The sequence below is a fragment of the Pedobacter sp. 05T44 genome, assembly GCF_056395985.1.
Window position 1 is genome coordinate 1,021,970 of sequence record NZ_JBFTKO010000001.1, and the last position, 57,671, is coordinate 1,079,640.

The 57,671-nt window shown below is 39.2% G+C and carries 46 protein-coding genes (2 of these 46 running past the window's edge); 11 read left to right on the forward strand and 35 right to left on the reverse strand.

What is annotated here, in order from left to right; all coding sequences use genetic code 11:
• The 16 genes from AC1DDK_RS04190 to hemA form a co-directional block, all read right to left on the reverse strand.
• Positions 1-191, reverse strand: partial view of a hypothetical protein gene (locus AC1DDK_RS04190; protein ID WP_337715850.1) — the 5' portion only. The gene continues 79 nt to the left of window position 1, outside the view; only the first 191 of its 270 coding nucleotides appear in the window; it begins with the start codon at positions 189-191; its stop codon lies beyond the left edge, outside the window.
• A gap of 17 nt (positions 192-208) precedes the next feature.
• Complete coding sequence (locus AC1DDK_RS04195; protein WP_288879640.1) at positions 209-781, reverse strand: hypothetical protein; 573 nt, start codon at positions 779-781, stop codon at positions 209-211.
• 221 nt (positions 782-1,002) lie between these two features.
• Positions 1,003-3,843, reverse strand: coding sequence for a response regulator (locus tag AC1DDK_RS04200; RefSeq protein ID WP_477633853.1), 2,841 nt, complete (start codon positions 3,841-3,843; stop codon positions 1,003-1,005).
• Between the two features lie 80 nt (positions 3,844-3,923).
• Positions 3,924-4,922 carry an ABC transporter ATP-binding protein gene (locus AC1DDK_RS04205; protein ID WP_288879637.1) on the reverse strand — a complete coding sequence of 333 codons (999 nt, stop codon included), beginning with the start codon at positions 4,920-4,922 and terminating at the stop codon, positions 3,924-3,926.
• 93 nt (positions 4,923-5,015) lie between these two features.
• Positions 5,016-5,825, reverse strand: a complete 810-nt coding sequence (locus AC1DDK_RS04210) for an outer membrane beta-barrel protein (protein WP_172660968.1) — start codon at positions 5,823-5,825, stop codon at positions 5,016-5,018.
• 30 nt (positions 5,826-5,855) lie between these two features.
• Complete coding sequence (locus AC1DDK_RS04215) at positions 5,856-6,572, reverse strand: hypothetical protein (RefSeq protein ID WP_288879635.1); 717 nt, start codon at positions 6,570-6,572, stop codon at positions 5,856-5,858.
• Positions 6,562-7,128, reverse strand: coding sequence for an RNA polymerase sigma factor (locus AC1DDK_RS04220; RefSeq protein WP_048903905.1), 567 nt, complete (start codon positions 7,126-7,128; stop codon positions 6,562-6,564). The genes AC1DDK_RS04215 and AC1DDK_RS04220 overlap by 11 nt, the downstream gene beginning before the upstream one ends.
• A gap of 75 nt (positions 7,129-7,203) precedes the next feature.
• On the reverse strand, positions 7,204-7,752 hold the full coding sequence (hemJ, locus tag AC1DDK_RS04225; RefSeq protein WP_172660970.1) for a protoporphyrinogen oxidase HemJ: 549 nt from the start codon (positions 7,750-7,752) through the stop codon (positions 7,204-7,206).
• Between the two features lie 7 nt (positions 7,753-7,759).
• The gene (gene hemE / locus AC1DDK_RS04230; RefSeq protein ID WP_048903903.1) at positions 7,760-8,782 is read right to left on the reverse strand and encodes a uroporphyrinogen decarboxylase; all 1,023 of its coding nucleotides are present in this window, start codon (positions 8,780-8,782) and stop codon (positions 7,760-7,762) included.
• Positions 8,783-8,797: 15 nt separating this feature from the next.
• Complete coding sequence (locus AC1DDK_RS04235; protein ID WP_172660972.1) at positions 8,798-9,313, reverse strand: hypothetical protein; 516 nt, start codon at positions 9,311-9,313, stop codon at positions 8,798-8,800.
• Complete coding sequence (locus tag AC1DDK_RS04240; protein ID WP_048903901.1) at positions 9,313-10,017, reverse strand: response regulator transcription factor; 705 nt, start codon at positions 10,015-10,017, stop codon at positions 9,313-9,315. Before AC1DDK_RS04240 ends, AC1DDK_RS04235 begins: the two co-directional genes overlap by 1 nt.
• A gap of 2 nt (positions 10,018-10,019) precedes the next feature.
• On the reverse strand, positions 10,020-10,886 hold the full coding sequence (locus tag AC1DDK_RS04245) for a sensor histidine kinase (RefSeq protein WP_048903900.1): 867 nt from the start codon (positions 10,884-10,886) through the stop codon (positions 10,020-10,022).
• Between the two features lie 37 nt (positions 10,887-10,923).
• On the reverse strand, positions 10,924-12,297 hold the full coding sequence (gene hemL, locus AC1DDK_RS04250) for a glutamate-1-semialdehyde 2,1-aminomutase (protein ID WP_477633854.1): 1,374 nt from the start codon (positions 12,295-12,297) through the stop codon (positions 10,924-10,926).
• Position 12,298: 1 nt separating this feature from the next.
• Positions 12,299-13,267 carry a porphobilinogen synthase gene (gene hemB / locus AC1DDK_RS04255; protein WP_288879633.1) on the reverse strand — a complete coding sequence of 323 codons (969 nt, stop codon included), beginning with the start codon at positions 13,265-13,267 and terminating at the stop codon, positions 12,299-12,301.
• A gap of 22 nt (positions 13,268-13,289) precedes the next feature.
• Positions 13,290-14,870, reverse strand: coding sequence for a hydroxymethylbilane synthase (gene hemC / locus AC1DDK_RS04260; protein ID WP_477611793.1), 1,581 nt, complete (start codon positions 14,868-14,870; stop codon positions 13,290-13,292).
• Positions 14,871-14,894: 24 nt separating this feature from the next.
• Entirely contained in the window at positions 14,895-16,121 is a 1,227-nt protein-coding gene (hemA, locus tag AC1DDK_RS04265) for a glutamyl-tRNA reductase (protein ID WP_288879631.1), read from the reverse strand.
• Between the two features lie 160 nt (positions 16,122-16,281).
• On the opposite strand from hemA, the gene AC1DDK_RS04270 reads away from it, so the two are divergent.
• Positions 16,282-17,115, forward strand: a complete 834-nt coding sequence (locus tag AC1DDK_RS04270; protein ID WP_288879630.1) for an alpha/beta hydrolase family protein — start codon at positions 16,282-16,284, stop codon at positions 17,113-17,115.
• A gap of 57 nt (positions 17,116-17,172) precedes the next feature.
• On the opposite strand, the gene AC1DDK_RS04275 is transcribed toward AC1DDK_RS04270, so the two are convergent.
• The 13 genes from AC1DDK_RS04275 to AC1DDK_RS04335 form a co-directional block, all read right to left on the reverse strand.
• Entirely contained in the window at positions 17,173-17,688 is a 516-nt protein-coding gene (locus AC1DDK_RS04275; protein WP_288879629.1) for a DUF2911 domain-containing protein, read from the reverse strand.
• A gap of 165 nt (positions 17,689-17,853) precedes the next feature.
• Complete coding sequence (locus tag AC1DDK_RS04280) at positions 17,854-18,765, reverse strand: hypothetical protein (protein ID WP_288879628.1); 912 nt, start codon at positions 18,763-18,765, stop codon at positions 17,854-17,856.
• A 28-nt stretch (positions 18,766-18,793) separates the two neighbouring features.
• Positions 18,794-20,386: a RagB/SusD family nutrient uptake outer membrane protein gene (locus AC1DDK_RS04285; RefSeq protein WP_172660979.1), complete on the reverse strand. Its 1,593-nt coding sequence runs from the start codon at positions 20,384-20,386 to the stop codon at positions 18,794-18,796.
• Between the two features lie 18 nt (positions 20,387-20,404).
• Positions 20,405-23,506 (reverse strand): SusC/RagA family TonB-linked outer membrane protein, encoded by a 3,102-nt coding sequence (locus AC1DDK_RS04290; protein WP_288879627.1) that lies wholly within the window; start codon positions 23,504-23,506, stop codon positions 20,405-20,407.
• 56 nt (positions 23,507-23,562) lie between these two features.
• Positions 23,563-26,370, reverse strand: a complete 2,808-nt coding sequence (locus AC1DDK_RS04295; RefSeq protein ID WP_288879625.1) for a glycoside hydrolase family 31 protein — start codon at positions 26,368-26,370, stop codon at positions 23,563-23,565.
• A 166-nt stretch (positions 26,371-26,536) separates the two neighbouring features.
• Complete coding sequence (locus AC1DDK_RS04300) at positions 26,537-30,670, reverse strand: hybrid sensor histidine kinase/response regulator transcription factor (RefSeq protein ID WP_288879624.1); 4,134 nt, start codon at positions 30,668-30,670, stop codon at positions 26,537-26,539.
• The gene (locus AC1DDK_RS04305; RefSeq protein WP_288879623.1) at positions 30,670-32,127 is read right to left on the reverse strand and encodes a gluconokinase; all 1,458 of its coding nucleotides are present in this window, start codon (positions 32,125-32,127) and stop codon (positions 30,670-30,672) included. The genes AC1DDK_RS04300 and AC1DDK_RS04305 overlap by 1 nt, the downstream gene beginning before the upstream one ends.
• A gap of 40 nt (positions 32,128-32,167) precedes the next feature.
• Entirely contained in the window at positions 32,168-33,532 is a 1,365-nt protein-coding gene (locus AC1DDK_RS04310) for a putative oxidoreductase C-terminal domain-containing protein (RefSeq protein ID WP_288879622.1), read from the reverse strand.
• Positions 33,533-33,535: 3 nt separating this feature from the next.
• The gene (locus AC1DDK_RS04315; RefSeq protein ID WP_288879620.1) at positions 33,536-34,972 is read right to left on the reverse strand and encodes a Gfo/Idh/MocA family protein; all 1,437 of its coding nucleotides are present in this window, start codon (positions 34,970-34,972) and stop codon (positions 33,536-33,538) included.
• 30 nt (positions 34,973-35,002) lie between these two features.
• Complete coding sequence (locus tag AC1DDK_RS04320) at positions 35,003-35,869, reverse strand: ThuA domain-containing protein (protein ID WP_172660985.1); 867 nt, start codon at positions 35,867-35,869, stop codon at positions 35,003-35,005.
• Positions 35,869-37,137: a DUF6807 domain-containing protein gene (locus AC1DDK_RS04325; protein WP_477633855.1), complete on the reverse strand. Its 1,269-nt coding sequence runs from the start codon at positions 37,135-37,137 to the stop codon at positions 35,869-35,871. Before AC1DDK_RS04325 ends, AC1DDK_RS04320 begins: the two co-directional genes overlap by 1 nt.
• Positions 37,138-37,195: 58 nt before the next feature.
• Positions 37,196-39,010 carry a RagB/SusD family nutrient uptake outer membrane protein gene (locus AC1DDK_RS04330; protein ID WP_337715853.1) on the reverse strand — a complete coding sequence of 605 codons (1,815 nt, stop codon included), beginning with the start codon at positions 39,008-39,010 and terminating at the stop codon, positions 37,196-37,198.
• A 20-nt stretch (positions 39,011-39,030) separates the two neighbouring features.
• A complete protein-coding gene (locus tag AC1DDK_RS04335) occupies positions 39,031-42,249 on the reverse strand; it encodes a SusC/RagA family TonB-linked outer membrane protein (RefSeq protein ID WP_288879616.1) in 3,219 nt (1,072 codons plus the stop codon).
• A gap of 416 nt (positions 42,250-42,665) precedes the next feature.
• Between AC1DDK_RS04335 and AC1DDK_RS04340 the strand changes: the two genes are divergently transcribed.
• From AC1DDK_RS04340 to arsB, 8 genes are all read left to right on the forward strand, one after another.
• Complete coding sequence (locus tag AC1DDK_RS04340) at positions 42,666-43,694, forward strand: LacI family DNA-binding transcriptional regulator (protein ID WP_337715858.1); 1,029 nt, start codon at positions 42,666-42,668, stop codon at positions 43,692-43,694.
• A gap of 111 nt (positions 43,695-43,805) precedes the next feature.
• Positions 43,806-44,558 carry an SDR family NAD(P)-dependent oxidoreductase gene (locus AC1DDK_RS04345; protein WP_288879613.1) on the forward strand — a complete coding sequence of 251 codons (753 nt, stop codon included), beginning with the start codon at positions 43,806-43,808 and terminating at the stop codon, positions 44,556-44,558.
• 28 nt (positions 44,559-44,586) lie between these two features.
• The gene (gene uxuA, locus AC1DDK_RS04350) at positions 44,587-45,750 is read left to right on the forward strand and encodes a mannonate dehydratase (RefSeq protein ID WP_337715859.1); all 1,164 of its coding nucleotides are present in this window, start codon (positions 44,587-44,589) and stop codon (positions 45,748-45,750) included.
• A gap of 63 nt (positions 45,751-45,813) precedes the next feature.
• The gene (locus tag AC1DDK_RS04355; protein ID WP_048904100.1) at positions 45,814-45,999 is read left to right on the forward strand and encodes a hypothetical protein; all 186 of its coding nucleotides are present in this window, start codon (positions 45,814-45,816) and stop codon (positions 45,997-45,999) included.
• Positions 46,000-46,473: 474 nt separating this feature from the next.
• A complete protein-coding gene (locus AC1DDK_RS04360) occupies positions 46,474-46,803 on the forward strand; it encodes an ArsR/SmtB family transcription factor (protein ID WP_172660991.1) in 330 nt (109 codons plus the stop codon).
• Between the two features lie 55 nt (positions 46,804-46,858).
• The gene (locus AC1DDK_RS04365; protein ID WP_172660992.1) at positions 46,859-47,353 is read left to right on the forward strand and encodes a DUF6428 family protein; all 495 of its coding nucleotides are present in this window, start codon (positions 46,859-46,861) and stop codon (positions 47,351-47,353) included.
• 7 nt (positions 47,354-47,360) lie between these two features.
• A complete protein-coding gene (locus AC1DDK_RS04370) occupies positions 47,361-47,774 on the forward strand; it encodes an arsenate reductase ArsC (protein WP_288879609.1) in 414 nt (137 codons plus the stop codon).
• Positions 47,774-48,808, forward strand: coding sequence for an ACR3 family arsenite efflux transporter (arsB, locus tag AC1DDK_RS04375; protein ID WP_288879607.1), 1,035 nt, complete (start codon positions 47,774-47,776; stop codon positions 48,806-48,808). Before AC1DDK_RS04370 ends, arsB begins: the two co-directional genes overlap by 1 nt.
• 1 nt (position 48,809) lies before the next feature.
• On the opposite strand, the gene AC1DDK_RS04380 is transcribed toward arsB, so the two are convergent.
• Positions 48,810-49,565: a DeoR/GlpR family DNA-binding transcription regulator gene (locus AC1DDK_RS04380; RefSeq protein WP_172660995.1), complete on the reverse strand. Its 756-nt coding sequence runs from the start codon at positions 49,563-49,565 to the stop codon at positions 48,810-48,812.
• A gap of 51 nt (positions 49,566-49,616) precedes the next feature.
• Between AC1DDK_RS04380 and nudK the strand changes: the two genes are divergently transcribed.
• Complete coding sequence (nudK, locus tag AC1DDK_RS04385; protein ID WP_172660996.1) at positions 49,617-50,192, forward strand: GDP-mannose pyrophosphatase NudK; 576 nt, start codon at positions 49,617-49,619, stop codon at positions 50,190-50,192.
• 18 nt (positions 50,193-50,210) lie between these two features.
• Here the strand turns inward: nudK and AC1DDK_RS04390 are convergent, their stop codons facing one another.
• The gene (locus AC1DDK_RS04390) at positions 50,211-51,323 is read right to left on the reverse strand and encodes a Gfo/Idh/MocA family protein (protein WP_337715861.1); all 1,113 of its coding nucleotides are present in this window, start codon (positions 51,321-51,323) and stop codon (positions 50,211-50,213) included.
• Between the two features lie 143 nt (positions 51,324-51,466).
• Between AC1DDK_RS04390 and AC1DDK_RS04395 the strand changes: the two genes are divergently transcribed.
• Positions 51,467-53,455: a sensor histidine kinase gene (locus AC1DDK_RS04395; RefSeq protein WP_172660998.1), complete on the forward strand. Its 1,989-nt coding sequence runs from the start codon at positions 51,467-51,469 to the stop codon at positions 53,453-53,455.
• Here the strand turns inward: AC1DDK_RS04395 and ispG are convergent.
• The 4 genes in view from ispG to AC1DDK_RS04415 are tightly spaced (at most 49 nt apart) and all read right to left on the reverse strand, a layout consistent with a single transcriptional unit that may run on beyond the window.
• A complete protein-coding gene (ispG, locus tag AC1DDK_RS04400) occupies positions 53,415-55,409 on the reverse strand; it encodes a (E)-4-hydroxy-3-methylbut-2-enyl-diphosphate synthase (RefSeq protein ID WP_288879604.1) in 1,995 nt (664 codons plus the stop codon). The two genes, AC1DDK_RS04395 and ispG, sit on opposite strands and share 41 nt — an antisense overlap.
• A gap of 49 nt (positions 55,410-55,458) precedes the next feature.
• Positions 55,459-56,079, reverse strand: coding sequence for an RDD family protein (locus AC1DDK_RS04405; RefSeq protein WP_172661000.1), 621 nt, complete (start codon positions 56,077-56,079; stop codon positions 55,459-55,461).
• Between the two features lie 41 nt (positions 56,080-56,120).
• Positions 56,121-57,053: a LiaF transmembrane domain-containing protein gene (locus AC1DDK_RS04410; RefSeq protein WP_288879602.1), complete on the reverse strand. Its 933-nt coding sequence runs from the start codon at positions 57,051-57,053 to the stop codon at positions 56,121-56,123.
• 1 nt (position 57,054) lies between these two features.
• A protein-coding gene (locus AC1DDK_RS04415) for a PspC domain-containing protein (protein ID WP_172661002.1) crosses the window boundary here: on the reverse strand, positions 57,055-57,671 show its 3' portion. Its footprint extends 91 nt past the window's final position; only the last 617 of its 708 coding nucleotides appear in the window; the start codon falls outside the window, past its right edge; its stop codon occupies positions 57,055-57,057.

The following is a 57,671-nucleotide window of genomic DNA, read 5'->3' on the forward strand; positions in this document are numbered from 1 at the left end:
CCCCCATTTCCAAAAATTTTATGGTTATTGGTTATCTGAAAGGTAACACTGCCGCCGCCACCGCCTGGTTTCATGAAAGAGACATGTACTTGAGTGCTTCTATTTTCCGTATGTGTTCCAGGAGCTACGGTTACTGTATGAGGTCCGTCAATCGTATGATTGTTATGAGCTGATAATGTTATTAGTGGCATAATTTTAAGGTTTAATTTTATTTAATATTATTGTTAACTCTATTTATAAAACTTTGAAATACCTGCGATGATTGATTATCATCTACCAAAGCTGTACCTACATTAATTGCTTCCTGATCGTCCTTACAAAAAGCCCTTATTTGTACTAGTTTCAGTTCGTACATCTGATATTTGCCATCATCTCCATCTTCGATATTATCACTAATTGAATGTGAATCATGGTCTATTAGTTTCCACTTATCCATGCCCGAATGCCAGAATATATAATATGGTAAAGACGATGGATGAATATCTGAGTTAGACCAACCGAGTTGAAAGTTGAGATAAAACATACCGGTATCATTGCTGCCGGAGGCAGTAATTTTACACGATAACGAGGTACTATCCAGATTATACCATACCTCTGCCTTATCATCTCCTGGCTCCTTGCCAAATCCCTGATTAAATTCAAAGTAAAACTGCTGAGCAGATTTTGCATTTACATTATCAGGAGGCCCCCAGGCATTCATTTGGTAACCAGGTCCTCCCTGAGTTTTTCTAACATTCATTGGAGTGCCATTGTAAATTCTTAGCATTGCACCTTGTCCCATAATTTTAAAGATTAAATTGTTAATTAATCAAGCTTCTGTTTAACAGCTCTCATGCTATTTCAAAAGCTCATTTGCTGTATATCAAAGTTGTGGAGAAGATGAAAAAATGGCTATCAGATAACGGACAATGACTCGAATATATCAGACAATTTTTACATGCGGAGCCCTCACGGCCTTAATATTCGGACATTTTCTCTCAAAAAACGGACAGGCAGTAAAACTTAATAATTTATCGCGCGCGTTTGTTTAATAAATTCTGAAGGTGTAATCCGGTATTGCTCTTTAAAACACTGGCCAAAATATGACACGCTTTCAAAGCCCGACATGTAGGCTGCTTCGGAAACAGAGAAACCTGTAGTTAGAAAAGCAGCAGCTTTTTTTAAACGATAATTCCGAATCAATTCGCTGGAAGCCATTTTTGTGAGGCTATTTAATTTGCGATTTAATGTTCTTGAACTCATGGCTAATTTATCGGCCAGATCGGAAATGGAAAAATCAGGATGATCCAGAAATTGATCAAGGATGTCATACAGCTTAATCAAAAAAGGATGGGTAGCCTCATCTGCCTTAAAATCATTCGTAGCGAATACATGTTTATGGTAGTATTCCTGAAGTGTGCGCTGATATTTGATCTGATTGTCGACCCTAAATTTCAGTTCGGACAACAGGAAAGGTTTCGTTAAATAATCATTGGCTCCCATGTCCAGACCTTTCAACCTGCTATCTATAGTTGATTTTGCCGAAAGTAAGATAATTCCGATATGACTTGTCAATGCGGAATTACGTATTAGCCCTGCTATTTCATAACCATCTTTTCCCGGTAACATAATATCTGATATCACTATATCCGGCAAATCCTGCTGAATGATGTTCCAGGCCTGTTCACCATTATTACAGGTATTTACCTCATAATACTCCCTAAAAAAATTTGCAATATATTCTGCAAGGCCAGAATGATCATCGATAACCAATATTGTGGGAAGGTTAGTTGACAGGTCATCTTCAGAAGTTGTTGGTAAAGTATCTGCTTCTGTATTACCTGATACGTTTGACAACTCTACCTCTTCAATCAATTGAACCGGAAGTGTAACTGTAAATGAAGAACCAATTGTCTGTTTACTTTCGACTTCAATCGTACCGTTGAGTAAGGTAACCAACTCTTTAGTATAGGCTAATCCAAGTCCGGTTCCATTTGGATTGAGGAAGGAAGTACCTGATGCTTGATAAAAAGGTTTAAATAAATCAACTAATGTTTCATCAGACATACCTATGCCGTTATCTGACAGATTCAATTGAAAGTAGTTCTTATGATCAAATTGCTTAAAACTTATTTTTAACGTTACAATGCCCCCCTCCTGAGTAAATTTAATTGCATTTGACAAAAGGTTATTCAGTATTTTCTCGAGCTTATCTCCATCAAACAAGCAATAACTGTCCGGTATATCCTCTTCAATAAATTTCAGCGTGATATGTTTACCGTCGGCAAGTGGCTGAAATGAAAATAATATCTCATGGCTAAGCTCTTTGATATTACCTACCATTTCCGTTTTGGTCAGTTTACCGGCCTGAGATTTGGATAGATCCATCATTTGGTTAATAAGCCTAAGTAAATGGCTTGCATTTCTGTAAACAGTGTTCAATAAATTCTTCTCTTTGCCATTGGTACTAAGTCTGAGGAGATATTCAGTAGGAGCGGTTATAAGTGATAATGGGGTCTTAAATTCATGGGTAATGTTGGAAAAAAACTTTGACTTTAAGGATTCAATTTCAATCCGTTCCTCTGCTTCACGACGACCAAGTACCATTTGTTCATAAGCGATATTGGATTTAGCAAGTTCTGTAGCCAAGCGCTCTGAGTGGGTAAGTGCCCCTGTAAAACGAAGTGCAAGAACGATTGCCTGGAGTAAAAGCAAAACCAAAAAAGCAAATGGTAGCAGGAAGCCGGTATTAATGAGCTTAGCCTCATATAAAGAATCATTAAGCAGGCCGATAAAACAGGCTAAAATGCCAATTAATAGCAGGGTATTATTCAGAGGATGATCTCGTAGGTGTTTGGTAAGAAAGTAAACTGTAAAGCAACCCATCCACGCCGCCATGATAATCACAACGATTAACAGATTTCCATATACTTGGTTTGGGCTAAGCCATACCAAACAGGTATATGCTAATCCAATAATCAGGAATATGCGTTTCATAAAGAGTGGGAAGCGTACAAGTTCTGTAGAGGTTAAAAAGTAAACAAAGCCCAATAAACAGACCGGAAAAAGAGTATACAAAATCTTGAGCCCGAGTGAATAGCTAAATCCTGGTAAAAAATAAAACAGGAGTGGTGTCATCGAAAAGCAGGCTCTCAATGCTAGTGCCAGGCATAATATGGCAAAAAAAAGTGCAGCCTTTTCTTTTCGGCGCATTGCAAATATAGCAAGATGGTAAATCCCCATAATAAGTAAACTTCCCACCAAAAATGCATCTGCAATAAAAGATTTATCACTGATCTCTGTTATCTTCTCTGGGCTGCCGATAGTTATTGACGACCACATTCCGCCAGATGAAAAATGGTAATTGGATAACTGAAGCAGCAAAAAGACTTTATCTGATTTTGCAGTAAAATACACAAGTTTTGAAACGCTTTTGGGAATCATATTGGAACTGGTGTCCACTTCCCCCATCGTTGCTACAAGTTTTCCATCTACAAACAGCTTATATGCTGAGGGTAATGGGGGTAGCAAAAGTGCCCAGTTTTCACCAGCTTTTGGTAGCAATATGGTAAGGCCATAAGTTGCGTAACCAAAACTCTTGTTAAAAAAATTTGCATCGGAATTAAATGGTGTCCAATTTCCCGGAACTGTTGTGTATTTTTCTGCAGTTTTCAATTCCGCCTCACTCGCAAGCTTCTTCCAGGCAAAAAGCCACTCACCTGATAATTTTATCGGAGGATCCTTTTCCGGACGGTAGGATTTTAAATTAACAACGCCGTTTACACATAATGGTGAAGTTTGAGCACTTACTGAGTTTATAAGAAGAATAAAAGCAAGAAACAATAGGCMGCTAATTAACTTCATATAAAAATTTATAAGTTATTATCTAAACTTCATAAAATTAGAAAAATTAACAACAAGGAAAGAAACAAAATTATAGGGTTCTAGATGCCGAATTCTAAAAAATGACCAATGTTCGCTTGAACATGGTCATTTTTTTTATGTTCTCCCCTATTCAATTGAATTGCTCGTATTTTAACTCCGTTTCTCTCCAAAAGCAGCTCTTCATAGAAACCTTTATAATAAACATCCTTCACCTCAAAGCGCCTGCTGTTCCATGAGCTTTTTAGCTCAACCCATTCCGGATAAAAAACTACGTGTTCTTTTGTTGCATCAATCCCAAGTTTCAAGGCATCATCTGCATTTAAAACTACGGCATTACCCAATATTTGGGCAGTATATATGTGATCCGGATGATGATAGATGTGTGACGGTTTTCCTGTTTGTAAAAGCTGACCCTCTTTCAGAATCAATAGTTCATCTGACAAAAACAAACCGTCGGCAGGATCATGAGAAACCATGATAACGGTAACTCCCGTATCAGCAGCAATTCGTTTGATATCAGCACGCAACTGGTTTTTCAATAATGCGTCTACCTGACTGAATGGTTCATCCAGCAATAAAACTGAGGTATCGCTTACCAATGCTTTCGCTATTGCAACACGTTGCTGCTCTCCCCCACTCAGTTCAGTAATTTTCTTTTCTTTAAGATGCATGATGTGCAAATGCGCCATCATGGCCATCGTTTTATCGTGCTTGGATTGCACGTTTGTGTTCGACAGCATGGAAGCAATATTATCATACACCTTGGCGTAGATATTAAGGGAGAAATCCTGGGTAACCATTTTCATTTGCTTGTGACCTGGTATCAGTTGCTCATCGGGGCCGAGGATTCTTTTCCCTTCAAAAAGCACTTCACCACTATCTACCTTTAGTAAGCCATAGATACATTTCAGCAATGTCGATTTCCCGCTACCGCTTTCTCCAATAATGGCTACAATATTTCCCTTTTTAATATCAAAGCTAATATTTTTAACTCCAGAAGCCTGTTCAGTCTGATATTGCTTGGTCAGGTTTTTTACGCTAATGATCTGTTCTTCCACAATTCAAAGATAATATAAAAGTGTTGGTCAGTAAACAAAAAAATCCCGCAGTATATACCGCGGGATTGGTTTTATTTGTGTGTGTTGTGTGTTTTAATTTAAGCCAAGCGTAACGCCGAATGCCATATTTTTTAATCCCTTTTGAGCTGCGCTTGCAAACATGTCACTAGCAGAGTATTTAGCAAATACACCGAAAGCGCCATAACCTAACCTAACTGTACCGCCATAACGGAAGGATTGAAAGTTGTAATCATCACTAACTTTTACTTTTCCTCTTTCGTTACTGATTTGTTTTACTTTTCCATTTAAAAGGAACCCGACTTCTGGCCCGAATACAAAGTAAAATCGGTTGCCATGATCGTTTTCTTTAGTGCGTAATTCAAAATTGAAAGGAATGTGTACATAGCTGCTAGAGAAACGATTTTTAGAGAAATGAATATCTTCCTGAACATAAGTAAGCTCACTTGCATTTTTCTGCATGGTGATATCTTTGTTCAACCTGATGTGCGTCCAGTCGAAACCACCTGCCAGATAGATCTTAAAGTTTGAATTGAAACGATAGCCAAACTGGATGATATCGAAAGAGAATGTACTTGTTTTACCACCTCTGTAATCCAGGAAGTCATTTTCAGGAGATAAGGTAAAGCTTCCATTATCTATTAATCTTGAAAACCCAAGGTCCACTCTGGTTATGGTTATTCCGCCAATAAAGCGGCCCTTAGACATATTGGTTTTCCCAGTAGAGTCCTTTTTGCCGATGGTGATACCAACGCCAAGGTCCATATCGAACTTTTTCATTTTACGTTCTTTGGTTACGGTAGTATCTTGTTGTGCACTGGCAGTTTGAGCTATAGCACCGGTAAGTCCGCTTACGATAAGTGCTGTTAATAATAGACGTTTCATTGTATGTATTGGTTTGTGTGTTTCCTAATTCTATTTATCTGACTTTTTATTAAACTTTATGAAACCTATGTTAATGGACACTAAAGATGAATTATCGTCATTGGTATCAAACTGTATAAATTTCTTTTCTCTCTTATCTACTTTGTTAACTACAAAATTCACCAGATCTCCTACATTCCTAATCCCCTTATTCTCTTGATGTTCAGGCTCAAGAGCAGCGTCTGTATATTCTGAAGGGTCTGCTTTTGCGATCATCACTTCTTCTTTGGGAGCTTCTTCTTTTGGTTCAACTTTAGCTAACGTGCTAACAACTTCCGGTTGCTTAATAACAGGACGATCGCTTGTTGCTTTTGGTTGCAAAGCGGCCAATTCTTTTTCTCTGTTGCTTAATTTTATGCGTGGTGCAATAATTAGCGGAGTACTTTCAACCTTGTCTGTAACCGCTGAGCTAACATTGCTTACTTGTACCGGAGTTTTAACAACAGTAACTGCCGGAACCGGAGAAACATCGTTGCTTGCCACCTCGGGTGCCTGCAACCTGATCTTTTCTGTTTTTTGCATCGGCATCAATAAACCTATAGTTACCGCAATTACAGCAACTGCTGCTGCCATCCAGTAAACCGGTAAACTACGTTTAGGTTTGGGCGACAGTTGCTCCGAAATACCGTTCCACAGGTCTGCTGAAGGTTGCATTTCCGCCTCCTCAAACTTATCTCTCAACAACTGATCAAACGCTTTATCCTGCATGTGTTGCATAATTTATGCCCTCCATTTTTATAATTTCTTCTTTTAATATCGCCCTTGCTCTAGACAATTGCGATTTGCTTGCTCCTTCAGAAATGCCCAATGTTTCAGCAATTTCTTTATGAGAATATCCTTCTATGATGTACATGTTAAACACCACTCTATAGCCATCGGCTAACTTTTGAATCACTTTTAATAAATCCTGCATTCCCAATCGGCTAAAATCAAAGCCTGTTGATGGCTGATCATAAGCATCCTCAATTGGAACAACATTCATAGTCCTTAAATTTTTACGGTAACTTTCAATTGCTGTATTTACCATAACTTTTCTAATCCATCCTTCAAAAGCCCCATCTCCCCGGTATTCATTTATTTTCTGAAAAATTTTAATATAACCCATTTGCAATACGTCTTCTGCCTCCATCTTATCTTTTGCATAACGCATACAAACTACAAGCATCTTGGGCGCAGTTTGCCTGTACAGGGCCTCCTGCATCTTCCGGTTGCCTGCTTTGCATCCTTCTAATAATTCATTTATACTATATTGCGTCAATTTCATTTGTGTGTTTGGTATATAGTAGATGAAGCAACTATAGAAAAGGTTGCACGCAGTAATAAAAAAAATTAAAGGGGGTTAGCAATCGTGCTTTTTGCGGTAATGTTTGTACCATTTTACGGCAAGCATAATTACTACTGAAAATATGACGAGCCCAACKAGGCCATAAATCCAGTTCACGGCGCTTTTTAGCACGACTGTAAACACAATAGCTACAAGTAGGATTGTTGCTACCTCGTTCCACAACCTAAGGTTAAACGAGCTTATTTTGCATGTACCTTGTTTCAGCTGCTTCATTATATTCTGGCAAATAAAATGATAAACCAGCAGGGCTGCTACAAAGCCAAGTTTTACATGAAACCAGGGCGTTTGCAATAAACCGGGGTGTATGCAAACCATTCCTGCACCTGCAAGTACAGTGAGTACCATTGCAGGTGTAGTAATGATATTCCAAAGTTTGGCTTCTATCCTTTCGTATTCCTTTTGCAGGATATTACGCTCGATTTCGGGCCTGTCTTCGGCTTCAGTATGATAAATAAACAGACGAACACTATAAAACAATCCTGCCATCCAGCTTACAACAAAGATGATGTGAACAGACAGAATGTAATAATAGTACTTCTCCATTTTTAGATTAGTATTTAAAGTCTTTGATTACTTCAATCGCATATTTTACGTTGTCGAACGGAATATCAGGCATAATACCGTGGCCAAGATTAAAGATAAATCCATTCTCTCCACGCATACGCTCAAACAAGCGAAGAATCTCTCTCTTAATAACGGGTTTATCTGCATACAGTATATGCGGATCCAGGTTACCCTGAACTGCAATACCAGCTGGCAAACTTTTTTTGATATTTAACAAATCCGCGTTCCAGTCTACCGAAACTACATCTGGTTTGGCCTCAGCCATAATAGGCGCAAATACAGAACTTCCTTTACAAAATGAAATTACGGGAATGTCTTTTCTGTTTAAGTTCGCAATGATCTCCTGAATATAACGATGAGAGAATTCCTGGTAATCGTTCCAGGACAACGCCTGTGCCCAGCTATCAAAAATCTGGATGGCATTCACACCTGCAGCAATTTGAAGGTTCAAATAATCGGCAGTAACTTTTGCTATTTTAGCCAATAGTTTGTGTGCAACCTCTGGTTGATTGTGAATCAATAGCTTGGTTGTTTTAAAATCTTTTGATGAACCACCCTCAACAAGGTAGCTCATAACAGTAAAAGGAGCACCGGCAAAACCAATTAAAGGAATGCTTCCGTTTAAACGTTGTTGTATAACTTTAATAGCATCTGCTACGTATTGCAAACGGTCTAAAACATCAACCTCAAGTGCATCTACATCTTTTAATGTACGTACTGGGTTGGCAAACTTTGGTCCAACACCCTGGGTAAAGCTTAAATCTCCGCCCATTGCCTCGCCTGTTACCAAAATATCCGAGAATAAAATAGCAGCATCGATACCCAGTAAATTAACCGGTAACATAGTTACATCAGCAGCAATTTCAGGTGTTTTGCACATTTCAAGGAAGGAGTACTTATTTTTGATCTCCCAGTATTCAGGCATAAAACGGCCAGCCTGACGCATCATCCAAACTGGTGGGCGTTCTGTTTGCTTTGAAAATGCTGCATCTAAAAATAACGTGTTCATGTAAATCTATTTTGTTTATAAGTTGTTCGCTTCTATCTCAATCTTGTTAATTATATCTTTTGCTTTTGGGGTACTGGCCAATTCTTTTGCTTTCGCGATATAGGCCCTGCTCCGCTCACCATCTTTCTTTCTAAGCGCAAGATTGGCAAGATGGATCAATACAAAAGCTTTATCATTTTTTCCACCCAACGGGAAACGACTTGCGATCTGAAAATGATGTTCTGCAACATCATATTCTTCTTTCTTCAGGGCAATATTAGCACGCATAAACTCGTAATACCCCCTTCGGTTTCTTGCAAGTCTATCCGGATTTGGCACTTCAGCCAATATGCGTTCTGCTTTTTCATATTCGCCATTCTTAAAATATTTGGAGGCAAGAAGCACAGAACTGTGTTTAAAATGACTCCAAAGTACAAAGGCAAAGAAAAGGCCTGCCAATGCGGCAAGCTGATACTGATCATAAAAAAGGCATGCTAAAGCGGCAATCATAAAAATTGCCATCAGTGCATACCTGCCTTTGGTATTGTACATTAATGAATATCAGTAAATTTATAACCTACCCCTCTGATAGAGTGAAAATAAACCGGGTTTTTCTGATCTGGCTCAAAATACTTACGGAAGGTTAATATAAAGTTATCGATAGTACGTGTTGATGGATAAACATCGTAATTCCAAACTGTTTCTAAAATCTGCTCACGCGATACTGCTTCGTTTTTACGCTCAATCAGTAATTTTAACAGCATGGTTTCTTTTTTTGTTAAAGGAACAATAAGGCCATCATCCTGTTTTAATTCAAAAGAGTTAAAATAGATGGTCTTATCTCCTATTTTATAAGAGTTAAGTTCTTTCAGATCATCAGCTTTCATGCTGCGTTTAACCAAAATACCTACTCTTAAGATCAGCTCTTCCAAATTAAATGGTTTAACCAAATAATCGTCAGCACCTTTTTTCAGACCCATAACACGGTCTTCGCTTGTATTTTTGGCCGTTAGGAAAAGGATAGGAACTTCAGTGTTTTCCAAACGAATTGTTTCACAAACCTGGAAACCATCCATTTCAGGAAGCATCACGTCTAAAATAATCAGGTTAAAACGCTCTTCTTTAAAAACCTTTAAAGCAGTTTTACCGTCTTTTACCGCATGAACTTTATAACCTTCAAGTTCAAGGTTTAATTTTATTGCATCTAATAAGTGGTCTTCATCCTCAACCAGTAATATTCTTAATTTCTGTGGCATAATCAACTAAATGTTATTTCAAAAATTGCACCCTGTGGTGCGTTATCTTTAACGCTGATATCAGCGTCATGGCTTTGTAGAACTTCTTTAACAATAAACAGGCCTAAACCTGTTCCTTTTGATTTTCTGACATTTTCGTCACCTACACGATAGAATTTATCAAAAATAAGCATCTTTTCAGCGTCAGGGATACCTGGCCCTTTGTCAGTTACCCTTAAAAAAGGATGCCCATCTTTATTTGTCAATTCCACACCAACCTCTGCACAAGGTCCAGAATATTTAACTGCATTTTCAACCAGGTTAGTTACCACAGACGACAGCGCAAACTGATCGCCCACTACCTTAACCCCGGGCTGTATTTTTGGATTTATCAGCTGTTCACAACCACACGAATGGATCTGCAACCTATCAGTGATTCTTGAAACCATTTCCGAAAGATCAAATTCTTCTTTAGGGAACGAATAAGACCTGTTTTCGATCTTGGTAGCCAACAACATGTTTTCAACCAAATCATCTAAACGTTCAATATCCTTTAATGAATTATTCAGTAAAGAAGTTTGTCTCGCTTTATCCAGGTCACGTTTAACGATGGTTTGTATAGATAATTTTATAGCCGCCAAAGGCGATTTTAACTCATGTGTTACCGAGAGTAAAAAGTTCTGCTGCTGCTCTCTTAGCCTGTCTTCTTTTTTAATAGATTGATGCAAAAAATACGCTCCAATACACAATAAGAACAGAAATACAGATCCCTCGCCCATTACCATAGCCATCCTGGACGGTTGTAATTTAACTACAAGCGTGCCCCAGGAAATTAATTGCACTAAAGAGTACAACAGCAGGAAATAAAATATAACGATTGATTTCTTCAAGACAGTTAGTAGTTTATATTATAAATATACCCAAAATTTACTTATTCCTGAAAACAACATCAAGGCTATCAAATATAGCTCTCTTTGCTTTTTCAAGCTCTATTTTAGTATGCGCAGCAGAAACAAAACCTACCTCATAGCCCGACGGGCCAAGGTAAATACCCCTGTTTAACAACTCTCTGTGCATTACTTTAAATTTCTCCATGCTTGCCGGATCAATATCCTCGGCACATTGAATTTTATCTTTGTCCGTAAAAGCCAGCCAGAAAATAGACCCTACATGGAATACTTTTAATTTGTAGTTTCTTGCAGTTGCAAAACGCTGTATGCTCTCGGCAAACTCAGAAGCTTTATTGTTTAAATCTTTATAAAAACCAGAACGTAGTAGCTCCGTCAACTGGGCAATACCTGCAGCCATGGCTACGGGATTTCCAGATAAGGTTCCTGCCTGATAAACACCCCCATCAGGAGAAATATGAGACATGATTTCGGCCGATGCGCCATACATTCCTACAGGCAAACCACCACCGATAATTTTACCATAGGTAACTATGTCAGGCTTTATGCCATAATGTCCTGCAGCACCTTCGAATCCCAATCTGAATCCGGTGATTACTTCATCAAATATTAAGAGTGCTTTGTTCTCTTTACAGATATGCTGTAAAAACTGAATATATTCTGCATCCTGCATCAGCAATCCGTTGTTAGCAGGAATTCCCTCAATAATGACGGCGGCTACTTCATCTTTAAATTGTTCGAATGCTTTTTTCAAAGCTTCGGTATCATTCAAAGGGATTACGATGGTTTCCTGAGCAAATGATTTTGGAACGCCGGCAGAAGAAGTTTCGCCAAAGGTAACCAGACCTGAACCTGCTTTTACCAATAGTGAATCGCTGTGTCCATGATAGCAGCCTTCAAATTTGATGATCTTATCACGACCTGTATAGCCACGCGCCAATCTGATGGCCGACATTACTGCCTCGGTACCAGAACTGGTAAAACGTATCTTTTCTACAAGTTTATTGTTTTTAATAATCAGTTCTGCAAGCTCGTTTTCTAATGCAGTAGGTGCGCCAAAGCTCATCCCGTTTTGCATTACTTCTGTAACCTTTTCACGAACTTTAGCATTGTTATGGCCAAGAATTAATGGACCCCAGCTACYGCAAAAATCTATAAATTGATTTCCATCAGCATCCCATACAAAGCATCCATCGCCCTTTTGAATAAACAATGGTGTTCCGTAAACCGATTTAAAAGCCCTAACCGGAGAATTTACGCCTCCAGGAAAATAGTTTTTAGCCTTCTCGTACAGCTCTGCCGATTTCTCTCTGGAAATATCCGGTTTACCTCCTGTATTTACAGGCATATCACCTTCATTTCCCGAAAACATTTTTTTTAAAGATTCTAACATATTACATCCAATTCTTTTCTACTATATCTCTTATATGGTAAGTTGTTATAATGCTTGCCCCTGCGCGTGCAAATGCATGCATGGTCTCCATCACTACTTTTTGTTCATCTATCCAGCCTTTTTCTGCAGCTGCTTTTACCATAGAGTACTCTCCTGATACATTATAGCAGGCTATTGGCAAATCTGTGTGCTGTTTTAAGTTATGCATTACATCAAGGTAAGCCAAAGCGGGCTTAACCATTAATACATCTGCCCCCTCACTTTCATCAAGCAATGCTTCTCTTAAAGCTTCATTGCCATTTCTAAAATCCATTTGATAAGCTTTTCTATCTCCCTTACTTGGCGCGCAATCAGCAGCCTCTCTAAAAGGCCCGTAATATGCTGAAGCAAATTTTGTAGCATGCGACATGATTGCCGTATTTACAAAACCTGCACCATCAAGTACACTTCGCATTGCACCAACCCTGCCATCCATCATATCTGAAGGGGCAAGCATATCAGCACCTGCCTGTGCATGGGTAAGTCCCATTTTGGCAATTACTTCAACGGTTGCATCATTTTGTACATAGTCATTTTCTAGTATGCCGCAATGTCCATGTGTAGTATAAGAACAAACACAAACATCCGTAACTATGTATAAATCGTCGCCAAAGTTTTTCTTAAGCAAACGAACTGCCGAAGGTACTAAAGAATGATCATGATATGCTGAATGGGCATCCTCACTTTTTTCATCTCCTACACCAAACAACATGATTTTGTTTACACCTAATTTAAGTCCCTTTTCAACATCTTTAACCAATGTGTCTTCAGAGTAATGGTTGATTCCCGGCATTGCGTCTAAAGCATGAACAACATTTTTACCCGGTACAATAAAGTACGGATAAATGAACATATCTTTCGACAACCTTGTTTCGGCTACCATTTCCCTAACTACAGGGTTTTTCCTCAATCTACGTGGACGGTGTAACATATCAACCTCTATTTAACTTCCTTTATTTTATTTCTATTCCAAACACAGCCTCAGCCAATCCGATCTCATCCGGCGAGTAAGGTAAGGTATATTTTATACCCATCTCATCAAATTTTTTCGCTGTTGAATTACCAATAGCAATAATCTGTTGTCCGGGATCTAATAAGTTCTCCACAAAATAGGCATCAACGTTAGATGGGCTGGTAAAAATCAGCACATCAGCGTAAGTCTGATCTATATCATCTTCAAATACAGTCTCGTAAATAGGTAAGTCTATTACTTTTGTATCTGCTGTTAAAGCTTTTTGAATGGTCAATAAAGAATCTTGTGCTCGTGGAAACAATACCGTTTTTCCGGTAACTTCTTTAGCAAAAAGTTCAGCTACTTCCTCAATATCACCACCTTCTCCTTCGTAATCAGCCAGATAACCAGCTCTTCTTAACGAATCTTCAGAACCTCTGCCAGCAACGCCAAATTTAACGTGCTTAGGCAGTACAGGTTTTAGATTAAAGAAATAATCTACCGCATTTCTGCTGCTAAAAAAGATCCAGTCTACATGTCTGAAATGATATTGATCCAATACCGTTACAATAGGGAAAGTACGGATCAGTGATCTCGCGTCAATTTCTATATTGTGTTTTGCTAAAGCTTTTCTAAAATAGTTATGCTCCCCAACTTCTCTTGAAATAAATACTCTTGATGGGAATTTCCTATCCGCGGCAAATCTGCTCACAATCTTTTCAGCTAAACCATCAAGGTTTTCTACTCTATAAAATAAGCGATCAGGGAAATCTTCTTCGGTTTCTGCTTTAGAAGTCCAAACCTCATATAAACCATCTTCTTTTTTGCAGTAACAGCCTAGTGGCATGTGACAGCCACCTTCAAACAGGTTTAATACTTTTCGTTCAATTGCAATTTCCTCTGCAGTTTCCGGATCGTGTATTTTTTGAAGTAGTTCAAATAGTTCGGTATCGTTTTCTCTGATCTGAATAGCCAAAGCGCCTTGTGCAGGAGCCGGAACCAGTTCTGTAGTATCAACTACTTCTACATGGAACTCCGAAAGGTCAATTTTTAAACGGTTCACGCCAGCTTTAGCCAGCAGAATCGCGTCGTAATCTTCATCTCTTAATTTTTGGATCCTGGTCGGTACGTTCCCTCTTAAATCTTCAATATTTAAATCAGGACGTAATGCCAATATCTGCGCTTTACGTCTGTTAGACGATGTCCCCACCATTGCACCTGTTTTAAGCGATAATTTTTGGGTAATGTCTACACAATCTTTTAAAATTAAAAGAAGCTCTGCCGGATCTTCGCGTTCAGTAACCGCTGCAATTGTTAATCCTGCGGGGTGTACTGTAGGTAAATCTTTATGAGAGTGTACTGCTATATCGATGGTTCCACCTAAAAGTTCTTCTTCAAGCTCTTTAGTAAAGAACCCTTTGCCTTCCAGTTTATCTAATCTTAAGTTTAGAATCTTGTCGCCCTGCGTTTTGATGATTTTCAAATCTGCCTCAACGCCAATTCCTGCAAGTTTATCTTTAATGAAGTTGGCTTGCCATAAAGCCAGGTCGCTGCCTCTTGTACCGATAGTAAGTCTTTTCACGTTGATGCTAATTTTTTGGCAAATTTAGCTATTCTTTACCAATATCTCTTTTGCCATTACCATTGGTACGCTGATGTATTTTTTTTCCATATAATCCATCACGCGTTCCAGTACCAATCTGGAGTTTTCATCCAGGTTATTGATCTCTTCGGCAAAGATACCATTKATAGCAGTATGCTTAATTTCCTTGATTTTCTGAGGAACGCCACTCATGGCTATCTCAATTTCACGCTGGCGTAATACCAATTCAAAATCTTTGATGTTCTCTTCGATGATGTGTTCTGCGTTAACCAGTTCATCATAGCGTTCTTGTATATTTTTGCGGGCAACTTCTTTTAAAGATTCTACCTCTATGAAATGTATCGGGAAGTTTTTCACTACTTCAGGAGCAGTGTCGTTAGGGATGGCAAGATCTACAATTACCTTTTTACCAGTATCACCATTTAATAATTTCTTATAGATGGCTTCAGTAATAATAGGTTCTGTAGCACCGGTACAGGTAATAATTACATCAAATCCCTGATCGTAATTTTCTAGTTCTGAAAGTGGATATGCAGTGCCATTTAAATCTTTGGCCAGCGCTTCTGCATGTTCTAAAGTTCTGTTGAATACAGAAAAGTTAGAGTATTTATGTTTTTTAAGATATTGAGCGATGTTTTTGTTGGTTTCTCCTGCTCCGATGATGAGCAATTTTACATTGCCACACATTTTTAGGTCACGAAGTTTACGATAGGCAAGAGAAACAATGGAGACGGGGTTCTTGGAGATGTTGGTATGTGTGTAAACTTCTTTAGCTGTTTTTACCACACGGTTCATGATCATCCGCATATAATCGCCTGTAAATCCTGCAACCCTGCAAGCTTCATAAGCCTTCCGGATCTGGGCAAGAATTTCCTTCTCTCCAACTACCAGACTTTCTAAGGAACAGGATGTACGAAGCAGGTGATTAAACGCCTCGGCCTCTTCATAAACAGAAACATTTTCTATGAACTTATCCATGTATTGATCAGGTAGTCCCATATCTAACACAGTAAGAAAACGACTGATAAAATCTCTGTCGACTTTTTCTGAGGATGTGAATACGAATTCAACACGATTGCACGTTCCTACGTAGAATATTTCTTTAACTCCTAACTCAGATTGAATGTTTCTCAATCTGTCGTCCAGCGTCTGCTCACATATCACCAATTTACCTAAAGATTTGAGGTCAATCTGTTTATGCGTAAAAGCAATGATCTTTAAATATTCCAAAATCTATTATCCTGTTTATTTTTAGCGAAACAAAAGTAATAAGACGCCCTTGTTCCACTGTCATTATGCTGTAATTAAGAGTTATTTAGAAAGATTTTAAATAAATAGATTCATTTAAACATCCCGATATAAAAATTGTTATATTGGCTAAACACCATAAATGCAGACATATATGATACAAAAGGAGCAATTTACAATAAAAGGAGCGGATGAAAAAAACATATTTGGCGACACGACATATGACGATAAGAACACAAACATTGGTACCATAATATTTGTTCACGGCTTTAAAGGCTTCAAAGATTGGGGTGCTCACAACCTAATTGCCCAATGGTTTGCTAAAAATGGCTACCGGTATGTGAAGTTTAACCTTAGTCATGGCGGCGTAACAGCGCAAAATTTTAATGATGTAACCGACATGGAAGCCTTTGCTGATAACACATTTAGCAAGGAACTTTTTGATGTTGACCAGGTGGTTAACTATGTTTCAACAACCTACCCATCTTTCCCTATTTACCTTATCGGACATAGTCGGGGTGGCGGGCTATCCATTATAAAAGCGGCTAATGATGAAAGGATTGATAAACTGATTACCTGGTCGTCTATTTCAGATTTCTCGAGCCTTTGGAAAAAAGAGCAGGAAGAAGAATGGACCAAAACAGGCAAAATATATGTAGAAAATGCACGGACTAAAGAAAAAATGCCACTAAACAGCACTTTATTAGCAGACTTTAATGAGCACAAAGAAGCGCTAAACATCGTTAAAGCTGCAAGAAAGATAGACATACCCTGGTTAATTCTGCATGGCGATGATGATGTAAACGTAAAGTTTAGTGTTGCACAAGAGCTGGCACAAAACCAGCTTAACGCAAGAATACTAAAGATTGAGGGAGCCAATCATGTTTATGGGGCATCGCATCCGTATGCATCGGCAAGCTTACCTGAGCATTTGCAGCAAGTGGTTGAAAAGACACTGCGGTTTATTAGTACATAAAAACAGCGGGTATCATCCATATGGATGATACCCGCTGTAGCTTAAATTACTTACCTGCTATTTAACAGTAAACGGCACTACAACATTACCCCATAAAAGGCTAACTTTTCCTGATTTTTCAATCTTAAAAGTCATTTTTTCAGTTGCAGAAGCAGCTTTACCAGGTTTTACCGCTACACGAATTGCGTCATCTGCCTCAGTGTAATCAGTACCCCATTGTTTCCAGGTTTTGTTAAAGATAATTGTCCATTCTTTTTCTCCTGGAATTGTATACAAACCATATTTACCTGCAGCAAGGGCTTTACCTTCTACCTTTACATCTTTGCTTGTTTCAAATACAGTTGCTTCATTTGCTCCGGTACGCCATACCTTTCCATAAGGAGCAATATCGGCGCCTATTTTACGGCCTTTAACCGAAGGCTGACTGTAGTCAATGGTTACCACAGCTCCAGATGCAAGCGTTTCTTTTGCTATAGCTGGTGGGCTAACTCTTTTGGACTTGTCATCCTGAGCAGAGCTGGTCAGCGTGGTAAACAAACCAGCAATTAATGTTAATACAAATAACTTTTTCATAAAATTGAGTTTTTACCTCCAAGATAAGAAAATATGTTTAATAAATGCCCAGACTTCACCTGAATCAAAATGAAGCCCGAGCGGATTTAATTAAAGGATATAATAAAAAAGCCATTCATCCTTTTCAACATTTGATTGCACCAAACCAAATGACTTTACTTTCGCTTATTGTGAAGAAGCAAAGTTCTTTGTTATAAAGTTGAAAGAGAGCATAGCAGGTCCTTCGCCATCAACATCCTTATCCCTGATTACACCCAGTTGAAGCGTATTTTCATCAAGAGATAAAATCTTATAGGTTGTCCAGTTACTTATTCCCGTAATTCCATTCTTTGCAGGTTTGTATCCTCTAAGAATTGACCCTCCATTAATGGTCAATATTTTCGAGTTCACATTTAAAAAATAAGTGCCGTTTTGTGTAATTCCATTTTCCATCGGTTTCACTGCTTTAAAAGAAGCAGTTCCTTTCAATCCAAACGTCATTACCCCATAATCACCTTTAGCCATCATATTTGGATAAATATCATTAAGTCCCGGTCCCCAATTCCAACAATCAGCACCATAGCATCCTGTGGTATTGGCACCCCATGGGCCGCCGTCTTTAAGCCAACCAATATTTACTCCATAAAATGCAAAAGGTCCTGCAAAATAAACCCCTTCCGTATCCAACACCCATTCTTTCTCATTACCCACACCACCAGAAAGCGCTATCCAAAGAGGGTCGTTCACGTAGTTCAAATTATCTTGTGTTACTTTTACGACTACAGAATCCATCTTCACTTCTAATCCTCCGCTGAGTACAGAAAATTTAATCACATAATCTCCCTTAAAGGCAAATTTAACTGTGTCTATCATCCTTCTGGAGGTTCCTGTTCCATAATCCCACATGGATATAGTTCCGGGTGTAGCGTTTTTAAGAATTACGGTATTTCCACCGGCATCTGCCTGTAAATCCTGGGTCACAGTGTACTGAATTTCTGATTTATCGAGCGTCCTGTCAATACTGTGCTCATTTTTTTTACACGCACTGAACAGCAAAGGCATCATCAGCACTGCAAATATTTTTATATTTAGTTTCATTTCTTTAATGATTAAAATGGATGATCTGTTACCAACCTGCATTTTGTTTTAACGTTCCATTAGAAAGACCGATCTGGGTATATGGTATTTGCTGCAAACCTTTTGTAGCAATGATATTTGCAGCAGATATTTTTTTCTCTGCACTTACACCACCATTTAATACCGTTGAAGTTTCGGCAATTTCCTGAGCTGCTTTATCTATTCCCTGACGTAGTAAATCATAATAGCGTATTCCTTCAAAAGCAAATTCCAGTCTGCGCTCTCTAATGATATTAGCCTGACTTATCGCCAGCGGAGTAAATGCACCCTTATATGCACGTTGCCTAACAGCATCAAAATAGGTTTGCGCATTTCCACTTCCCAGCTCTGCCGCCATCAACAATACGTCAGCATAACGGATAGATACATAATCCTGGAACTGGCCAATCTGGAAGCTGGTATTACCATGTGATTCTGGCAGAGGCTTGCCGTCTAAACCGATCATTGGGCTATATTTCTTTACATAGTAACCAGTATATTCTCTTTGGCCTTTTTGATTGGTGAAGGGCAAATTTTCGTCTACAATTGAAATGATAGAGCCTGCTCTTCTCGTATCGGTAGGCAAGTATGCATTCCACAGTTTAGGGTTTACTGTTTCAGCACCCCATCCGTTTCCATACGGGTAAAGTGCCTGCTCACGAATACCTGTCATTACCATCCAGTGGTTACCGTCGGTATTTCCTTCATAATCACTTGTATAAGTATATTTTATTGCAAAAATGGTTTCTTTATTATCCTCACCTGCATATGATGTTAATGATGCAGCAGGCCATAGGTTTGCAAAATTTTCAATTAAACCGTATCCACCTTTAGTAATTACATCTTCAAGATATGCAAGGGCTTCTGGTTTAGATACAAGACCAACTAAATCTGCCTTTGCATAGTAACCCGTATAGAACAAGAATACACGGCCTATCAGCGCTTCAGCAGCATACCTGGTAACCCTACCATGATTGGCAACAGCCTGAGCCGGATAAGCAACTTCCGGTAAATTTGCTGCAGCGAATTTTAGATCGTCAGCAATTACCTTGTAAACTTCATCCGGATTACTCTGTGGTAAATTCTCGGTAGATGGAGCTGTTAACAGTGGAATATTACCCCAAAGTCTAACCATATCAAATAGCAGGTAGGCACGCAGAAAGCGGGCCTCAGATTCGTATGTTTTTCTCAACTGAGTATCGTTACCCCATTCTATCTGATCCAATTTGCCCAGAAGGGTGTTGCAACGAAACAGCGCTTTATAATACAAAACCCAGTTTCCATTATATAAATTTTGGTCTGATGGTGAACGCGACTTATCAAATTCATCAATCATCTGATAACCAAAACCATCGGAATTTCCGGTTGCGCCAAAAGTATTATCAGACATTACTTCGGCTGCAACCGGCAAGGCAATACCCTCAGACCACACAATTTGCAATCCGTCATAACAACCAACAAGTGCAGTAAATGCATCCTTTGGTGTTTTGTAAAAATTTTGATCTGTTACTGCTGTCACTTGCTCAGTATCCAGAAAACCTTTTTTGCATGCACCTAACGATAAAAGGCTTAGTGCAACAGCATATATTTTTATAGCTTTCATATTTTTATGATCTTGTAGTTAAAACTTAAGATTGGCTCCTATCATGAATGTTCTTGGTCTTGGATAATAACCTAAGTCTATACCCGACGCGAATCCTCGAGTACCATAACCTATTTCCGGATCCATTCCATCGTATTTTGTAAAGGTGTAAACGTTTAATGCAGCAGCATATAACCTTACCTGTTTCAGGTAGCTCTTTTTAAATACCTTACCAAGATCATAACCAACAGTGATGTTACTGATCCGTAAGAAATCACCTTTTTGAATATACAGATCAGAGAAATTACTCCAATTCCGGTTGTCTTCTGTTAAACGGGGAATGGTATTCGATGAACCCTCTCCGTGCCATCTATCGAGTATTCGGGTGGTATAATTACCGAACTGACTAGACGGATTTCTGTAAGATTGAACAATATCATTTCCGGCAACCCCAGAAGCCACAACAGAAAAATCGAAACCTTTGTAATCACCCGAAAGTGTGATACCAAATGTATAATTCGGGTTCGGATTACCAATCATGCCTCTATCCAGATTATCTATCATACCATCTCCGTTAACATCTACATACTTAACATCTCCAGGAGCAGCAGTTGGTTGTATTACCTTACCATTGGCAGATCTGTAATTTTGAACCTCGGCTTCATTCTGAAAGATACCGGCTGTTTTTAACCCCCAGAAATAACCAATTGGGAATCCGGTTTGAGCACGATAGAACTCAAGTGCATTGTTGAACAGTTCATTCTCTCCACCATGAATAATTTCATCGGAAGTAGGAATATTTGTAACTTTATTTTTATTGTAAGCACCATTAACCCCAACAGAATAATTAAATTCACCCACCTTGTTTCTATAAGTAAGTGCCAGTTCGAGACCTGTATTCTTCACATTACCACCATTAATAAAAGGAGGAAGGGCTCCAGCTGTGGCAAGAATTGGTACGTCTATTAACCAATCTTTGGTAGTTTTATTATACCAGTCGAAGTTCAACGCAAATTTGCCTTGCAAAAAATTAGCATCAAATCCGATATTAGTCTGTTCTGAGGTTTCCCATTTCACCGCGGGATTGCTGATTCGTTCCTGGTAGCCGCCTGGAGTAAGCACACCCTCATCAGGGCCAAAAATATAGTTTGTATTATTTAGCTTAATTGGTGCCAGATATTGAAAAGCAGCTATGTTCTGACTTCCTACCTGCCCCCAGCTGGCACGTACCTTAAGAAAGTCTAACCAGTCCTTTTGTCCCTGCATAAAACTTTCGTTTGTTACGACCCAGCCTGCGGAAACAGAAGGGAAATACCCCCAGCGGTTTGCCGGGCCAAAACGTGAAGAACCATCAGCTCTGAAAGTGGCATTTAACAGGTATTTTTCTTTGTAGTTATAATTTAACCTGCCAAAATAAGATAGCCTGCGATCCGGCTCGTTAGGTCCACCCCCAATAGTAATACCTGCTACGGTTTTACCGGTTGCGTTACTTAGCCAGGCATAATCAAAACCATCAGCAAACAAATTGGTATTGGTTCCAAAAATATTAGAACCATCTGCACGATATGCAGAACTACCCACCATGGCTTCAAAAGTATGGTCATTATTTAAGGTAAATTTATAGCTCAATAAATTATCCCAGATCAGAGATTTACCTTTATTCATCGACTGGCTGGCTTTGTTAACAAGGTTATAAGTGTAAACCGAAAGGCTGTAGACAGGGGTATAAGAACGACTTTCGCCTGCACTGTAATCCATACCTAAGCTGGTTCTGAATTTTAGATTTTTAACCGGTTCGATTACCATATAAATATCACCCAGTATACGCTGAGTATTATTTTTGTTCTGGCTGTTATATACCATAGATGCATAAGGATTTGCCTCAGCATTGTTCCATGTAGACTTACTGTTGTCGAAGAAGTTTCCATCCTCATCATACATCTTCAAAAATGGGCTGGCACTAAATGCTCCACGAAGCGTGTTATTATACTGATTACCAACACTTATACCATTATTTTTAATATCTGTATAGGTTAAGTGCTGACCGATTTTGATGATATCTTTATAAAAATTATGCTCAGAATTGATTTTAAAGCTGTAGCGTTGGTAATTAGACAAGCCTTTGCCCCCTACTATACCTTCCTGCCCGGTATAAGATAAACCCAAGGAATAAACTGAGGCTTCAGATGCACCGGATGCACCAAGTGCATAATTTTGTGTAAGCGCATTGTCTACAAACATCTCGTCCATCCAGTTTGTACCTTTGCCAAAAGCTTTTATCTCATCATTAGTGAACAGTGGTTGTTTCCCCCCGTTTACAGCAGCTTCGCTCATCATAGCTGCGTATTGTGAAGCATCAAGCAACTCTAATTTTTTTGCAACATTTTGTACACCTGCGTAAGCATCAAAAGTGATTTGTCCTGTCTGCCCGCGTTTACCTTGTCTTGTGGTTACCAACACAACACCATTAGCCGCCTGCGAGCCATAAATAGCCGCAGATGCAGCATCTTTTAAAACATCGATCGATTCTATATCTGATGAGTTTAAATAGGTGATATCGCCGGTAAGCACTCCATCCACAACATATAGCGGCGATGCATTGCCAATGGTACCTAAGCCTCTTATGGTTACTTTGATGTTTTCGCCAGGCTGACCAGAAGTAGATGTAATCTGTACGCCGGGAGTTTGCCCCTGTAAACCCTGCAAGGCGTTAGTGGTACTTTGCTTTTGCAGCGTTTCTCCTTTAATCTGAACTGTGGCGCCGGTTACCAGTTTCTTTTGCTGAACGCCATACCCCACTACCACTACTTCGTTGAGGCCCTGGTTATCTTCAGCTAAACTAATGTTGATGGTGTTTCCTTGTCCAACTGTTACTTCTTTGGCTACAAAACCAATAGAGCTAACCTGTAGTACATCCCCGGTTTGGGCATTAATGGTGTATGCACCATCATTATCGGTCCCTGTTCCGCCAGTTTTTCCTTTTACTTTTACCACTGCACCCGGTATGGCGAGCCCATCCGCTGCAGTTACTTTTCCACTGATCTGACGCTGCTGTGCAAATAAAGATTCGCTAAAAACAAGCAGTGAAAGAAACATCAGCAGAAAAATATGTTCTCTTTTAATCATAGAATTCTTTTTCATGCCGTTCATAAAGATTTAGTAAATAATTGATTCATTTTATATTGGTTTAATTTTAGTTAGAGCTTTATTGTAGTAGCCTTACCATTGTAAGTAATACTATGATTCGCCTTTTGGTTAAAGTCTAATGCCTTGGCTGATTTAGGGGTAATCACCACGATCTTAAATGTTCTATTTTCCAGCATTCCCTTAAAACTTCCTTTGCGATCACCTACTGTAAGCGTTTTGGTTTTTTCGTCGTAATTGAAATCTACCGTAGCAAAAGCACCTTTCTCATAGTTGTAATTGGTACCCTCATCCTCATAAAGAGAGAATGAAGCATTTTTTCCGGTATACACAAAGAGTGTTATCGGATCAGCAGGTTTCTCTGAGGTGTATTGTAATTCCGGGCCTGTAGGAACAATAGATCCTTCTTTTACATACACAGGCGTCTTTTCATATGGCGCATCAGCTTTAATGGTTTGTCCACCCTTAAAGTACTTGCCCGTATATAAATCATACCATCCTTGTCCTGAAGGCAGATACACATCTCTGTTCCTGTCTTTGTACTTATAAACAGGATTAATTAATAGCGAAGGGCCAAAAAGGAATGCATCCGACAAATTAGAAGCTTTAAGGTCCTGAGGAAAGTCCATCATTAAACCGCGCATCATGGTATAATCGTGATGATAAGTGTTGCCGGCAATTGAATAGATATAAGGCATCAGTCTATATCGCAACTTATTGTAGTACAGCATGCTTTTATAAGCAGGGTGACCCTCTGGCGCAATGTTATAGATCTCTCTGAAAGGAAACTGTCCGTGTACCCTAAACAAAGGAACAAAAGCGCCAAACTGATACCATCTGGCATTTAGTTCTCTCCACTCTTCCAGGTCTTCTTTATTAGGTTTCTCATACCGTTTTTCAACAGAAAAACCACCAATATCCATGGTCCAGTAAGGCATACCCGAAAGCGAAAAGTTTACCCCTGCACCGATCTGGGTTTTCATGTCTTCCCATCTCGAAGCGATATCTCCGCTCCAGGCCGCAGCAGCATATCTTTGCAGGCCTGCATATGCCGACCGTGTTAAAATAAACACCCTGTTCTCGTTGTTTACTTTACGTTGTCCTTCGTAAACACCTTTGGCATTAACCAGTGGAAATGCATTGAAATAAGTTGTAGACGATCCTTCATAAGTTGGATTCATCAGGTCTTTTCTAATCTCCACCGGTAAATTCGAATGCATATCCGGTTCTGTAGCATCCATCCACCAGGCATCTATACCTTTGCTATACAACCTTTTGTTCATCAGCTCCCAAAATGCAGTTCTCGCTTTAGGATTAAAAGCATCGTAAAATGTATTCGAATATCCTTTGCCTATCCAGTCTACACGGCCATCCACTATGTTTCTTTTATAAAGGAAATTTTCTTGGTTTAATTTATCATAGATATCGAAACCCTTATTAAACTTAGGCCAAACAGAGATCATCAGGTTCACATTTTGTTTGTGAAGAGATTTGATCATCCCATCAGGGTCAGCAAAACGCTCAGGGTCAAACTGCTGACTACCCCATTCCGGCTGCTTCCAGTACGACCAATCCAATACAATATTATCAAGTGGAATTTTTCTGTCGCGAAATTCTTTTACCGTTGATAAAATCTCATCCTGTGTTTTATAGCGTTCTCTGCTTTGCCAAAAGCCCATAGCCCATTTTGGCATTAATACCGCTTTTCCGGTTACTGTGCGGTACCCGCTAATTACCTGATCGGCATTTGCACCCCCAATAAAATAATAGTTAATTGAGGCACCAGATTCGGAACTAAGCGCAAAGGTATTTTTTAATGATTCTGGCAAAGGAGGCAAACAGGTTATACCCAGATATGATTCTCCTCCATCTGGTATCCATTCTATTTTGATTTTGGTTTTCTTATCTTTTTTTAATTCCAGATCTAGTATTGCCGATCCTGAATTCCAGGCCTGACGCCAAAAATCGGCAACAAGCTTATCATCAAACCAAACTTTAATATAACCTGCATATTTTAACTGAAGCTGATACAGCCCTTCAAGTTCGCTTCCCACGGCTCCCTCATAATGCACCACGGCATCCTGCATTTTTATGCTTGAAGGAAATTTATGCTGATCTGTTAACCAGTTTATAGATAATTCAGATATAGGTTGCTTAAGCAATACCTTTCCGGGTTCAGTTTTTGAAGTATAGGAAGCGGTAAGCCATCCTTCATCCCCTTCTTTAGAAAATAATTTCAATGCAGTTAAAGGCTGGTAATCTCTTATGTCGCCAGCGCGTGTAATTGAATAATTATCCCAAAGCAGGCCATAACCTTTATTAGAAACAAAAAAAGGAACACCTATTTCTGTATTGTACTGCACAAGATCTACCCTGCGTCCGCTATAATTTACCAGCCCTTGCTGGTGCTGCCCCAAACCGTAATATGCTTCATTTTCCTGCGCATCGAATAGCTGAGAAACCTGATAGGATGGCTCTCCATTAAATACTTTAGGGATAAGTGAAAGCCCTTCTGTTTTTGTTTGGGCCAGTAACACCTTACCGTTGGCATCACGATAAGTGATTAAACCTGTTTTAGTAGATACTTCAACTTTTAACGATGAAGTACTTAAGGTTACCTGGTCGGCTGAGTTGGTTGTTGTAAATTTAACAGCAGCATCTGAAAGCTTAACAGCCATTAAACTTTTGTCGCCAGGAAACTTGTCTGTCGCAATTGCAGTTACATGAATGATCTGATCGGATACTGGCTGAAGTTTTATTTTTTTAATTCCTGAGGGAGAATGTTGAATGGGAATTTCAATTCCTGAGGTTGTTTGCACATCATCTTTTACTTGCCCGTTTACATTTATATATAGTAACATACTACCTATAAATATTACGGCGCTCACCCTAATTTTTCGCATAGAAATAAATACTGTTTATACTTGGTTTATTTATTTCTAAAGGTATATGCAAGCAAAAAAAGGCAGGGCATTCAAATGATAACAATTAGGTATTCATATGTTAACAAATCTGCTAAAATGAGCATTAAACAGACTCTTGATCGGGTTTTGTTAAGGCATACGCTGATGGCAGCATATTGAATTCCTGCTTAAAATATTTACTGAAATGTTTAGGGTTACTGAAGCCAACTTCATAGGCTACCTCGGCAATGGTCATTTGCGATTTCAGCAACAAGGGTTTAGATTTTAGCAACCTGTAAGAGCGTATGTATTCTACAGGTGATTTACCTGTTAGCGGAAGTACTTTTTTATATAAACCTACCCTGCTCATATTCATGTCTGCACTTAACTGGTCGACAGTATAAGCGGAGTCTGACAAATGTTTTTCTATATGAATAGACAACTGTCTGATGAACTTATCGTCAACAGATTCAATTTCTGTTTCCAGTGGTTTAAACTCTACCTGCTTTTGGTAGGTCTTTTTTGAAAGCGCCTGCTGCTGCAGTAAGTTCCTTATTTTAGACAAAAGGATCTCAAAGTTAAAAGGCTTGGTCATATAATCACTTGCACCGGTTTCAAGGCCCATCAATTGTTCGTCTTCGGTAGTTAGCGCGGTAAGTAATATCACAGGCAAATGGGCCGTACGCTTATCCGCTTTAATTTTCCGACAAAGATCAATACCGTTCATTTCAGGCATACTCACATCACTAACAATCAAATCAGGATGTATCGAAAGTATTTTTTGCCAACCTTCTTTACCATTGGCTGCCTCGGCTATCTGGTAGTATTCTTTTAAATTATCCTTTAAATAAAACCTAAAATCCTCATTATCTTCTATCAGCATGAGCACCGGCTTTTTACTTTTCCATACAAACTTGGGATCGCTTACCGAATTTTCATCTACCCCAGCGGTAATGAGCAGGTCGAGCTTAGGTTCCGGATCGGAAGTTTCCATATCCGTTTTAGGAAAAACAAGGTAAACTGTAAATTCAGTGCCTTCATTCACAATACTATCAACCGTAATATGCCCACCATGCAACCTTACAAATTCCCGGGTAATCGACAAGCCTATACCACTCCCCTGGTTAACAATGGAATCGGGAACGTCATTTTGAAAAAACCTTTCGAATATCCTTGCCTTGTTATCTTCTGGAATACCAATACCCGTATCAGAAACTTTAAGAATTAACTGGGTTTGTTTTTGTTCATTAATGGTAGTGAGCAAACTTACTTTCACTTTACCACCCTGTGGTGTAAATTTAAATGCATTCGAAAGCAGATTAAACAGTATCCTTTCAATTTTATCATGATCAAAAAAAGTAATCAGGCTCTTTCTATCGGTTTGAAAACTAAAACTGATGTTCTTTCTGTCGGCTATATCACTAAAGGAAAACGACAGCTCCTGAATAAAAGAAATGATATCTCCTGTTTTAGGATGCAGTTTTAATTCGTGCACTTCCATTCTTCTAAAATCCAGCAATTGATTTACCAGATTCAGCAAGCGGCGCCCGTTCCGCTGAATCATCTGAAGTTGCGGTCTCTCTGAATCCTGAGCTTGTTTAATCAGTTTCTCAAGTGGCGTAATGATCAGCGACAAGGGCGTTCTGAATTCGTGACTTACATTGGTAAGAAATTTTATCTTAAGCAGATCCAGTTCATGCATCCGTTTCGCTTGTTGTCGTTCCTGTTCTATTAAAAACTCCTTCTTTATCCGTTGAATGCCACGATGCCGGATAAAAAACAGCGTACCGCCAATTAGCAATACGTAAATGATATAGGCTAGCGTTGTTCTCCAAAATGGAGGCATAATGGTAATATTAAGGCTGGTCTCATTGTTCACCCAATTTCCCGAAGCATCAGTAGAAACCACTTTAAAAGTATATTCACCCGGATCAATATTGGTATAGGTTGCCAATCGGTTATCCCCCTGAAGTTCCTGCCAGTGCTGATCAAATCCTTCCAGCCTATACCGGTATTTTATTTTTTGAGGATTAAAAAAGTTCAGTGCTGCAAACTCAAGTGCAAATCCATTCTGGCTATGGTTCAGCTTTAAATCTTTTGTAAAAATGATAGACTTCTTTAATAAAACCCTTCCATTTACCTGGTCATCAATGCCAATACTCCTGTTAGAAATCTGCAGATCGGTAAAAACGATAATAGGCCTGGTATTGTCATTTCTGATATCGCCCGGTTTAAAAAGATTAAAGCCATTTGCCCCTCCAAATAAAAGTTCTCCCGATTTGGTTTTATAGCCTGCATTGGCATTAAACGCATTGCCCTGCAAACCATCATGTTCATCATACTTACGAAAGGTATAAGAGAATTTGTCTGTGCTTATCTTCTTAACAATGATCTCAAACAAACCATTCGCCGTGCTTATCCAAAGATTTTTGTCATTATCTTCAACCACTTTTAATGTAGTCATTTCAGTGAGGCCATCTTTACTGTCGAAATTCTGGAACTGCCCTGATTCAGGATTTAGCCTACTTAAACCATCACGTGTAGATATCCATATAAAACCATAGCTATCCTCCATCATGCCATAAACAACATTATTAGTCAACGATTTTTTATTGCCTGGTTTATTCTTGTAATGAACAAATCTGCCATCCTGTTTCATTTCATCAACGCCTTCAGAGGTACCTATCCATATATTGCCTTTTCTATCCTCTATTAAACAGGATAGCGAATTTGAAATTATACCATTCTTTTCTCCTACCTTTTTGTGAAGAAAAATGTGTTTGTTTCTATCGAATTTATCCAGCCCACCACCTAAGGTAGCAATCCATAAATTTCCTCTCCGGTCTTCAAGAATGTCCCACACCCGGTCATCAGTCAAGCTATTTGTATCTTGGCTATTGTGTTTATAATTGATGAACTTTGTACCATCAAAGCAGCTTAACCCGCCAAAATAAGTACCTACCCATAGCTTTTTATCGCGATCTATAAACAGGCTTACAATGATGTCGTTACTTAAACTGTTTGGGTTGCCGGGCTCATGCACATACCTTTTAAACTGACCTGTTTTTCTATTAAAATAAAATAGTCCGCCTCCATTCGTACCAATCCAGATGTTACCCAGTCCGTCTTCTGCAAAACGGTTTACATCATCATAGGTCAGCCCTCGGGGATTTGCATTCTGGTGTTTATAGAGCGGGAATTTGAGGATCTTTTCATGATAAAAGCTAACGCCCCTTTTAAATGTTCCTACCCATATTATGCCCGAATGGTCTTTATACAAGGTTAAAATGGCATTTTGACCAATACTTTTAACGTCGTCCTCTTTATTAACAAGATACCTGACACTAAAATTTCTTTTATCCAGCAGGTTCACACCGCCATGATCGGTTCCTATCCAAATCAATCCTTTATCGTCCTGAATGATACTGCTAATCAAGTTGTTATTCAAACCATTTGGTGCCTTGTCTATGAATCTGGTTTTCCCGGTTTTGGTTTCATAAAAATCTACTCCTCTCTGGCTATTCAGGGTATATATCCATAGATCGGACGCATTATCAACAAACAATTTAAAGTTTTGAAAAGCCAAAGGGTCATCATGCTTAAACACAGAGATACGCTTTTGCACTTTACCGGTAGAGCTATTGAGCAGTTCTACGGTCTTATCCGTATGAATAATCCAAATGTCTCCATTAGGCCCTTTCTGTAATGCAGAAATTGGAGAACCAGCCAGTGATGCAGCATTCCCGGTATTCAGTTTTAGATGAATACTTTTTTTGCTCAGTGTATCATATTTAAAGACGCCTTCGTCACCCGCGTTGAACCAAAAACCGCCTTTACTATCTTTTACTATATCTATGATCTTTTTAGCAATAATGTTTAACTCCTTCAGGTAAGGTTTCACATCCCTTATAAAACTTTGGGTTTCCGCATCATAGATATTTGCGCCGTTCTTGGTTTCCAGATAGAGCTTGTTATCTGGCAGTTCAGAAATATTGACGATAAAATCGTCACTTATTGATTTGGTATCTCGTGGATCGTGCTTAAAAATTTTTATCTGCTGACCATCAAAACGGTTTAATCCGGAAAGGGTACCAATCCATATAAAGCCCTTGCTGTCTTTAAAAATTGTATTTACCTGGTTATGAGAAAGCCCATCGGAGAGGTTTATACTCGAAAACTGAATCTGGTCTTGCTGCGCTAGCCCAACAAATGAAATCAGGAAGAAGATTAATGTAATTATGGTTTTCCTTGCAAACATTAAAGATTCATTTTATAAAATTCATGCATGGTATTCTTTAAATCAGAATAAAGCGTTTTAAAGATCCTAAAATTCCTCAAATAAACCTCACCATTATTAGGGTTTGGCTTAACCATTTTTGGCGTTTTATTTACCAAATCGGAATAATCATGAATCAAACCAAGGGCTTTCATTGCCAACAGTGCAGCACCAACTGCCGAAGCATCTTCTGATTGTGTAATCACCAGGTCTTTTCCGGTAATATCAGCCATTATCTGCATCCAGATATCCGATTTTACAATGCCTCCGCTAATATTGATCTGTTTAATGGGCTCAGCATTTTCCTGCAAGGCATCAAGCACATCGTACATCGCATAGCATATACCTTCCAGTACAGCTCTCGAAAAATGGGCTTTTCCATGTTCCAGCTTTACACCAAAGAATACGCCACAGCTTTCGCTATCCCATATCGGTGCCCGATCTCCGGTTAGATAAGGTAAAAACAGCAACCCATTACTTCCAGCCCTTATGCCTGCAATTTCTTCAAAAAGCTGTTCATAATCGGTTTCTCCCAAGTCATGTTTAATGTTATTTTTTATCCACCATTGTAAGGCAATGCCGCCATTATTTATCGGGCCGCCGCAAATAAAAGTATCCTTATCAAGGATATAACTAAATGTCATCGCCTTTTCATTCGGCAAAGGCTTATCGCTGGCTATTCTTACCGCACCACTTGTACCTATGGTCATCACAGCAATACCGGGTTTAATCCCTCCACTCCCCAGATTGGCCATACAGCCATCACTTGCACCAATTACAACAGCAATACCAGACTCAAGAAACTTAGTATAATTAGTTTGTACAGGTTCAGAAAGCATTTTACTATCTATCCCTGTGATATTAAGGGAATCTGTATGCCAGTCTAGCAGATCTATGTTAAACAAACCAGTACAAGAAGCGATTGAGTAATCTATCTTAAACTCTTTGAAAAGCTTGTACCAGATGTATTCTTTTATGGAAATGAATTTATGTGTTTGGCTAAACAAATCCGGATCATTCTCCTTTAACCAAATGATTTTGCATAAAGGCGACATGGCATGCAGCGGTGTGCCTGTTGCTTTATAAATGGACAAGCCAGTTTCAGTGCTTCTTAATCCTTTAGCAATTTCAGAACTTCTGTTATCGGCCCAGGTTATCATTGGTGCCAGCGCGTTACCATTTTCGTCAACCGGTATCAGGCTGTGCATGGCACTGCTTAGGGATATTGCTTTTGGCACATTGCCAATTTCAGCAATCAATCCATCCATGCTTTTCTTAAAAGCATTCCAGATTTCTTCCGGATTCTGTTCATGATAACCGGGTTGTGGCGAGGTAAAAGCGTAATGCTGCTGAAAAGCACCAAATGAGTTGCATTTGGTATCTACAGCAACCGCTTTTACACTCCCCGTACCGATATCTATTCCTAAAACATAATCCATAATTGCAATTTAACGTTGCAAGATAGAAAATGAATTATAACTATTTCTTTCTGGCAAGATCCAATGCTGCAGTAATTGTGTAATATTTTGCAATCATATTGGGTACTTCCCATGCAGGCAGATCCTTATTTTTAAGGTAACTCAAAAACTTTTCAGTTACCCTGGCAAAATGTGCCTCGTGCCCTTCTTTGTATTTATCGGGAATATTAACCCACCATCCGGTTTTGGTTTTTGTAAGCGAAATACCTGGAAACTTGCCCTGTAAATTTTTAAGCTGCTCATTTAAAGTTGCTTCAAAAGCGGCATCTTTTGGATTCACAGGATCAATATATAGTTCAGGTTTAAATTTCTGCTCTGCTCCCTGTTTTATAATCAGGTTGGCCTTTGTGCCACGCATAATGGAGTAATGTGTATCGCCAGTACCTTCGGGTGCTTTATAATTCCATTTTACGGAAACTTTAGCATGCACACCACGGAGTTTATAATTGATCTCTCCGTTTGAAAACACCTTTAGCACACTATCGTTAACCACATCTTTTTTAAGATAATCTGGAAACGCAGTCGACTTGGTGATGGTATTAAACTGGCTTAAAGTTAAATCTGTACTTGATCTTTTAGCCGACACCAATTGAACATCGGTTTTATAATCGAGCGTCTGATCCGGAAAACATTCCCATTGCACCAGGTCAACCAAATGCGTAGTTACATCAACAATCCCCTCTCCTTCCTGGGCTACATCCATAAACCATGCAGGTCTTACCAAAACACTTCCTGAAACATACTTATAAAAATAATGAACACTTTCTTTGGTAACAGCAGGGTTATCAGGCGTGCCTTTTTCAAGCATACCGAAAACTTCGGGTATCATTGAGAACTCTCTTTGCAGCATGGTAGTAATCTCATAACGCTCCGTCATGATATCATACAACAACAGCTGCTTTTCTGCTGCCGTTTTAAATGCACCTTTCAAAACCTCAAAACTAGCCCCATCAATGGCCATTGGCTTATCAGCCAGCACATTCAATCCGGCTTCAACCGATCTTTTTATGTAGTTTGTTTTCTTCTGGTTATTTCCTGCCAATACCAATACATTCCCTTTCTTTTCGGCAATCATTTTATCCAGGTAATCATCGCCCAGATAAACTTTTTCATCCCATGTGGTTGGATTGTCCGGACGCTTATTGTAGGCTTCAATTTTTGACAAATGCAACTCCACATCGGCTCCCTTAGGTGCATACACATGCACGGTAGAATCAACCCCGCGATACATTGATTTTTGCACTAGCGCAGCATGAAAATGTCCGGGATCAAGGGTGATCAGCTTTACAGCATTATCTTCCTGTTTCTTAGGCTGACTGCATCCTGCCAGCACAATTAATGGGATCATTATTAGTTTGCTTTTCATAGTTTAACTCTTTTTATCGAGAATATAGTTGGTACCATAAGGATAACGCTGTGGTCTCGATAATAATTTATTGGCTTCTGCATTATCTTTAAAAACTTCTTTGTTCGGATCCCAATATAGCTTTTTTGGAGATCTCATTGCAGCATGAGCTACTAAACATGCACTGCAAGAACGATGCGCAACTTCTGCAGGGCTAATTGTTGCCTTTCCGCTTTCAATACAATCCAGCCAGTTGCCGTGTTGTTCAGGACTTTCGTACAGATGAATTTCATTGGCCTCTATTTTAGAGGTAAGAATAGCCGGATCGCTTGCATAAAATGCTTTATTATCTTTACCACCCGACCCAGGGTCTGTACTGGTAACCCCTACGTTTCCTCTTGATACAAAGATCCAACCGTTACTGCCTTCAAACCTTACCCCATTAGGATTTTTACTATTCATCACCATGTTTACACCATTTGCATACTTGGCATGAACCTCATAATCGCCATGTACATTCCACAAACCATTTTTAGGAAATTCGGCACGCGCCTCAATTTCAATCGGGCCAGTATGCTCTGTATTCATTCCCCAGTGAGCAATATCAATGTGATGTACGCCCCACCCGGTAATCATCCCGGCACCAAACTGTTCTAATCTTAACCATCCGCCCCTCGATTCCGGATCTGTTTGTGAATGTACACGATCCTGCGTATAGTAAATGTAAGGTGTTGAGCCAAGCCACATATCATAATTGAAATTTGCAGGAATTGGCATCTCTGTAGCAACCCCACCCGCAGGATCTGAAGGCAAACCAACCTGTACACTTTGAAGTTTTCCTATCCTTCCATTTCTTACCAGTTCACATGCTCTTTTAAATTGAGGCCAGGGGTTAACTGAACGCTGCTGACTACCTAACTGAAAAGTAACTCCAGATTTTCTGACCATATCACTCATCATCCTACCCTCTTCAATAGTTAACGAAGTTGGTTTTTGAAGATAAATGTGTTTGCCTGCAAGCGCTGCTTCAATTGCTGGCTGGGCATGCCAATGATCAGGGGTACTGATCATCACCGCATCAATATCTTTATTGGCCAGCAGGTCATGATAATCATCATAAGTTTTAATATCTATATAATTGGAATTACCTGTTTTTTTGGTATACCAGCCCTCTACCAGCTGTTTTCCACTTTTCAGTCTGTTACCGTCTAAATCTGCAATGGCCACAATACGGGCTTTATCATATTTAAAAGTTTCGGCAAGGTCATGTGTCCGGGCAATTCGGCCGCAGCCGATCTGGCCTATATTAATTTTATTGCTGGGTGCGTTTTTACCAAACACAGAAGCAGGAACTATAGTAGGAAAGCCAGTCATGGCAACAGAAGTAACAACAGCACTCTTAACAGCCGTTTTCACGAAATCTCTTCTGCTATATGGAAGTTTTTCATTTTCGCTCATCATATCATCTAGGTTTATTAGGTTAATATTTGGTTAGTAGCGCAGCGGTGTATTTCGTGAATCTGCGTATGCTTTACTGTAATCTATTTTTTTATACTGGCCGGCAACATAGTTGATGCCCTGAAGGATGTGTTTGATAAAAACCGGGTCTTCATAGTTTTCTTTATCGTGTCCAAGAGCGGTAATCCAAACATTTCCCCCATCAAATTGCTGGTACCATACTGCAGGATATAACTCCGAAAAAGGAGCAGAAAATGTTTTTATTTTCTCCGCATCTGCCGGATCAGATGAATTTAAAGAGGTAACATCATGTGCCATGATTACTTTAATGCCAGGATACAGTTCTTTGGCAAAATAACATTCATCTTTTCTTTCCCAAACTTTTGGCAAGCCTGCAACAGAGGGATGCGAAGGGTCAATTACTTTTACAGTAAACTTTTGGTTTCTGGCATGCCAGGCAAACGTGCCTCCCAGCATTTGCTTAAACCATTGCCAGTTTCGTTCTGTACCGGTTACAGAGTGTAAGCCAACAAATCCGCCTCCGGCTTCTATATATCTTCTAAAGGCTAACCTTTGTCCATCGGTATCAAACACATCATTATTAGTGCTTGGAAAAATCAGCAAGGTATACTGCTTTAAATTTGCCTCTGTAAAAACCGAAGGATCATCAGATACATCGGTGTCAAATCCATTCTCCTGGCCCAATTTCTGAATGCATTTTACCGCATTAGGGATATTGTCATGAACATACCCCTTCCCGTTTTTGGTGTACACCAGTACTTTTACTTTTTTCAGAAAGGTGTTTTTTTCAGCAGCCATTGCAAATGGGATGCACAATATCCATAAGGCAGAAAGCAGGATACTCGCTTTGAATTTAAATCTTAAAATTGATACGCTCATTAGTTTGAATTAAGTTGGTTTAATTTTATTTTAACTACGGGAGGACTGGCAAAATCACCCCAGGCGGCTTCGGCACGCTCCTTAGAAGTATGGCCATTGTACACCAGGAACCTGTATTTTAGGATATAGGTTTTCCCCTTTTCCAATAACCAGTCTTTATCTTTTGTTGGCGAGAAATTGGCATACACATCTCCCCTTCCGTTCATGTTTTCAGGCCATATTCTTAATGGTTCCGGATAATTATAATTGGTAGGATAAGACATCATTACCGCACCGGCATAGTCATCATCTATTTTTCCCTGCAAAATCACCCAACGTGCTTTGGTGCCATCCGCATCTTTTCTTGTTTTTCCTTCGGATGTCAGGGTTTCGCTATTTTMTTTATTCCATTTTTCGGTAGCCCGCCAACCCAAGCCGCCATAACGGTATTCTTTAAGTAATACCTGTTCATCAGTAGCGCAATTGAGCTGAATAGTGATATCAGCAATATAATAATCCTGACCTTTTTGAGGTTGGAAGATCCTTACCGACTGAAGCTCGTTGAGTGCTACCTTTTCAGTTCCGTCTTTTTTAAAAACCACATGATCGTGCAGTGTCTGATATTCTGCATATACCGGACCTGCGTTTACAGCAACAAAATCTACAAACCTTACCGTTCCTTTCCGGTCTTTAAGGTTCCAGAAGTCTACAGTATCACCTTCAAAAACCACATGAGTCCATGGGTTCCACAATCCATAATGATGGTAATGATCGGGAGCCTGTATCCGTGTTAATTCTTGTCCGTGCGGAGACCATAACGGATGTATAAAACCGCTTCTTTTAAAGGCCGTATCTATTCCCTTTGGTGGATAAACCGTTTTGTAATTGTAGCGGAGTAAGTTTTTATTCCCGTTACTTATTGTTAACTCCCCGTTTTCACGGATAGCCCTTATGTGATCCGCAGGCTTAAGCGGTTTTCCTTTTTCCAGGGCAAATATGCTTGTGGCCAAAGAAGGTTTTACCAGCCAATGCAAAACCCGTTTTCCGTTGTTTTCTACCTGATACGCTACAGGGGTTTGTTTGTTTCCTTTTACCTCTATTAACCTGATAACGCTATCAGGCAAAGCAGTTATTGCATCCAGATCTACCTGAACATGAATCTCTTTATCTGGCGTTCTTTTCTTCAGGTCTACCTCCAGGGTAGCAATTCTTTGGGCATACAAGGGTGTTAGCATTGCTGAAAAGGCAATAAAAGATATGCAGGTTAGCCTCAGGGAATTTAACATCATTATTTCTTTAATCGTATTTTAAAAATATGGTTTTTAGACAGTAAGATCACTTTAGCCTCTATTCTATTTTATCAATCGGTGGTACATTACCCTCTGAGCCAGAATATCCTTTGTTTTGATTTATGTGACCGGATACATTTGCCCTGATCGCACTTTGAGGTACCGGCCACAATACATGATATGGGCTCATGGTATATTGATCTCCATGATTTGTTTTAACACCATTTTTATAGAACACATTTTTTTCTTTTACCCTATCATAAAAGAAATTGTTTTCCGAGAAATTGGTTAAAGAATATACTTTACCATTATAGGCAGTTTTACCGGTAAGTGCAAAAATGTAAGCAATTCTGGTCAGCTCACATTTTCTTGGCTCCTCGTAATAAAGTTCGCGGGCTCTTTCATCCAGTATCGTGCCGATGTTGATCGAAGCAGGAGTATAGGGTGCTGCTTTTGCACGTGCCCTTACCTTATTGATATCAGCGGCAGCGCTGGCCAGATCGTCTTTCCAATAATAGGCCTCGGCGCGAAGCAAATAGGTTTCTGCTATCCGGAACACATACCAGTCTGTATGACCACCTTGCATTGGCGCATTTTCAAAATCAGGTATAAATATCTTATACTGCGGCCATCCAAAATAACTCCTTATGGTATCAGTAACGGTAAGGCCGCCTGCAGCATTTCGCAATTGTATCGGTTTATTGTAGTATGTAGGGTCGCTCTTCTTTAATGCGGGCTCATTATAAACAAGGTCTTCCATGTTCATCCAATTGCCTTTTATATGCCTTAAGTCATTAGGATCGTCCCAGATCGCTTGTGTGCTGTAAGATGTTCCGCGACAGCGGCCTATTCCTCTTCCATAAAGATTAGACTGTGTGATCTCCAGATTAATTCCATCGTTAGTACCTTTTTTTCCATTTGGCGTATTGATGTTTGAACCCCAGTTCGGTACTGCCTGACGCATAATTTTCATCCCCCCATCATAACCTCCATCCATCTGCCTGTCAATCACCATAAATATACCTTCCCTGTTCTCACCCAACGACTTGTTCTCCGGTCTGTGAAGGTCCCATATCAGGTTTCTTGTTTCATCTGCTCTTGTAGCGCCGAACCGGTTGGTCATTAGTGCATACGGACTTCCATTTATTACCGCATTTGCAGAGGCTATGGCATCGTCAAATTTTCCGAGCGCTAAATTCACCTTGGTAAGCAAATGATTTACCGCTCCTTTGGTTACCTCACCCTTATTCACATTATCAGTTACCCATTGCGCTGCAAATTCCAGGTCTGTTTTCATCTTCTGAAGAATGACCTCGCGCTTAGTGGTATAAAAATCTACCCTTGGCGTGGTTACTTCATTCAACAACAAAGGCACGTCTCCAAATTGATTTACCAAACGGTAATAACGGAATGCTCTGTGAAAATAGGCCGACCCCAGTATCGAGTTACGCTCCGCTTCATCTTTAAAATTGGCAGCATCAATACGGCTAATCACTGTATTTGCATATTTGATACCCTTATATCCCTCGTCCCAATAATATCCAATTCTGTTAAAGTCAACCGAATTTAGATTCGCATCAGGAGTAATCAACAGGTTTAAATCCTGAGCAGGACCAGATTTATCTGTTGTACCATCAACTGCTATCTCAGAGAATATTTGCTCGGTAATCCACGGCGCGCCATCACCAAAGTATTCATTCCGCAAATTTCTTGCACAAGCTACTAATGTAGCCCGCAAAACTGCAGGGTCTTTATAATCTTCATCTGTGTAAAAGGAAAGCGGTTCGGGTTCTAAAAAGCTTTTTTTACATCCAATTCCGGCCAGTATAGTGATAACTAAACAGACAGGTAATATTTTATATAGATTTTTCATGATCATCGATTTGATTTATACTACAAGGTTACATTTAGTCCTAATGTCACATACCGGGGCGTTGGGTTTTTATTCTGTGGATCCCAATAATCCCAGTCGGGTGCATAAATTGCTGCGTTTTGAACAGTCGTAAAGATCCTTACACTATTCAACCTTCCTTTTTCAACCAGTTTCTTTGGCAAAGTGTATGCTAACGAGACATTATCTATTCTGATAAATGATGTTTTACGGTATACATTATAGTTTGCACTGCCATTGCTTGAGTACAATCTTGCATAATCGTTGATTGGATTTTCTGCAGTCCAATAAGGCACTTTGTACGAATTCTGTCTATCCTGAAAACCGGAATTATTCTTAGCCTCATTAAAATCTGTCATGGCTCCCCAGTTGGAATACATAGAGAAAGAAAAATCAAACTGCTTAAAAAACGTAAATTCATTTCTCATTGAAGTGGTAAATTTAGGATTTCTGGATCCCAGGAATTGTTTATCCGCATCTGTGAATTTGAAATCCCCATTTACATCCTGCAGTTTAAAATCTCCCGGTTTCACGCCGTATTTAGCGGCTTCCGCAGCTTCGTTTTGCTGCCACACACCTAAAACTTTTAAGTCCCAAATGGCATTTACATCCTTGCCTATAAACCAACCATTTCCAGGATCATTGTTTTCAACTTTACCTATTACCTTTCCTTCCTTATCCAACTGATTTACCTCGCCGAATAAATGAACAATCTTGTTCCGGTTCAAAGAAAAGTTAACAGAGGTTTTCCAGCTGAAGTTCTCTCTTTTAAAATTGTTGCTGTTTAAGGCGATTTCTACACCTGTATTGGTCACATTACCAAGGTTGGATGCTATATTAAAGAAACCAGTTACACTTGGCAAGGCTCTTAACAAGAGTAAATTGCTTGTATTTTTCTTGTAAACCTCTACCGATCCGTCTATTATATTATTCAGGATTGAAAAGTCCAGACCTCCATTAAATGACGATGTAGATTCCCATTTAAGATCTCTGTTTATCATYCTATCTACATACAATTGCGCGATAGGAAAAACTGTCCCTGATGGAGAAACATATAGATATTTACCTGTATTAAGATTTGAAAGCGCTAAATAACCGTCAATATCCCTGTTCCCTACCGATCCATAAGACAGTCGAAGTTTTGCATAATTAAGCCAGCTTACAGATTTCATGAAACCTTCGTCGCTGAACACCCAACCCAGTGCTAATGAAGGGAAAGTTGCCCTCGGATTTCGCTGCCCGAAAGCAGAATACCCATCGCGACGAATGGTAGCTGTTAAAAGATATTTACTGTTAAGGGTGTAGTTTAACCTGGCCATTAATGCATCGCCTGTAGTTACCAAATCGTTACTGCTCACAATCGGTTTAATTCCTGAACCTATGTTATGATAGCTTAATTTATCATTCGGATCAAACCCTTCGTTTTCTATTCTCGAAGACGTTTGTTTTAATTTTTCTGCGTTCATCAAGAACGTAACATCGAATTGATGAATTTTATTAAACGTTTTATTCCATTTCAAAACGTTATCAATTTGCCAGTTAAAACGGGTAGTTTCTGTACGATCAGCATATCCTTTTCTGGCAACATAGTCTGGATGTAATGCAGAAAAGTGATTAAATTCCCTGGTCTGATCATAACTTGGCGTAACGTTTACGGAGTATGAAAAGCCAAATGGCAATTCGCCTTTTACATACATGGTCGAAAAGATGGTGTTATATTTCAACATCCTTTCGCGGTACACATTATCCAGAAAAGGGTTACGGTTGTTACCTAAATCGTCATTTGGACTTGGTCGTAATGTAATTCCATCATCCTTGTATTTAGATCCCAAAGGTGAAGCATTTCTAATCTGGCCAAAGTCAATAGGAACAGCACTCTCATCGCGACTGGCATATTGAAAGTTAACACCTATTGTTGCGAATTTTGCAGCTTTACCTTCCAGATTAAGGCGTGCCCGGGCATTTTTATATTGATCACCAACAGTTAATCCTTCATTATTGGTATAGCCTAAAGAAAGGTAATAATTAACCTCCTCTTTTCTTCCGGAAATACCAAATGTATGATCCTGTCTAAATCCATTTCTGTAAATCAAATCTTCCCAATTGGTACTTTTACCTGCCTTATAATTTTCAATCTCTATCGGAAACATTTTCAACCTGGTTAACCAGGTATCTATCGGATCGGCAGTTATAGGCGTATTATCGTAAGCATACCATTGCGCAAGAGTTACGTTGGATGGAAGCGTACGCGGATCATTAAAACGCGATGGTTGTGTACCAATCGTACCCGCATTTATGCTTTTTAATACGTCTGTACGCCAGTTAACAAAGCCATTGGCATCATAAACATGCTCCGTAACCTCGCGTGAGGCCATCCCGATTGTGGTATTTAAAGTAATTACAGGCTTGTCTGACTTGCCTCGTTTTGTAGTAATAATAACCACACCACTTGCGGCCTTTGCTCCATAAACTGCCGCCGAGCTGGCATCTTTTAATACATCAATTGTTTCGATATCACTAGGATTAATATCACTTAACTGACCTGGATAAATTACCCCGTCAACAACAAGAAGGGGTGTTACACCAGCTATCAGCGAGGATTTTCCTCGCACCTGAAGGTCGGAGTTGTTTCCACCTTTGGGTGAGGCTGAAAAAGCGACATTTAATCCCGGAACATTTCCCCGAAGCAGATCTTGTACGCTATTTGGATGTTGATTTTCAAGCTGTACAGCCTTAACCTGTGATATGGCACCCGTTAAATCCTTTTTTGATCGTGTACCGTAACCCACCACCACTAATTCATTTAAATCATTTGCGGCTTCTGCCAACACAACATTAACAGTTGTGCCCGTTACCGGAACTTCTTTAGAGATAAAGCCAAGTGAGCTAAAAACCAATATTCCGCCATTGTCTGGAATATCCTTAAGGACATAACGTCCCTCCGCGTTAGTTACAGTCCCATTTTTAGAACCTTTTAAACGAACACTCACACCTGCAACAGGGAGTTTCTTTTCGTCGGTAACTGTACCTGAAACCGTTTTGACGAGGACATTTTCATATTTGTTATTAAATCGATCGTCAAATTGCTGGTCAGGGGGAAGCCTTGTCCATTCATTTATTGTTGCGTAAGACCATAGCGGACAACATATTGCTACTGCAAAAATTGAGCGTAAGAATCCTGTAACGCGCATTTTATTGCCGTTTTGTATATTTAGAAACATAATATGTATTATTTATTAGGAAATGAATAATTTTAATTACACTGCGTGTATTCTAAAATTCAGGAGGTATCCCGGTTAAGTTTAGGTTTCATATGGTTTAGTTTAAATTAGGTTAGTAAATTAAAGTTAGGAATAATATTTAAAAATGCAACCGATAGCATAAATGTTTTTAAATTTGTCTATTCATACCTGGAAGGGATTAAGGAATGAATAAAACCACAAAAAGCATTCAAAGATGATAAAAATGGACTTTTATACGGAAAAACACATCTTTCCAAGGCAACAAAGCAGACAAAACTATCAGCTGGGCAACTGCCTGGATCACATTTTTCCCGCAGAAAAAAGCAATAAATATGCATCCGGTTTCAATTTTAAATACAAAATCATTACATCAGGCTCCATAAAAATCTAAAGAAATGCACTCACAAAAAGACGTAACCATTTACGATATCGCCGAAAAGCTCAACCTCTCGCCTACAACTGTTAGTCGCGGGCTGAAGGATCATCCTGCCATAAGTAAAAAAACAAAGAAGAGAATTAACGACATTGCTGCAGAGCTGGGTTATCGCTTCAATACGTTTGCAAGCAACCTCAGAAGCAAACGCACCAATACCATAGGCGTAATCATTCCAAGAATGAACAGTAGTTTTATGTCGGCAGTACTGGCTGGAATGGAAAAAGTTGCAAATGAGGCCAGCTATAATTTAATCATCAGCCAATCACTTGAATCGGCAGAAAAAGAGGCGGTAAACGTAAAAACGATGTTTAACAATCGCGTAGACGGTTTAATGGTATCTGTAGCTTACGACACAGTTGGCGTTTCGCAATTCGAAATGCTATTAGAGAAAGGCATCCCGCTGTTATTTTTTGATCGCACACTTGATCATCCGCAGTGCACCAGTATTGTTATCGACAATTATAAATCCGGGTACCTTGCAACGCAGCATTTAATAGCGCAGGGATGTAAAAATATCATCCACATCACCGGAAATCTGGCCAGGAATGTTTATGCCGATCGCCAAAGAGGATACGAGTCTGCACTGAAAGATGCAGGGATCCAGACAGACCCTAACAATACTTTCATTAACGTACTGGATGAACAAGCGGGCATAGATTGCGCCCAAAAGATATTGAAAATGAACCCATTACCTGATGGCGTTTTTGTAGACAACGACACCTGCGCGGTTAACTGCATGGCTATCCTTATGAATAATGGAATTAAAATACCTGAGGACATTGCTTTTATTGGCTTTAACAACGACCCGATATCAAGGGTGATCAGACCAGCATTATCAACCATTAACTATCCGGGGTTTGAAATGGGAGAAATAGCGGCGCACAAACTAATCGCACATTTAAACGGGCAACAAAGCATAAATTCAACCAATTCAATTATTTTACGATCAGAACTTATCGCAAGAGATTCATCTAAAAGGATTAAATAACAAAAAGGCAATCCAGTCGAAAAATAATTATGCAACCGGTTGCATAATTATGAGTTTTTTAACTACATTAGTTCAATTTTATTACCTCGAAATCTCAAACCAATACCATCCATGAAAGATGATCAAGAAAGAAAAATCGCACTAGTTACCGGCGGTGCATCAGGATTAGGCTTTGCCATAGCTGAAAAGTTTGTACAGAACAACATTTTCACTATCCTAATTGGAAGAAACGAACAAAGATTAGAAAAGGCATGTGAGCAACTGGGTGAACTTACAACTGCTATAACTTTTGATCTGAATAAACTAAGCGATATACCTAAATTGGTTTCAGATATCAAACAAAAGTTCGGTAGAATTGACATTCTTGTTAATAACGCCGGAATAAATGCAAAAAAACCGCTCATAGAAGTTACCGATCAGGAATTTCATGAGGTGATTCTTACAAACTTATCTTCCGTATTTTCATTAACTCGCGAGGTTTCAAAAGTGATGCTTAAACAAAAAAAAGGCTGCATCATAAATATCAGCTCTATGGCAGCTCAATATGGCATACCCAAAGTAATTGCTTATACTGCTGCCAAATCAGGTATCGAAGGAATGACAAAAGCAATGGCAGTAGAACTTTCGCCCGATGGTATTCGCGTAAACTGTATTGCTCCTGGCTTTATAGCCACAGATATGTCGGCCAAAGCACTAAACAATGATCCGGACAGAAAAAACAAGGTGCTTTCGCGCACCCCAATGGGAAAACTAGGCCTACCATCCGACATAGGAGATGCCGCTTACTTCCTTGCGTCTGATGATGCTAAATTCATTACGGGTATAGTTATACCTGTTGACGGCGGAAATTCAATAGGATTTTAAACAAAAGTCTAAAGCTGATATGATTAAAATGGAACAAACCTTAAGATGGTTCGGCCCTAACGATCCGGTTAGTCTGCAATACATCAAACAAAGCGGCGCAACGGGCGTAGTTACCGCGCTGCATCACATTCCTGTTGGCGAAATATGGACTATTGATGAGATAGCGCTGAGAAATAAAGAAATTTCCGAAGCAGGATTAACATGGGCAGTTATCGAAAGCTTACCTGTTCATGAGGACATCAAAAAAAGAAGTGGGAACTATAAAACCTATATAGAAAACTATAAAATCAGCATGCAAAATGTTGCTGCCTGCGGCTTAAAAGTGATCACCTATAATTTCATGCCCATATTGGACTGGATGCGCACCAATGTTTCATACGAACTAAGTGACGGCAGCAAGGCCCTATATTTTGAAAAATCGGCTTTTATAGCATTTGATCTTTTCTTGTTAAAGCGACCAAATGCCCAAAACGACTATCAACCAGGCGAGATTGAAAAGGCAGAAAAACGGTTCAGGGAAATGAGCAAACAGGAAAAAGAAACCTTATACAACAATGCATTACTTAGCCTGCCAGGATCAGACGAGCCTTTTACCCCTGAGCAGATTTTAAGCGCGCTGGAAACTTACAGGAATATCGACAACAAGAAACTAAAGGAAAACCTTTATGAATTCCTTAAAGAAATTATTCCAGTTGCAGAACAAACAGGACTGCAATTGGCCATTCATCCGGACGACCCTCCCTACTCTATTCTGGGCCTTCCAAGAATCATGAGTACTGAAGCCGATGTCCAGGACATGCTTACCGAAGTTCCATCGGCCAATAATGGCATATGCTTCTGTACAGGTTCATTTGGCGCGCGTGCCGACAATGATCTACAGGGAATGATAAAAAGACTTGGCAACCATATTTTCTTTCTTCACCTCCGTAGCACCCAAAGAGATCAGGAAGGAAACTTTTACGAGGCCAATCACCTGGAAGGAGATGCCAACATGCCTGAAGTTGTTAGAGAGGTGGTTGCACTTCAACAAAGACTCAATAGCTCTATTCCGATGAGACCCGATCATGGTCACCAAATGTTAGATGATCTGAACAAAAAGCATTACCCGGGTTATTCTATTATTGGCAGGCTAAAGGGTCTGGCAGAGTTAAGAGGACTCGAATCCGGGATACTAAGCAGTCTTGATTCTTAAATTGCATTTTCAAACCATTTCCAGTCCCGTTTGTTAGTGATAAGAACACTAATATTTTAAAAAATGGGATTATTTAAAACTGCCTTAATCGGCGCCGCAATATATGGCATAGTTAAGTATGTAACTAAAAAGGACATTAATGGCCGCTCAATAGCCGACGACATCAAAGAAAAAGCACCAGAATGGATGGAAAAAGCTAAAAACTTAAAAGATGATTTAAAAGTAGAACTGGAAAAACAACGGTATTAGTATTGTTTTAAGTCACTTACTTTTTCGGGGCACCCAAATAAAATAAACCGGGACCTTTTTGATATCCTTTGGCAATCCTGTAGATGATTTCCGCCAGCGCTTTTGTAGTTCCGATGGGGATATGGTTCGAAATTCCGGTGTTATTGATATGCCTTTCATAAATCAGTAAAATTAGATGCATTAAAATTACTAATATTTTTAGTAAAACAGAAGTGAATTTTTCAGTTCTCTGAATGAGATTGTATGACCACTTGATCCAGACATAATGTGCACCTTGTTCACACTTTCCTCACAAACAGGTACCTTTTTGTGAGGAAAGTGTGAACAAGTCTCGAACAAGCCCCGAGCCAGCAAAAGTAAAATAGCTGGCCGCAGAACACCAAACTAATCTCCAAAGACATTAGGACAATGCAATTTTTTTTAAAAATAAATTTGTCATTACAACTATATATCGTAATATTGCGATGTATAATTATGGGACTTACAAAAACAGAAATATTTACTGAAGAACAAAACCGCCTGGCGGTGATGCTGAAAGCAATGGCCCACCCTGCACGCATTGCTATTCTACAGCAGATCATTAAAGCAAATGCCTGCATCTGTGGAGACCTGGTTGAAGAACTTGGGCTTGCACAAGCCACCATTTCGCAACATTTAAAAGAACTGAAAAATGCAGGCATTATACAGGGTACAATTGAAGGTGTAAGTGTTTGTTACTGCATCAATCCAACGGTATGGAATGAACTTCAACAACAACTCTCAGCATTCTTTTCTACTTATGAATTAAAGACAAACTGCTGTTAAAAAAATTTGACCTAATACATCGTAATATTGCAATTAAACAATTAAACAAATTATCATGAATACAACGGAATTAATCAACTGGCAAACATTTAAAAGTAAGCTACAGGACAATCCTGAACTTACTTTACAATTTCAATATGCTGAGGACAAATGGGTAGATGCTTCATATCACATCACGGAAATTAAACAGGCACCCATTGTATCGGTAGATTGCGGTGGGGTTATGAACTCGTGGACAGAAATTATAGTTCAGCTGTGGGAACCATCTGCCAAGGATAATGAAAGAGCAATGTCGGTGAGCAAAGCACTGTCAATTGTTAAGCTTGTCGAGAAAAGCCTGCCATTAAATCCACTGGCCGTGGTAAAAATAGAATTTGGGAACTCTCAATTTGATACTCGCCAGATGTATCCCGGAGAATTTATTATTGACAATGGGAACTTTATTGTAAACCTAAGCGCTGATTTTACACAATGCAAAGCCATTAATAGAGGAGAAAGTTGCGGCTCAACAGAAACAGTTACTTGCACCCCAGGTGGCGGTTGCTGCTAGTTAAAATATGAAAAATATACTTGTATTATGCACCGGCAACAGTTGCCGCAGTCAAATTGCCGAAGGCTATTTAAGATTCTTTGCAAAGAATAATGCTGAAATTTACAGTGCCGGGATAGAAACACATGGCGTAAATCCGAAAGCCATTGAAACGATGAAAGAAGATGGGATTGACATCTCATCACATACTTCAAACAACATCAATGAGTACATGGATGTTGATTTTGATTATGTAATCACTGTGTGTGATAACGCTAAGGAAAGCTGCCCGTATTTCCCTACAAATGCACAAAAATTCCATTACAACTTTCCAGATCCAGCTAAAGCAACAGGAACAGACGAGGAGGTTAAAACACAATTCAGAGGAGTAAGGGAGATGATTAAACAGTACTGTCAGAATTTTATAGAAAAGAATATTTAATGGAAAGGAAAAAATTAGGCTTTCTTGATCGTTACCTTACTTTATGGATATTTCTTGCTATGGCTGTTGGTATTGGAATCGGGTATCTGGTTCCATCTTCCGCTACCATTATCAATTCCTTTTCCAGCGGAACAACAAATATTCCACTGGCAATAGGGTTGATTCTGATGATGTACCCTCCACTAGCCAAAGTTAAGTATGAAAATATGGGCAGGGTATTTAAGGACACGAAGGTGCTCTCTCTGTCTTTAGTACTAAACTGGATTATAGGCCCTGTACTCATGTTTATTTTAGCCATTGTTTTTTTGCACGACTACCCTGAATACATGGTAGGCTTAATTTTGATTGGCCTGGCCAGATGCATTGCAATGGTAGTTGTCTGGAATGAGCTTGCAGAAGGCGATAGAGAATATGCAGCTGGCCTGATTGCCCTGAACAGTATTTTTCAGGTCTTATTATACAGCGTATTTGCGTATATTTTTATTACCGTTTTACCTCCTTTATTTGGATTAAAAGGATTAGAAGTAAATATCACGATAGGCCAGATTGCCGAGAGTGTGGCGATTTATCTTGGGATACCGTTTGCATTGGGTATCATCAGCCGTTATACATTAATAAAACTTAAAGGAGAAACCTGGTTTCAAACCAAATTTGTACCGTTAATTTCACCTGTTACACTAATCGCCTTATTATTCACAATTGTGATCATGTTCAGTTTAAAGGGCAATCTGATCATAAAAATTCCTATGGATGTAATACGAATAGCAATACCATTGGTCATCTATTTTGTGATCATGTTTATCTTCAGCTTCCTTATGGGCAAATATTTTGGCGCTGATTATTCTAAAAACACAGCAATTGCATTTACTGCTACAGGCAATAATTTTGAACTGGCAATAGCTGTTGCAATTGGCGTTTTCGGCATCAACTCGGGGCAAGCATTTGCAGGTGTTATTGGCCCACTGGTTGAGGTCCCTGCACTTATTGCCCTGGTAAATGTTGCTTTTTGGTTTAGAAAGAAGTATTACCGGTAAACTACTGCAGCACCCTCACTCCTTCTTGTTCGATTTTCTTTTTCAAAGGGCCCGTTAGCTGAGCATCTGTAATTAAAAAGTGTATCGATTTCAGAGTTCCAAATTTAACATAAGCATCTTTCCCAATTTTTGAGGAATCGGTAAGTAAATAAACCTGTTCCGCATTCTTTAGAAAAGCTTTTGTTATTTGGGCTTCCTTTTCGCTATGTGCTGTTAAACCATTTTGTAGTGATATGCCGTCGACACCTACAAAAGCTTTAGAAACGTGATAAGTATCGATGTGCTGAACCGCCATATCCCCGTGCACTGCCCTGCGTTCTTTATCCAGCTCACCCCCTATCAGGTTAATACCAATACCAGGTGTATCTATTAATTCTGCTACTATTGGCAAAGAATTGGTAATAACCTTTAGCTTATTAAGCTTCTTTAAATGAGCACACATAGCAAACACCGTACTTCCGCAATCCATAAATATTGTATCCCCATCTACCACCTGAGCGGCAGCTAATTTTCCTATTTCCTGCTTGCTTTCTGTATTAGCAGTTTGCTTTTTATGGAATGCCACGAAGGGCAGATTATCTAGCTTCATGGCGCCTCCATGCGTTCGCTGCAGGAGCCCCTCTTCAGAAAGATCTTGCAAATCTCTTCTGACCGTAGCAGGAGATATTGATAATTTCCGAGAGATCTCCATTACAGATAAAGCCTCAAATTCATCAAGTATCATTAAAATCTTTTTCTTTCTTTCCTGAAAACTCATATAAATAGCCTACATTTGATCAAAAATAATCATTATTAATCATAATTGATCATGAATAGTACAATAAATATAATCAAAGAGGAAATTTTATCAGACGACTGGTATGTTTTAAAGAAAACAACATTCAACTTCTTGTCTAAAAAAGGGATACAGGAAACGCTAAGCAGGGAAACTTATGATCGTGGAAACGGGGCTACAATCCTTCTTTACAACCGATCACTGCAAACCGTTATTCTGATTAAGCAGTTCCGATTCCCCACATACGTTAATGGCAATGTTACCGGAATGCTGATTGAAACATGCGCAGGTTTACTTGACGAAAACAGTCCGGAGGAAGCTATCCGCAGAGAAACAGAGGAAGAAACCGGATATGTATTGTCCTCCGTTCAAAAAGTATTTGAAGTTTATATGAGTCCTGGTTCCGTTACAGAAAAACTGTATTTCTTTATTGCAGAATACACGGCTGATATGAAAACGGAAATAGGAGGCGGCGTAGAAGATGAGGATATAGAAGTACTGGAATTACCATTTAATACCGCAATGAAAATGATTGCAACCGGCGAAATCAAGGATGGAAAAACAATCATGCTACTTCAGCATCTTGCACTATCAAAAATCATGGGGTAAACTCTTTTTTTAAAGAGCCTACAGTTTTAGCGGTATCTTTTTACCTGTTTTAGCCGCCAGATAAATGGCTTCAATAATTTTTAAATCTTTTAGCGCTTCTTCTCCGTTAACAGGTACTATTGGCTCTTTGCCTTCTAAAATAATGCCTGCCATTTCTTCCATCTGTACAGTTTGGTGGGTAGCGTGGGGTTGTGTTAATTCACCTTTATGCGTACGCCCTTTTATTGGCCCGTAGCCGGTTGAAGGCTGCATCTCGGCAAAACCTTTCTCTCCGACAAGATAAAACCGATCAAGATAGTTCATATTATATGTCGACAGGTAAGAGGCTACCGCCCCACCCGGAAATCCCATCTGGAATTGAATGGTTTCATCAACCCCTTCTTTAAATATTTCAGTATTTGTTTTTCTTTCTTGTGCGGTTACCCATGTAGGTTCCTCGCCTACCATATATCTGGAGCCGTTGATGGCGTAAATACCTATATCCATCATTGCTCCCCCACCTGCAAGCTGTTTATTCAATCGCCATTGTTTTGGATCGCCTATTTTAAAGCCACATTGTCCTTGAAAAAACATGATCTTTCCAAATTCACCGGCATTTCTCATTCGGATAACTTCGAGGGTTTTGGGCTCAAAATGCATCCTGTACCCCACCAGCAACTTCACGTTTGCTTTTTTACATGCATCGATCATTTCTTGCCCTTCTTTAGGACTTATTGCCATTGGCTTTTCGCAAATTGCATGCTTACCCGCTTTGGCAACACGAATAACCTGATCATGGTGAAGCGCATTAGGGGTAATAACATAGACCGCATCAATATCAGGATTGTTTTTTATCTGATCAAAGTTCTCATAGTTATAACAGTTCTTTTCCGGAATACCATATTTGGCTTGCCAGTCTTTGATTTTAGATGGTGTTCCACTAATTACACCTACCAGTTTTGCTTTAACGCAGGATTGCATTGCTTCTGCAACGCGACTACCATAGCCGCCAAGGCCCATAATAGCTACCCGTAAGACTGGTCCATCGTACAATTTATCAGTTTTTGAAGCTGACCATCCCGAAAGCGGTATAAATGGTAAAACCAATGAAGAAAGTCCAAGTTTCTGTAAAAAGTCGCGACGTGTATCCATAATTTAAATCGTTTTAAACCCAATTTACATATTTTACACATAAAAAATAGAAGTTTTATAGACTTAACATACTATAAACAAAAATGTTGGCTTACATTTGGTTATAAAAACGACCAAACCAATTATTGTAAACGATCTCTTATATGCGCCGTTTTCTTATTTTAATTGCCTTTATACTTTCTGCTAAATTTCAGGCCATTGCTCAGGTGATTTATCTTAACGACAACACACCTTACAGCAATATAGGTAAACAGGTAACTTATTTTGAAGATAAGGATGCATCATTAACGATTGATGAAGTTAAAACTTTTGAAAAGGCCGGAAAATTTAAACCCAGTGAATCAAACGTACTAAACCTCGGAAATACAAAATCTGCATTTTGGATTAAAATTAACTACGTTAATCAAAGCACAGGAAAAGCTTATTTAATTGCAGACATGCCCAATATTGAATACATTGATTGTTATGCAGATAACACTGACGGAACCTGGGTTCAATTCAAATCAGGCTTTTTAATACCTTCGAGCACCAAGGTAAAATCAGAGAATCGTTATACCTTCAGCTTACCTCAAAACAGCAACCAAACCGATGTACAGCACATTTTTATAAGGGTAAAATCTGACAATTACCTACCACTGCCATTAAAGATGGCTACCTCTGACACTTTAGTTGCGGGCCCTACTTTCAGAGACTACCTGGAGATTGTTTTTATGGGTGTTCTGCTTTCTTTATTTGTGTATAACATTTTCTTATACATGAATATGAGAGACAAATTGTACCTGTATTATTGTCTGTATGTGCCTGGTCTATTTATTTATGTTTCTTTGTATTTGAGGGGATATTCTTACCTTCTTAATTCTGAGATAAGGAAAATCATCAACCTTTATCCCCATGCCTTCCTGTCCGTAACAGTTATTTTTGGAATTTTATTTTGTAGACGTTTCCTCAATCTCCGTGTAACTGCACCAAAGTTTTTAAAGATTTACTTGGCACTTATTTTCTTTTGTGTCATCCTGTTTTTTGTCAGCATTCTTGGATACAAGGGAATAGCAGCTAACTATACGCAGATCTTGATGTTTGTTTCTCCTATCATTTTATGGATTTCAGGATTTGTTGCTTACAGAAGTGGGCATACTCCAGCTAAATATTATATTCTTGCCTGGAGCTTCATAGCTCTGGCGATCTTGATTGTCATTTTAACCTTATCGAAGATTCTTCCTTTTACAGATTATACTTTTGATCTTTTACCAATTGGATCAGCAATTGAATTGTTATTACTGTCATTTGCAATGGGATATCGTTATAATCTAGTAATTAAACGGGAACAGCATACACGAGATGAAAACCTGATGCTGGTAAACGATCAGAACCTGCGTTTGGAGCACATTGTTAAGGAGCGTACATTAAAACTCAGTGACACGATAACGGAACTGGAACTTTCCAATTCTGTAAAAAATAARTTATTCTCTATCATTGCACATGACCTTAGAAGTCCTTTTAACAGTCTGACAGGCATCTTTGCGCTTAAAGACATGGACATGCTAACTCTCGAAGATTATAAAATGCTGTTAACAGAGAATCAAAAGCACATTGAAACGATCAATAGTTCTTTAAATAACCTTTTATATTGGGCAAGACGACAAATGGAAGTGGTAAATAGTGTACCCACTACATTTGATCTTAAACCTTTTATAGAAAAATTGCTTTTGGTTTATCTGCCGCTGATCCATAAGAAAGGGATCCTGACAGACATCAATTTATCGGATTCTTTTTCAGCTTATGCAGATGAGGACCATGTACAGCTCATTCTACGAAACCTGATTGACAATGCGATAAAGTTTACTCCTACCGGCAATGAAATTGGAATCGCCCTAAAAAACCATGGCAATATGGTAGAGATCTGCGTGTGGAATACCATCAATAATCCAGAGCAATTTGACGTTGAAGATATTCGAAATCCAAAAGCGGGAGGCGCAACCTACGGAACGGAAAATGAGAAAGGTATAGGTTTGGGCCTAACGCTGATCAGGGAATATATAAAAGCCAACGACAGCAAACTGAACATTGACCTGCTGGGAAATAAAGTGTCTTTTAGTTTTGATTTACCTCTATCCAGTTCCCGTCTTCTCTGATCAGTTCAATCAGATCATCAAGGGCACGGGCAGCATTTACATTTTTCTTGACCACTTCTTTTCCGCGATAAAGCGTTATTTTATCAGGGCCGGTCCCTACATAGCCATAATCGGCATCAGCCATTTCACCCGGGCCATTTACAATGCAACCCATGATACCAATTTTGATTCCTTTAAGATGATCGGTACGTGAACGGATCAATTGGGTAGTTTCCTGAAGATCAAAAAGTGTTCGTCCGCAGCTTGGACAAGAGATGTATTCTGTTTTAGAAATGCGGGTACGTGTTGCCTGTAAAATACCAAAACTTGTGGCATTAATTAGTGATAAGCCTACGGTTTCGTCAGCACTGATCCATATACCGTCGCCCAGTCCATCAGTAAACAAAGCACCAAGATCGGTAGCCGCATACAGCATCAGATCATCAGCACTAATGCCTGAATATGCTCTTTTTACTACAACCGGTATTTGCGAATTATGCTTCATTAAGGATACAAAAAACTCCCTTTGCATAGCCATACCATGTGCAGCATTAGTTTCTAATACCAAAACTACATTTGACTGCAATTTAGAAAGATCTATACCGGCACCCTCTTCTGCTTTTATACTAACAAGATTTAAATACTCATCTTTAACATCGGCAGCAATGTATTCTTCAAAAGAAAGTAAGGGATGGCAATTGTTCTTATCCTTTAAATTTAGCCAGGTTTGATAATTATAAATCTGCTTTAGATTACCCGGAAAAGAGAATGAAGGCAATGCATCTCCAAGATATACCATATCGGTTGCCTGATCGGCCATGTTGTATTTATCCAGACCTGCACTATATTTATAGCCAACTGCTGTTAAAAAGTAAGGGTCTTTTAAGTTTTCTTTAGATGCATCAATGATCACTACAGGGTGATGATGATCGCCAATATGTTGTACAGGTTCTGTATGCCTGCGGTTGTATTCGTAAGGATTATAGGGCAGGTCTTTTACAGTAATGCTTTCTGATTTTTGTCCCGCAATAATTTCATTATTTAACAGTGCCCTGGTTTCATATCTTGAAGCCAATGCTTTTGCAACAGGAGCCTCAAATTCAGGATCCTCGGTTAAAGAAACCCTAATGGTATCGCCCAATCCGTCTTCAAGTAATGTTCCAATACCAACTGCCGATTTAATACGGCCGTCTTCCCCATCGCCAGCCTCAGTTACACCAAGGTGCAAAGGATAATTCATGCCTTCTTTTACCATGGTCTCTACCAGTAAACGGTATGCCTGAACCATGATCTGTGTATTACTGGCTTTCATAGAGATAACCAGATTGTAATAATTCTGGTCCTCGCACATACGGATAAACTCCATTGCCGATTCAACCATACCTCTTGGAGTATCGCCGTAATGGCTCATGATCCGATCTGACAGCGATCCATGGTTAGTACCAATACGCATTGCTGTTCCGTATTCTTTACAGATCTTTACCAGCGGTGTAAATTTCTTATATATGCGCTCCAGCTCTGCCTGATAGGCTTGCTGCGTATATTCAATGTTTTCGAAGCGTTTCTTATCTGCATAGTTACCCGGATTTACCCTTACTTTTTCTACGATTCGAGCCGCAGCTTCAGCAGCATTTGGCGTAAAGTGGATATCGGCAACCAGTGGCACATTGTAACCCCTGAATCTTAATTCTTTTTTAATGTTAGCAAGGTTTTCTGCTTCCTTCATACTTGGGGCAGTAATACGAACATATTCGCAACCAGAGTTTACCATTCTAATGGTTTGCTCAACTGTACCCAAGGTATCCATGGTATCAGTTGTGGTCATAGATTGAATACGGATTGGATTTAATCCTCCCATAGGAATATCCCCGATACTAACCTCTCTGGTTAGAAATCTTGAATATTGGGTTAAACTGTTACAATACCCGCCATTTAACTCTTTCTGTAACGCGCGCTGATCAAATACTTTTTCCATGACTTGCTAATGTGCTACAAAGATAAAGATTATGTTTATAACTGTTATGTCAGATCAACCGGTCTTTTATAACCAGTGTATCCGCTATCAGATCATGAAAGCACTGTTGCTTCTTATTCAGAAAGCTGTACAAGTAGCCCAAAAAGAAAGGAGCTACAGACAATATTTTAGCAGCATTTCGGCCATAAGCATTATTTAAACTGATCCTGTTTCCACCCAGATCTGTAACTTTAATATTAATTAACCGCTTACCAATGGTTGCTTGCTTATCAGATGCTTCGGCAATGCTGCTATAAATAAATTTAGCAATAGAAATGAGGGGCAATCCTGCCAGTGAGACCATTATCCGCTGCGTTTTTTCTTCTACAAAGATGAAACTGATTAATACCAGCAGCACATAGCCCAGTGTTAAGAAAAAATAATCTATAACGGAGGCCAGCAAACGCTGATCAAAGGAAGCGAAGTATTGAGGGGCTGTTTTCTGAAAGGTAAAACCAAGAAGCTCACGTAGTTCTTGCAACTCGTGAGCTTCTTTATAATCGTCCATCCCAGGCTTCCTGATAAAAGTTCCCGGAAGGATATTTAGTGACTTTAATTGTTCTAATTGATATGGGCCTTCCGGCTTTCCGTTTATGACAACGGTATATTCAATTTCGTTCTTACTTTCCATTCTAAGAGTTAGCTTGTCGCAATTTAAGCGCGATAAATCGATTAATAACGATTTACCTCAAAGCTACTCAATCCTCCATCTAAATTGATAAATATCTTTTTAGCTGAAGCTTTATAATTCGGAGTTTCGTAGGTGCCATCTTCTAATTTGGTAAAACCTGTAAAATCTTTTGATGAAAGTCCGGTTTTGGTTTTGATTCTACATCCTGAATTTGATGGGATCTTAATTTTAACATCTGCTACACCAGTTTTTACATTTACATCTGTAATAGGCAGCAATTCTCCGATCTTAATATCAAGCGCAGCGGCACCACCATCAAAGTTGAAAGCGCGCACCTTGTATTGTGAAAGGTCAAAATTCACTTCTCCGGCCCCCATGTTCATATGGATTTCCCAGGTAGGTTTAATGTTTAATTTCATTTTAACATCGTTTCCACCGTCACCCATATTCCATTTCGAGTTGCCTTTCATTTTAAAGTTCACTGTAGTTATACTATCAGTTTTTTCTGTTTGTAATGAAAAGGTTCCTCCTCTTTTTTCTACATCTGCAGTAATTAAACTGTCTGTAGATCCTTTCAGGTCGAAAGATGTTCCACCTCCAGAAACATTCAAAACAGTTTTAGTAGAAACAGAATCTGTAAAAGGATGAGAGAAACTCAGGTGCTCGGTATCGTTGTTATCAAAATCTACACTGTCTTCAATGTTCACATCAGCCCATCTTTTACTCTCAGGAGCTTGCTGACCTTTGTAAAACAAAACGCCTAAGGTTACAACAAGGATTGCGATAGACACTATTCCACCTATCTGTGATTTATTTCTGTTAAAAAGAATATTTACACCTGCGATAATTAAAAATATTGGCCAGAAACGCCAAACATTGCGCCAGTAAAAATCAATTATATGAAAATTTTCTAAAAGGAGCACCCCACCTATAAAAAGCAGTACTATACCCCACATTATTCTATCCAGTTTCATCTTATATATCTTTTTTGGTGAATCTATCGTCTATATTGCTTTCGCCAGTATTTGAATTTCCTGGTATGTCTGTTGGTGTAGGTGCAGGGTTTACAGGATCAGTAGTTTGTCCTTCCTGAGGATTTTGTTTTTTCCATTCTTCCCAGGCATCTTTTCTTTTAGACTTAAGAATAAAGCTTACTCCTATTGCAACAAATACCAGTGGCCATAACTTGCCTATACTAAACCAGAAAGGAATGATATTAAACTCGTTCATCAGAAAATACAGGCCTATAACCAGTAAAAACAATCCCCCTACAGTTCTTCCAGTATCACTTTTCTGATAAGGCTTAAATTCAGGTTGTTTCGGCTCAGTTGTAAAACCTGCATCACTTACTGTAGATGAAGTCCATGCTTGCGATTGCGATGGATTTGATGTTTCAGGGTTTTGATACGGCTGTGAAAACGCGTTTGGTGAGTTAAAAGGATTATTTTGTGGTCCTTTATAAAACTCATTAAATTTTGAAAATCTTTTTGTCGGATCGTTATTTACAGGTACGACAATCCACATGATGATATACACCAAAATCCCTGTTCCAACTAAAAAGATGGTTGAGAGTACGAACAATAATCTGATTA

What these genes read in the sequence shown, in the direction of transcription:
- AC1DDK_RS04365 (WP_172660992.1), top strand. Translation starts at nt 46,859, where the DNA reads ATGAATACAACGGAATTAATCAACTGGCAAACATTTAAAAGTAAGCTA.
- AC1DDK_RS04310 (WP_288879622.1), bottom strand. Translation starts at nt 33,532, where the DNA reads ATGAAAAGCAAACTAATAATGATCCCATTAATTGTGCTGGCAGGATGC.
- nudK (WP_172660996.1), top strand. Translation starts at nt 49,617, where the DNA reads ATGAATAGTACAATAAATATAATCAAAGAGGAAATTTTATCAGACGAC.
- AC1DDK_RS04340 (WP_337715858.1), top strand. Translation starts at nt 42,666, where the DNA reads ATGCACTCACAAAAAGACGTAACCATTTACGATATCGCCGAAAAGCTC.
- AC1DDK_RS04220 (WP_048903905.1), bottom strand. Translation starts at nt 7,128, where the DNA reads ATGAAATTGACGCAATATAGTATAAATGAATTATTAGAAGGATGCAAA.
- AC1DDK_RS04295 (WP_288879625.1), bottom strand. Translation starts at nt 26,370, where the DNA reads ATGTTACTATATATAAATGTAAACGGGCAAGTAAAAGATGATGTGCAA.
- AC1DDK_RS04330 (WP_337715853.1), bottom strand. Translation starts at nt 39,010, where the DNA reads ATGAAAAATCTATATAAAATATTACCTGTCTGTTTAGTTATCACTATA.
- AC1DDK_RS04210 (WP_172660968.1), bottom strand. Translation starts at nt 5,825, where the DNA reads ATGAAACGTCTATTATTAACAGCACTTATCGTAAGCGGACTTACCGGT.
- hemB (WP_288879633.1), bottom strand. Translation starts at nt 13,267, where the DNA reads ATGTTACACCGTCCACGTAGATTGAGGAAAAACCCTGTAGTTAGGGAA.
- AC1DDK_RS04360 (WP_172660991.1), top strand. Translation starts at nt 46,474, where the DNA reads ATGGGACTTACAAAAACAGAAATATTTACTGAAGAACAAAACCGCCTG.
- AC1DDK_RS04215 (WP_288879635.1), bottom strand. Translation starts at nt 6,572, where the DNA reads ATGCAGGATAAAGCGTTTGATCAGTTGTTGAGAGATAAGTTTGAGGAG.
- AC1DDK_RS04320 (WP_172660985.1), bottom strand. Translation starts at nt 35,869, where the DNA reads ATGAGCGTATCAATTTTAAGATTTAAATTCAAAGCGAGTATCCTGCTT.
- AC1DDK_RS04370 (WP_288879609.1), top strand. Translation starts at nt 47,361, where the DNA reads ATGAAAAATATACTTGTATTATGCACCGGCAACAGTTGCCGCAGTCAA.
- AC1DDK_RS04235 (WP_172660972.1), bottom strand. Translation starts at nt 9,313, where the DNA reads ATGTACAATACCAAAGGCAGGTATGCACTGATGGCAATTTTTATGATT.
- AC1DDK_RS04345 (WP_288879613.1), top strand. Translation starts at nt 43,806, where the DNA reads ATGAAAGATGATCAAGAAAGAAAAATCGCACTAGTTACCGGCGGTGCA.
- AC1DDK_RS04410 (WP_288879602.1), bottom strand. Translation starts at nt 57,053, where the DNA reads ATGAAACTGGATAGAATAATGTGGGGTATAGTACTGCTTTTTATAGGT.
- AC1DDK_RS04300 (WP_288879624.1), bottom strand. Translation starts at nt 30,670, where the DNA reads ATGTTTGCAAGGAAAACCATAATTACATTAATCTTCTTCCTGATTTCA.
- AC1DDK_RS04355 (WP_048904100.1), top strand. Translation starts at nt 45,814, where the DNA reads ATGGGATTATTTAAAACTGCCTTAATCGGCGCCGCAATATATGGCATA.
- AC1DDK_RS04405 (WP_172661000.1), bottom strand. Translation starts at nt 56,079, where the DNA reads ATGGAAAGTAAGAACGAAATTGAATATACCGTTGTCATAAACGGAAAG.
- AC1DDK_RS04315 (WP_288879620.1), bottom strand. Translation starts at nt 34,972, where the DNA reads ATGATGAGCGAAAATGAAAAACTTCCATATAGCAGAAGAGATTTCGTG.
- arsB (WP_288879607.1), top strand. Translation starts at nt 47,774, where the DNA reads ATGGAAAGGAAAAAATTAGGCTTTCTTGATCGTTACCTTACTTTATGG.
- AC1DDK_RS04285 (WP_172660979.1), bottom strand. Translation starts at nt 20,386, where the DNA reads ATGAAAGCTATAAAAATATATGCTGTTGCACTAAGCCTTTTATCGTTA.
- AC1DDK_RS04270 (WP_288879630.1), top strand. Translation starts at nt 16,282, where the DNA reads ATGCAGACATATATGATACAAAAGGAGCAATTTACAATAAAAGGAGCG.
- AC1DDK_RS04390 (WP_337715861.1), bottom strand. Translation starts at nt 51,323, where the DNA reads ATGGATACACGTCGCGACTTTTTACAGAAACTTGGACTTTCTTCATTG.
- AC1DDK_RS04380 (WP_172660995.1), bottom strand. Translation starts at nt 49,565, where the DNA reads ATGAGTTTTCAGGAAAGAAAGAAAAAGATTTTAATGATACTTGATGAA.
- AC1DDK_RS04280 (WP_288879628.1), bottom strand. Translation starts at nt 18,765, where the DNA reads ATGAAACTAAATATAAAAATATTTGCAGTGCTGATGATGCCTTTGCTG.
- AC1DDK_RS04195 (WP_288879640.1), bottom strand. Translation starts at nt 781, where the DNA reads ATGGGACAAGGTGCAATGCTAAGAATTTACAATGGCACTCCAATGAAT.
- AC1DDK_RS04305 (WP_288879623.1), bottom strand. Translation starts at nt 32,127, where the DNA reads ATGGATTATGTTTTAGGAATAGATATCGGTACGGGGAGTGTAAAAGCG.
- AC1DDK_RS04290 (WP_288879627.1), bottom strand. Translation starts at nt 23,506, where the DNA reads ATGAAAAAGAATTCTATGATTAAAAGAGAACATATTTTTCTGCTGATG.
- ispG (WP_288879604.1), bottom strand. Translation starts at nt 55,409, where the DNA reads ATGGAAAAAGTATTTGATCAGCGCGCGTTACAGAAAGAGTTAAATGGC.
- hemE (WP_048903903.1), bottom strand. Translation starts at nt 8,782, where the DNA reads ATGAACACGTTATTTTTAGATGCAGCATTTTCAAAGCAAACAGAACGC.
- uxuA (WP_337715859.1), top strand. Translation starts at nt 44,587, where the DNA reads ATGGAACAAACCTTAAGATGGTTCGGCCCTAACGATCCGGTTAGTCTG.
- AC1DDK_RS04240 (WP_048903901.1), bottom strand. Translation starts at nt 10,017, where the DNA reads ATGCCACAGAAATTAAGAATATTACTGGTTGAGGATGAAGACCACTTA.
- AC1DDK_RS04275 (WP_288879629.1), bottom strand. Translation starts at nt 17,688, where the DNA reads ATGAAAAAGTTATTTGTATTAACATTAATTGCTGGTTTGTTTACCACG.